This is a genomic window from Streptomyces sp. SPB074 (assembly GCF_000154905.1).
GTDB lineage: Bacteria > Actinomycetota > Actinomycetes > Streptomycetales > Streptomycetaceae > Streptomyces.
The window spans coordinates 5,006,443-5,047,096 of the sequence record NZ_GG770539.1 but is presented as its reverse complement, the minus strand read 5'-3'; the positions used below and the strand labels follow the sequence as shown (position 1 = coordinate 5,047,096).

The following is a 40,654-nucleotide window of genomic DNA, read 5'->3' as shown; positions in this document are numbered from 1 at the left end:
GCCCCGCTTCCGTATCCCGGACGGCCACGCTCCGCCCCCGCTCCCCCGGCACCCCCGCTCCGCCCCCGCCCCCCCGAACGGCCCCCGCCCCTTACGCCGTACGGCCGAGTGCTCCCCCACCGGTCACGTGCGGCACAATTCCCTGTCATGGGGATAGTCGCGGGACTGGACAGCTCGGCAGAGGCGACCCGGATCGTGGTGTGCGACGCGGACACCGGCGCCGTGCTCAAGCAGGGGTACGCCCCGCACCCCTCCGAGGGGAGCGAGCCGCACGAGAGCGATCCGCAGTCCTGGCTGCTCTCGCTCGGCGAGGCGGCCGGGGGCGGGGTGCTCGAAGGCGTGCGCGCGATCGGGGTCTCGGCGCAGCAGCACGCGCTCGTCCCGCTCGACGCGCAGGGTGCGACCGTACGGCCGGCGCTCGTCGGGACCGACAAGCGGATGCAGGCCACCGCCGCCGATCTCGCGGACGCGCTGGAGGGGGGCCGCGCCGCCTGGGCCGAGGCCGTCGGCTCCGTGCCGGGGCCCGCGCACCAGGTCACCAAGCTGCGCTGGCTCGCGCGCAACGAGCCGGAGAACGCGGCCAGGACCGCCACCGTGCTCCAGGCGCACGACTGGCTCGTGTGGCAGCTCCTCGGGCGGCCCGCGCGCCGCACGACCGACCGGGGCGGCGCCTCGGGGACGGGCTACTGGTCGGCGCGCGAGGGCGTGTGGCGCCCCGACCTCGCGGAACTCGCGCTCGGACACCAGGTCGCGCTGCCCGAGGTGCTCGGCCCCTCGGACGCGGCCGGGACCACGCCGGAGGGCCTGCTCATCGCGCCGGGGACCGGCGAGACGATGGCCGCCGCCTTCGGGCTCGGGGTGCGCGCGGGCGACGCGGTCGTCTCGCTCGGCGGCTCGGGCTCCGTCATGGCGATCCACCACGAGGCGATCGGGGACGCGGCGGTGACCGCGTTCGCCGACGCGACCGGGATGCACCTGCCGGTGGTGCGGCTGCTCAACGCCGTGCGGGTGCTGCGCGGCACGGCGGAGCTGCTCGGCACCGACCTCGACGGGCTCTCCGCGCTCGCGCTCAAGTCCACGCCCGGCGCGCACGGCCTCGTGCTGCTGCCCTACCTCGCGGGCGAGCGCACGCCCGACCTGCCGTACACGGCGGGCACGCTCAGCGGGCTGCGGCGCGAGTCGATGCGGCCCGAGCACCTGGCGCGCGCGGCCTTCGAGGGGATGCTGTGCTCGGTCGCCGACGCGCTCGGGGTGCTGCGGGCGCGGGGTGTCGCGGTGGAGCGGGTCTTCCTGCTCGGCTCGGCGGCCGGGCTGCCCGCCGTACGGGCCGTGGCGGCCTCGCTCTTCGGCGCGCGGGTCGTCGTGCCGCAGCCGGCCGAGTACGCGGCGCTCGGCGCGGCGCGGCAGGCGGCGTGGGCGCTCGGCGTGCACGAGGGGCGGCTCGACGCGACGGAGCCGCCGGCGTGGCAGGGGGCGGCGGCGCAGGTCATCGAGGCCGACGAGGAGGAACTGCTCGTGGGCGCGGCGGTGCGGCAGCAGTACGCGGCGGTGCGGGAGGAGACGCACCCGGGGGCCTTCGGGGACCGGAAGCCGCTGTGAGGCCGAACCGGCGGCGGCGGGATTTGACCCCGCCTTGAATTAATCGGTTGGTCCGCACCCGGGCACATCGCTCAGGATAGGGAGGCTCCCGGCCCCTCTCCGACAGGCGCAGTGTGCTCATACGACTTCTGCGGGCCTCGCTGGCCCCCTACAAACGGCCCATCGCTCTTCTCGTCCTGCTCCAGTTCGTCCAGACCTGCGCCGCGCTCTACCTGCCCACGCTCAACGCCGACATCATCGACAACGGTGTCGTGAAGGGTGACACGGGCTACATCATGGAGTTCGGCGGGCTCATGCTGCTCGTCGCCGTCGTGCAGATGGCGGGGAACGTCGGCGCCGTCTTCTACGGCGCCAGGACCGCCGCCGCGCTCGGGCGGGACGTGCGGGCGCGGATCTTCGACCGCGTGCAGTCCTTCTCGGCCCGCGAGGTCGGCCAGTTCGGCGCGCCGACCCTCATCACGCGGACGACGAACGACGTGCAGCAGGTGCAGATGCTCGTCCTGATGTCGTTCACGCTCATGGTCTCGGCGCCGATCATGTGCGTCGGCGGCGTGATCCTCGCGCTCGGCCAGGACGTGCCGCTCTCCTCGATCCTGCTCGTCGTGATCCCCGTGCTCGGCGGCTCGGTCGCGCTCATCGTGCGCAAGCTGCGGCCCCTCTTCCGTACGCTCCAGACCCGGCTGGACACCGTGAACCGGGTGCTGCGCGAGCAGATCACCGGGAACCGCGTCATCCGCGCCTTCGTGCGCGACGCGTACGAGGGGAAGCGCTTCGACGGGGCGAACGGGGAGCTGACGGAGGTCTCGCTCGGCACCGGGCGGCTCTTCGCGCTGATGTTCCCGACCGTCATGACCGTCGTGAACCTCTCCAGCGTCGCCGTCGTGTGGTTCGGCTCGCACCGCATCGAGAGCGGCGGGATGCAGATCGGGGCGCTGACCGCGTTCCTCTCCTACCTCATGCAGATCGTGATGGCCGTCATGATGGCCACCTTCATGTTCATGATGGTGCCGCGCGCCGAGGTGTGCGCCGAGCGCATCGAGGAGGTGCTGGGCACCGAGTCGAGCGTCGTACCGCCGAAGGCCGGGATCACCGAGCTGCGCCGGCACGGGCGGCTCGAACTGCGCGGCGCGGGTTTCCGCTTCCCCGGGGCCGAGGAGCCGGTCCTGCGCGGGATCGACCTCGAAGCGCTGCCGGGTGAGACGACCGCCGTGATCGGCTCGACGGGCAGCGGCAAGACGACGCTGCTGGGCCTCGTGCCGCGCCTGTTCGACGCGACCGAGGGCGAGGTCCTGGTCGACGGCGTGGACGTGCGCGAGGTCGATCCCGCGCTGCTGGCGCGCACGGTCGGGCTCGTCCCGCAGAAGCCGTACCTCTTCTCGGGGACGGTCGCGAGCAATCTGCGCTACGGGAACCCGGACGCGAGCGACGAGGAGCTGTGGCACGCGCTGGAGGTCGCGCAGGCCAAGGACTTCGTGGCGAAGCTGGAGCACCGGCTCGACGCGCCGGTCGCGCAGGGCGGCTCGAACTTCTCGGGCGGGCAGCGGCAGCGGCTCGCGATCGCGCGCACGCTCGTGCAGCGCCCCGAGATCTATCTCTTCGACGACTCCTTCTCCGCGCTCGACTACGCGACGGACGCGGCGCTGCGCGCGGCGCTGGGCCGGGAGACGGCGCGGGCCACGGTGGTGATCGTGGCGCAGCGCGTCGCGACGATCCGCGAGGCGGACCGCATCCTCGTGCTGGACGAGGGGCGGATCGTGGGCGTGGGGCGGCACCACGAGCTGATGGAGACCAATGAGACGTACCGGGAGATCGTGCTCTCCCAGCTGACGGAAGCGGAGGCCGCGTGATGGCCGGGCCCGGTGGACGGATGGCGGCCGGAGCGCAGGGGCTGGAGGACTTCAAGGGGACGGCCAAGCGGCTCGCGCGCCGTTTCGCCCCGTACAAGGCCCTGCTGACCGGGATGCTGCTGCTCGGCATCGTGAGCGTGGCCGCTTCGGTCTCGGGGCCGAAGATCCTCGGGCACGCGACCGACCTGCTCTTCGGCGGGGTGATCGGCGGGCAGCTGCGCGCCGGGCAGACGAAGGAACAGGTCATCGAGGCGGCGCGCGAGCGCGGCGACGGCGGCTTCGCCGACCTCCTCAAGGGGGTGCACTTCACGCCGGGCCAGGGCATCGACTTCGGCGCCCTCGGCGAGGTGCTGCTCATCGCGACGCTCGTCTTCGCGGTCGGCGGCGTGCTCATGTCGGTCTCGGTGCGGCTCTCGAACCGGGCGATCAACCTCATGATCAGGCGGCTGCGCGAGGACGTGCAGTCGAAGCTGTCGCGCCTGCCGCTCTCGTACTTCGACCGCCGTCAGCGCGGCGAGGTGCTGAGCCGCGCGACGAACGACATGGACAACCTCCAGCAGACCTTGCAGCAGACGCTCGGCCAGCTCGTCAACTCGGTGCTGACGATCATCGGGGTCCTCGCGGTCATGTTCTGGATCTCCTGGCTGCTCGCGCTCGTCGCGCTCGTGACCGTGCCGCTCTCGGCGCTCGTCGCGACGCGCGTGGGCAAACGCTCGCAGCCGCAGTTCGTGCGGCAGTGGAAGACGACGGGCGAGCTGAACGCGCACATCGAGGAGATGTACACGGGCCACACGCTCGTGAAGGTCTTCGGGCGCCAGGAGGAGTCGGCGGAGGTCTTCCGCGAGCACAACGAGGCGCTGTACGACGCCTCGAACCGCGCGCAGTTCACGAGCGGTGCCATGCAGCCGCTGATGATGTTCGTGTCGAACATCAACTACGTGCTCGTCGCCGTCGTGGGCGGGCTGCGGGTCGCCTCGGGCGCGCTGTCGATCGGTGACGTGCAGGCGTTCGTGCAGTACTCGCGGCAGTTCTCGATGCCGCTCACGCAGGTCGCCTCGATGGCGAACCTCATCCAGTCCGGGGTCGCCTCGGCGGAGCGGATCTTCGAGCTGCTCGACGCCGAGGAGCAGAGCGCCGACCCCGCGGACCCGCAGCGGCCCGGCGAACTGCGCGGGCGCGTCGCCTTCGAGCACGTGTCCTTCCGCTACGAGGAGGACAAGCCGCTCATCGAGGACCTGTCCCTGGAGGTAGACCCGGGTCACACGGTCGCGATCGTCGGCCCCACGGGCGCGGGCAAGACGACGCTGGTCAACCTGCTGCTCCGCTTCTACGACGTGACGGGCGGGCGCATCACGCTCGACGGCGTGGACATCGCGCGGATGCGCCGCGACGACCTGCGCGCCGGGATAGGGATGGTGCTCCAGGACACGTGGCTCTTCGGCGGCACGATCGCCGAGAACATCGCGTACGGGGCGGCGCGCGAGGTCACGCGCGAGGAGATCGAGGAGGCCGCGCGGGCGGCGCACGCGGACCGCTTCGTGCGGACGCTGCCCGAGGGCTACGACTCGGTGATCGACGACGAGGGCACGGGAGTCAGCGCGGGCGAGAAGCAGCTCATCACGATCGCGCGGGCCTTCCTCTCGGACCCGGTGATCCTCGTGCTCGACGAGGCGACCAGCTCCGTGGACACCCGCACCGAGGTGCTGATCCAGAAGGCGATGGCGCGGCTGGCGGCCGGGCGCACGAGCTTCGTCATCGCGCACCGGCTCTCCACGATCCGCGACGCGGACACGATCCTCGTCATGGAGGGCGGCGCCATCGTGGAGCAGGGCACGCACGAGGAGCTGCTGGCGGCGGGCGGCGCGTACGCGCGCCTGTACGCGGCGCAGTTCGCGCAGGCCGTGGCCGAGGTGGAGTAGACGGCGGCGGGAGCGGGGCGTCTTCGCGGCGGTACGGGATCTGGTCCCGTACGGGCGCGGGGGCGCCCCTTCGCCGTCCGTAGCCCCGGGGCGGCCCCAGTCCCCCAGCCCCTCAGCCTCCAGTCCCTCAGTCGAGGTAGCCCCTGAGCTGGTCGGCGAAGACGTGGGAGCGGAGTTTGGCGAGGGTCTTGGCCTCGATCTGGCGGATGCGTTCGCGCGTGACGCCGAAGAGGGTGCCGATCTCCTCCAGGGTGCGGGGGCGGCCGTCGTCGAGTCCGTAGCGGAGCTGGACGACCTGGCGCTCGCGCTCGCCGAGGGTCGAGAGGACGTCCTCCAGGTGGCGGCGCAGGAGGAGGAGCGCGGCGGACTCGGGGGGCGAGGGGGCGTCGCCGTCCTCGATGAGGTCGCCGAGCGCGACCTCGTCCTCGCCGCCGACCGGGGTGTGGAGCGAGACCGGCTCCTGGGCGAGGCGCAGGACCTCGCCGACGCGTTCCGGTGTGAGGCCCAGGACGGCCGCGACCTCGGCGTCGCACGGCTCGTGGCCGCGTTCCTGGAGGAGGGTGCGGCGGGCCCGTACGACGCGGTTGATCAGCTCCACGACGTGCACGGGGACGCGGATCGTGCGGGCCTGGTCGGCGAGGGCGCGGGACATCGCCTGGCGTATCCACCAGGTGGCGTAGGTGGAGAACTTGAAGCCGCGCGTGTAGTCGAACTTCTCGACGGCGCGGATGAGGCCGAGATTGCCCTCCTGGACGAGGTCGAGCATCGTCAGGCCGCGGCCCGCGTAGCGCTTGGCGACGGAGACGACGAGGCGGAGGTTGGACTCGATGAGGCGGCGTTTGGCGGCGCGGCCGAGGACGACGAGGCGGTCCAGGTCGAGGGCGAGGCGGGTGTCGAGCGGGCCCGGCCCGGCGAGTTTCTCCTCGGCGAACAGCCCGGCCTCGACGCGGCGGGCGAGTTCGACCTCGTCGGCGGCGTTGAGCAGCGGGATGCGGCCGATCTCGCGCAGGTACTGGCGGAAGAGGTCGGGCGCGTGGCCGCCGGGCGGGGCGGGGGCGCGGTCGCGGGCGCGCTGGGCGGGGACGCCGGGCAGGGGCGTGGCGTCCTGGGGGGTGGACGTCGTGGCGCGAAGCTGCGTGGGCACGGAGTCGGCCTCCTGGGGGGGGTTCGCTGCCTCTGTCCGCGGGGTGGGCGGGGCACCGTTTTTCAGTGTGGGACAGGGCGGGGACGGCCCACGAGGGGTGTGCGGGGACTTTTTGTGCCCGGCGTGTGACGGGCGGTCAGCGGGCGGGGCGCGCGGGGAGGGTGCGCCGGGTGGGGCGTACGGGGCGGGACCGCCGGCTCAGAGGGCCGCGGCGCCCTGCTGCTGGAGGGCGCGGCCGTACTGCTCCAGGACCCACAGTTCGCTCTGGACCTCGGCGGCGCGGGCCTGGTCGCCCTGCGTGGAGACGCGGGTGAAGGTGCCTTGCAGCTCGGTGACGCGGCGCTGGACGGCGCGGACCCGGACGCGGACGAGCTGGTCGCTCGCGTAGATCTCGTCCACGACGCGGCGGCGGATCGGCTCGACGGCGAGTTCGGTGACCATCGCGCGGACGCGGTCGTCGGGGGCGGCCTCGCGCACGGCGGTGAGGTAGGCCATCGCGTCGTGGACGCCCTCCTCGGCGCCGCCCGCGTCGGCGATGGCCTGGCGCACGGCGGCGTAGGGCTCGGCGGTGAACTCGTCGATCTCGTAGGCGTCGAAGGCGGGCGAGACGAGTTCGGGCCGCTGGAGGGCGAGTTTGAGCAGTTCGCGCTCGGTCATGTGGGCGGGGTTGCGCAGGATGAGCGCGGGGCCCTGGGCGCCGGGGCGCTGGGGGGCGCCCGCGGTGGCCGCGGCGGGGCGGCGCGGGCCGCCGGGGAGGGGTTCGCCGCGGTGCTCGCGGGCCCAGCGGGCGACGGTCGCGACGCGGCGTACGACCTCCTGCTGGTCCATGGGTCCGTAGCCGAGCATCCCGGCGAGCTGGACGGCGACGGCGTGGCGCAGGGCGACGTTCTTGACGCTCGCGACGACGGGCGCGGCCTCGTCGAGGGCGGCGGCGCGGCCGGCGGGGGTCTCCAGGTCGTAGCGCGAGACGATGTGGCGCAGCGCGAACTCGAAGAGCGGGACGCGCGGCTCGGCCAGTTCGGCGACGGCCTGCTCGCCCTTGGCGAGGCGCAGGTCGCAGGGGTCCATGTTGTCGGGGGCGATCGCGATGTACGTCTCGGCGGCGAACTTCTGGTCGTCCTCGAAGGCGCGCAGGGCGGCCTTCTGCCCGGCCGCGTCGCCGTCGAAGGTGAAGATCACGCGGGCGCTGCCGTTGTCCATGAGGAGGCGGCGCAGGATCTTGATGTGCTCGGTGCCGAAGGCGGTGCCGCAGGTCGCGACGGCGGTCGTGACGCCGGAGAGGTGGCAGGCCATGACGTCGGTGTAGCCCTCGACCACGACGGCCCGGCTCGCGCGGGCGATGTCCTTCTTGGCGAGGTCGATGCCGTAGAGGACCTGCGATTTGCGGTAGACGGGGGTCTCGGGGGTGTTGAGGTATTTGGGGCCGTTGTCGTCCTCGCGCAGCCGGCGGGCGCCGAAGCCGACGATGTCGCCGCCGATGTCCTTGATGGGCCACATGAGGCGGCCACGGAAGCGGTCGATAGGACGGCCGCCGCGGCTCTCCTGGGAGAGGCCGGAGGTGATCAGCTCGCGGTCGGTGAAGCCCTGGCCGCGCAGGTAGCGGGTGAGGTGGTCCCAGCCCGCCGGGCTGTAGCCGACGCCGAAGTGGGCGGCGGCCGCCTGGTCGAAGCCGCGTTCGGCGAGGAACTTGCGGCCGATCTCGGCCTCGGGCCCGGCGAGCTGTTCCTCGTAGTACTTCGCCGCCGCACGGTGGGCGTCGATGAGGCGGATGCGCTCGCCGCGCTGCTGGGCCGGGTTGTAGCCGCCCTCCTCGTAGCGGAGGGTGATGCCGGCCTGGCCGGCGAGGCGCTCGACGGCCTCGGAGAAGCTGAGGTGGTCCACCTTCATGACGAAGGTGATCGTGTCGCCGCCCTCCTGGCAGCCGAAGCAGTGGAAGAGGCCCTTCGCCGGGCTGACCTGGAAGGACGGCGACTTCTCGTCGTGGAAGGGGCACAGGCCCTTGAGGTTCCCGCCGCCCGCGTTCTTGAGCTGGAGGTACTCCGCGACAACGGAGTCGATCGGGACCGCGTCCCTGACCGCCTTCACGTCCTCGTCCTTGATCCTGCCAGCCACGGGGGAAGTCTACGGGGCCCGGAGCGGTGGGTGGACGAGAGGAGGGACGGACGGGAGGCGGGGGGGCCGCTCGGGGCGGGCGCCGGGAGGCGGGGGTCCCAGTGGCCGTTCGTGGCGCGGGGTCCCGGCGGCCGTCCGCGGGGCGGCGTCCCGGTGGCCGTCCGCGGGGCGGGCGCCTCAGCGGGCCGGGGCGGCGGGGGTGCCGTCGCCGGGCGAGGTGTCTTCGGGGCGGGGGGCCAGGGCGTCGACGCGGGCGGCGAGGGCGGGATGGCGGGCGGACAGGTGGGGGCGGGCGGCCTTCAGCGGCGCGAGGAGACGGGCCGGGTCCTGGTGGCCGAGGGCCTGGGCGAGGGGGCCACGGGCCGGTGCGGGCAGCGCGTCCAGGGCGACGACCTCGGCCGCGAGGCCGCGCAGCGTGGCGGCGTGCTCGCGGGCCCAGGCGGCGAGGGCGCGGTCGTTGGCGCGGCGGTCCCGGGTGGCCTGGATGCGCTCCTCGCCGGTGCTGCCGGGGGTGCCGGGGCGGCGGCGGAGGTAGCGGCGCTCGGCCGACTGCCGGTTGGCGACCCCGAGCGGTCCGGCCAGCTCGGCCCAGCTCGCGCCGGCCTCCCGCGCGTCCTCGATCAGGCCGGTCTCCCAGCCGCCGAGCTGCTCGCGCAGCTGCCGCAGCAGGAGGAGCGCCGCGAGCGCCTGCTCGGCACCGGTGCCGGGCACGGGCGGGGAAGCCGGCGGGCTCGTCTGGGCCGTACGGACCACGTCGGCGATGGTCTCCAGGGCGGCTGTCACGGCGGGCAGGGGCGCGGCGGGGGTGGCCGGAGCCGGCGGGGCGCCGTGCCCGGCAGGGGCGGACGGGTCCGGGGCGCAGGGCGTGCCGGGGGCGGTCCCCGGCGTCGGCGGTGTGCCGGGCGGGGCCGGGGGCCGGTGCTGCTGAGGGTGTTCGTCCGCGGCCATGAGCCACCTCCACTCAAGATGTCATCCATTGGGTGACAGATCTGCTTGTCATCTCTTGGATGACACGCTATAACAGAGGCAGGCAACAACGCACGGGGCCCACGAGGGCCCGTCTCGACCATGGAGGTGTCTTCCCCATGCTGATGCGCACCGACCCCTTCCGTGAGCTGGACCGCATCACCCAGCAGTTCTTCGGCAATTCCGCGTCCGGCACGTGGTCGCGGCCGTCCCTGATGCCGATGGACGCCTACCGCGACGGCGGGGAGTACGTGCTCGCGCTGGACCTCCCGGGCGTCGACCCGGACGCGATCGACATCGACGTCGAGCGGAACATGCTGACCGTCAAGGCCGAGCGCCGTCCGGCCGGGCGGAGCAAGGAGGCCCAGGTCGAGCTCTCCGAGCGCCCGCTGGGCGTCTTCTCGCGGCAGGTGATGCTCGCCGACACCCTCGACACCGAGCGCATCCAGGCCGACTACGAGGCGGGCGTGCTGACGGTGCGCATCCCGATCGCGGAGCGCGCCAAGCCGCGCAAGATCGCCATCGGCGCGGGCTCCGGGCGCAAGGAGATCAGCGGCTGAGGCCGGGACGAGGCCGGCACGGGCCGCGCGCCGGAGGACGGGCTCCCTCCCGTACCCGTCCTCCGGCGCGGCCCCCCGGCCGGCGCACCGGCGGTCCGCCGCGCACCGGCCGTCCACCGCGGGACGCGCTCACAGAAGACGCGCTCACGGAGGACACGGACACAGGCAGGGGGCAGTGATGACGATGCGAGAGGAAGCGTTCCTGGAGCAGGTGCGGGAACGCGGCGAGTACGCGAGCCGGGGCGAGGCCGAGCGGGCGGCCCGTACCGTACTGGCGCTGCTGGGCGCGCACCTGGCCGGCGGGATACGGGCAGAACTGGCGGCGCGGCTCCCGGAGACCTTCGCCCTGGTCCTCCTCGACCCGCTCCGGGCCGCCGAGCCGCTCTCCGCCGAGCGGTTCGTCCGGGCCGTCGCCGCCTGGATCGAGGGGGCCACCGAGGCCACCGCGACCTGGGACGTGAGCGCCGTGCTCAGCGTCGTGGCCGACGCGGCGGGCGAGGAGCTGACGGAGCGCGTCCTGCTCCAGCTCCCGCCGGAGTACGACCTGCTCTTCGGCCGCCCGCGGGCGGCCTGGGGCGCCGGGGAGGAGCAGCGCGCCGCCTGACCGAAGGCCGGGCCCGGCCGGGGCAAGGCGTCCGCGACGGCCTCAGAAGTCCCTCCCTCGTCCGTCAAGCCCGCACCTCGTGATGCCCGTGGGGTCGAGGGGCTCGACCTTCACCGTCTTCGTCTTCCCCCTGGCCACGCTCACATCGACGATGCCCTGGAGGTCGACGTAGCCGCCGTCCTTGTCGTAGAAGGTCACGCTGCCGGTATAGCGGCCCGTCCTGGTCCCGGTGTTCCTCAGGCGCACCGTGGACCAGGGCTTGCCCGCGCTCACGCAGGAGACGAGGGTCGCCGTGATGGTCGAGGCGCGGCTGCTCCCGGAGCCGGTCTCGCTCGCGGCGGGGCCGGGCGTGGAGGTGTGGCGCCGGTTCGTCCCGCTGTTGTAGCCCCGGTTGTAGCCCGAGGTGTAGTCGTCATCGTCGTCACTGGACGAGCCGGTGCCGTTCTGGCGCTGCGCGGAGCTGCTGCACCCGCCGCCGTGCCTGCTGTGCGAGCCGCCGTGTCCCCGCCCTGTCGAGAAGCCCGTCAGGGCGAGGACCGTGAGCGCGGCCATCGCGGTCAGCCTGATTCCCCGTGTCGTCGTCACGCCCGGCACCCTACGGACGCCGGGACGTGCCGCGCACCGAGTGTGCGCGAACGCGCACGGATTCGTTACGAACGTGACAGGAACGATTCCAGCGGCACGTTCGGGTCGGCCAGGGCCTCGGGGTCGGGGCGGGCGCCGGAGCGGATGAGCTTCTGGAGGGGGTCGGTCACGTCCCAGATGTTGACGTTCATCGCGGCCCGCACCTGCCCGTCGAGCAGCCAGAAGGCGAGGAAGCGGCGCTTGGCGGCGTCGCCCCGGACGAGCACCTGGTCGTACTGGCCGGGCGGCGCCCAGCCCGAGTACTCCAGGCCCAGGTCGTACTGGTCGGAGAAGAAGTACGGGACGCGGTCGTACGCGACGTCCCTGCCGAGCATCGCGCGCGCGGCGAGCGGGCCGCCGTTGAGCGCGTTGGCCCAGTGCTCGACGCGCAGGGGCGCGCCGGGGAAGAGGCCGAGCGGTACGGAGGCGACGTCGCCGGCCGCGTAGACGTCCGGGTCCGAGGTGCGCAGCCCCGTGTCCACCGCGATGCCGCCGCCGTGCTCGGGGGCGGCGAGCGCGAGCCCGGCGGACTCGGCGAGGGCGGTACGGGGCGCGGCGCCGACGGCGGCGAGGACGTCGTGGGCGGGGTGCTCCTCGCCGTCGTCGGTGAGCCCGGCGAGGACCATGCCGTCCTGGCCGACGATCTCGGTGAGACGGGCGCCGAAGTGGAAGCGGACGCCGTGCTCGGCGTGCAGGTCGGTGAAGAGCCTGCCGACCTCGGGCCCGAGCACGTGGTGCAGCGGGGTGGGCGCGGCGTCGACGACGGTGACCTCGGCCCCGTACTCGCGTGCCGCGGCGGCGACCTCCAGGCCGATCCAGCCCGCGCCCGCGATGAGCAGGTGGCCGTTGTCGCGGCCGAGGTTCGCCAGGGTGCGGCGCAGGCGCTCGGCGTGGGCGAGGCGGCGCAGGTGGTGGACGCCCGCGAGACCGGTGCCGGGGATCTCCAGGCGGCGCGGCTCGGAGCCGGTGGCGAGGAGCAGCTTGTCGTAGTGGAGGAGCGTGCCGTCGCCGAGGGTGAGGGTGTGGTTCGCCGTGTCGAGCGAGACGGCGGGCTGGCCGAGGTGGAGTTCGACGTCGGCGCCCGCGTACCAGCCGGGCTCGTGCACGAAGACGCTCTCGCGGGCGTCCTTGCCGAGCAGGTACCCCTTGGAGAGGGCGGGGCGCTCGTACGGGTGTTCCCGCTCGTCGCACACCAGGATCACCCGCCCGGTGAAGCCCTCCGCGCGCAGCGTCTCCGCCGCTTTGGCGCCGGCGAGGCCCCCTCCGACGATGACGAACGTCTGATCCGCGTCGACCACGTTGCTGCCTCCTGAAGTACCGAACCCGGGCGCGCACCGCTCTGCGGCGGAGGCGGTCGGGGTCGGCGGTCCCCTGCGAGCGTCCCGCACGGGGGCGGGCGGGGGGAAGGGGGGTGACTCGATCGGGGGGTTGATCGAGCTCCGGGGTCCCGGCCGCCCTGGTGCGGAGGATTCCTGACGGTACCGCAGCTCAGGCGGGGGGCTGGTGACGAGGGTTCCCCGGTCCGGCGGGGGCGCCCTCGCGGGGTCCCGCCGGTGGCGCCGTCGTCCCCCGCCCGCCGGAAGGGCTGGAACCGGCGGCTGTCAGTGCCGCGTGAGTTCGGCGTGAAGTGTGCGGGCCGCCTCGTCGGTCAGGGAGGCGATCTGGTCGATCAGGACCCGGCGGCGCGCGGACTCGTCGGCGGCCTGGTGGAAGAGGGCGCGGAACTGCGGGTCGAGGCCGTGCGGGGCGCGGGCGGTGAGGGCGGCGCCCAGTTCGGTGATGAGGACGCGCTGGGCGGCGCGGATCTGTTCCTGCTCGGCGCGCTGGATCACGTACAGGTCGGCGACGGCCTTGAGCAGCCCGCACTCCAGGCGCGCGGCGCGCGGGACGACGAGGCGGGCGGCGTAGCGGCTGAGCGGGGCCGGGCCGTGGGCGGCGCGGGTCGCGGTCTCGGCGGCGAGGCAGAACCGGCCGATGAGCTCGCTCGTGGCGTCCTTGAGCCGGGCCTGGGCGGGGGCGGAGCCGTCGTAGTGGTGCGGCCACCACTCCTCGGCGAGGAGCCGGTCGAGCGCGGCGTCGAGTTCGGCGCGGTCCGCGTCGGGCGGTACGTGGCCCCGGCCGAGCGCGACGCGGTGGATCTCGGCGCGCTCGGGCTCGGACAGGAGCGCGTTGGGGTCGATGTGGCCGGCATGCAGGCCGTCCTCCAGGTCGTGCACGGAGTAGGCGACGTCGTCGGACCAGTCCATCACCTGGGCCTCGAAGCACGTGCGGCCCGGCGGGGCGTCGGCGCGGAGCCAGCGGAAGACGGGGAGGTCGTCCTCGTAGACGCCGAACTTGGGGTGCGCGGGGTCGCGCGGGTGCGCGCCGCGCGGCCAGGGGTACTTGGTGGCGGCGTCGAGCGCGGCGCGGGTCAGGTTGAGGCCGACGCCGGTGGGGCTGCCGTCCGGGCCGGGCACGAAGCGCTTGGGCTCGATGCGGGTGAGGAGACGCAGGGACTGGGCGTTGCCCTCGAAACCGCCGATGTCGCGCGCGAGTTCGTCCAGCACCTGTTCGCCGTTGTGGCCGAAGGGCGGGTGGCCGAGATCGTGCGAGAGGCAGGCGGCCTCGACGAGGTCGGGATCGCAGCCGAGCGCGGCGCCGAGGTCCCGGCCGACCTGGGCGCACTCCAGGGAGTGGGTGAGCCGGGTGCGGGGGCTCGCGTCCCAGGCGGGACCGCCGGCGCCGAGGGTGACGACCTGGGTCTTGCCCGCGAGCCTGCGCAGCGCGGAGGAGTGCAGGACCCGGGCCCGGTCGCGCTGGAAGGCGGTACGGCCCGAGCGCTTGTCGGGCTCGGGGGCCCAGCGCTCGGTGTCGCCCGCGGCGTAGTCCGCCGTGTCGTGGGACAGCCGGTGCGTCTCGCCATCGGCCTGCCGGGAAATCGCTGCCATGGGCCAGAGCCTAGACGGAAGGAAGGACATCCCGGACAGACGTACGGGGCGGGGCGGCTCGGGACGGGGGGCGGGAGCGGGGCGGGGGGGCGGGAGCGGGGCGGGGCCGGGTGCGAGGGGGCTTTCCGGGGCGTTGTCGGTGGCGGGTGCGAGACTCGGCGGCACGTGGCGGACGTTCGGACGAAAGCGGGGGCGATCATGTCCTTCAACGGGCCTGTGGCCGATCTGCACCGGTACCTCCAGGAGGCGCGCGAGGCCGTGCTGTGGAAGGCGGAGGGCCTGTCGGAGTACGCCGTGCGGCGCCCGCTGACGCCGACGGGGACGAATCTGCTGGGGCTCGTGAAGCACCTGTCGGCGGTGGAGTTCGGGTACTTCGGGGACACCTTCGGGCGGCCGTACTTCGCGAAGGGCGAGGAGCCCCGCTTCCACTGGACGCGCGAGCCCGAGGGCGACCTGTGGGCGCGCCCCGAGGAGTCGCGCGCGGAGCTCGTGGGCCTGTACCGGGCGGCGTGGGCGCACACGGACGCGGTCCTCGCGGAGCTGCCGCTCGACACGGAGGGCCGGGTGCCGTGGTGGCCGGAGCACCGGGCCGTGACGACGCTCCACCACGTCCTGGTCCGCGTCCTCGCCGAGACCCAGCGCCACGCGGGCCACGCGGACATCCTCCGCGAACAGCTCGACGGCCGCGCGGGGGCGGGCCGCGAGAACACGAACCTCCCGGGCCAGGACGAGCAGGAGTGGTCGGCGTACCGCGAACAGATCGAACGAGCGGCCCGCGAGGCGGACCCGGCGGGGGCGGAGGGTGCGGTGCGCGCGGGCCGTGCCGACGCCGCCGGGTGGGGCGGGCCGCTCGCCCGGGAGCTGGGGATCGAGCTGGTCGAGGTGGACGGGCGGGCGGCCACCGCTGATGACCTGTTGTGGCGGGCCGTGCGGAGCGACGGGCACTTCACCGCCGCGCAGGTGCGGGGCGGGAAGGTGCGCGGGGTCGGGGTGCATCTGGAGCGCCTGCGCGCCGCCTCGCGGGAGTTGTGGGGGGAGGAGCTCGATCCGGGGCTCGTGCGGGAGCGGGTGCGGCACGCGCTCGGGGGCCGGGCGCTCGACGCCGCGCTGCGGGTGTACGTGCACCGGCCCGCCGGGGCGCTCTCGCTCATGGTGACGCTCGCCGCGCCCGGCGAGGCGGGCGACGAGCCGCTGCGGGTCCGCCCGGTCCCGTACGTACGGCCCTTCGCGCACGTCAAGCACCTCGGCGGCTTCGCCCAGACGCACCACCGGCGGCTCGCCGGGCGGGAGGGGTACGACGAGGTCCTGCTCACCGGGCCGGACGGCGAGGTGGCCGAGGGCGGGATCACGAACGTCCTCCTCTGGGACGGCGCGCGGCTCGTGCTGCCCACCGCGCCCGCGCTCGCCGGGACGACGCTGACGCTCCTGGAGCAGGGGCTGCCCGCCGCCGGGATCGCCGTGGCCCGGCGCCCGGTGCACCGCACAAAACTGGCCGGTTTCCGCTCGGTGTTCCTCGCGAACTCGCGCGGCATCGTGGCCGTCCGCGAGATCGACGGGCACGCCTGCGCGGTGGACGAGGCGCTGCTGGCGCGGCTGCGCGCGGTGTACGAGGCGGTGCCCTGGGAGGAGGTCTGAGCCCCCGCGGCCCCTGATGGGCTGTCACCCGTACGCCCCCGCTGAACGCGCGGGCCCGGGCCGCGCGGGCTTACCTCGTAGGCGGGGCGCGTTCGGCTTCGCGGCACGCAGCGGCCGCGAGCGGGCCCCCGCGGAAGGAGGACCATGCCCGCGAGGCGTACGCGGAACGGTGCGGTGGCCGCCCTTGTCCTGTCCTGGGGGTGCGCGCTCCCCGGAGCCGCCGCGGCGGCACAGCCCGCCCCGGCCCCCGCCCTGCGGCTGGCCCCCGCGGCGGCGGCGCCCGGAGCGGAGGTGACCGCGCACGTGGACGGCTGCCCGGGGCACGCCGCGACCGGCACGGCGCCCGCGCTGCGCTCGGGCGGCTTCGCGCTCAGCGGCGCCGCCGCGGCACGCGAGGCGGTGGGCGGCTTCCGCGTACCGGGCACGGCGAACCCGGGCACGTACGAGGTGGTCGTGCGCTGCGGTACGGGCGGCGGGGAGACGCGGGCGGATCTGCGGGTGGGCCTGAGCGGCGCCTACGGGCCCTCCGGAGTCGCGGCGGGCGCCGAGGACGCGGTGGAGGACGGTCGGGGGCGGCGGCTCGCGGGCGGCCCCGGTCCGCTCGGGCGCGATCCGGTACGCGTCGCCTGCGGCGTCGGGGTGCTCGCCTTCGCGGCGGTCTGCGGCACCTGGCTCCTGCACCGCAGGACACGGGGCACGGTCTAGCGAGACGCCGGGCGGCGGGGCGTCGTGCGGCGTGAGACCGGGCGGCGCGGCGCCGTGCGGCGGGCCTCGCGAAGGGGCCCGGGCGCCCTCTCGGGCCGTCCTCGGTCAGCCCCTCAGGCCGCCCACTGGTCGTACGCCAGCTTCGCCACGAGGCCGAGCACGACCATTACGAGTACCGTGCGGACGAACCCGCTGCCCCGCTTGAGGGCCGTGTGCGCGCCCGTCATGCCGCCGATCAGGTTGCACGCGGCGAGCGGGAGGGCGAGGCCCCACAGCACGTTGCCCTGCACGGCGAAGGTCACGAGCGCGCCGAGGTTCGTGCACGTGTTGACGATCTTCGCCGTCGCCGAGGCCGAGACGAGGTCGAGGCGCAGCACGGCGGTGAGCGCCAGCACCAGGAAGGTGCCCGTACCGGGTCCGAAGAAGCCGTCGTACGCGCCGATCCCGAGCCCCGCCAGCAGGATCGCGGCGAGGACGCGGCCCCGCCCGGGCGCCGGCCCGGCGGCCTGCGTGCCGAAGGCGGGCCTCAGCATGACGAAGGCGAGCACGGCGAGCAGCACCACCATGATCATCGGTCGCAGGACGTCGCTGGAGATCCCCGCCGCGAAGAGCGCCCCCACGGTCGAGCCGAGCAGCGCCGCGCCCCCGATGCCCACCGCGATCCGTACGTTGACGGGCGCGCCCTTGCGCACGTAGGTGAACGCGGCGCCTCCCGTGCCCACGATCGCGACGGCCTTGTTCGTGCCGAGGATGTGCGCCGCCGGTACGTGCGGCACGCCGAGGAGCAGGGCGGGCAGCAGGAGCAGTCCGCCACCGCCCACGACGGCGTCGATCCAACCGGCCGCGAGCGCGGCGAGGCACAGCACGAGGACCGTGGTCAGGGGTATGTCGGGCATGGGCACGACCCTATGCGTACGCCCGTACGGCACGCGCGCGGGTGGGCCGGTCGCACGCCGTGGCGCGCCCGCCGGGCCGCGCGGGGAGGACGCGCGGGACCCGTGCGGGACCCGCCGCGGTGGGACGCGTGCGCCGGGCGGGGTAGGAGGGCCGGGACAGCGGCCCGACCGGAGCCGCGCGACGAGCGTCAGGGACAGGAAGGGAGCGGCGCGATGGCCGCCGGTACAGGAGGAAACGGCGCGGGAGAACGCGGCGCGGCACAGCGCGCCACGGCACAGCGCGGCGTGGGAGAACGCGGCGCGGGACGTGGCGGGCGGACGGCGCGCGGGTGGCGTGCCGCCCTGATCCCCGCGCAGGAGGGCAGGACCGCCGTCGTGACAGGGGCCAACAGCGGCATCGGGTACGTCGCCGCGCGCGAACTCGCCCGGCACGGGGCACACGTCGTGCTCGCCTGCCGCAGCGAGCGGCGCGGCGCCGACGCGGTCGCCCGGCTGCTCTCCGAAGTACCGGGGGCGCACGCGGAGTTCTCGCCGCTCGATCTCGGGGACCTCGCCTCGGTGCGGGAGTTCGCGGCACGGCACGTGCGGCGGCCCGTCGGGGTGCTCCTCAACAACGCGGGCGTCATGGCGACCCCCTTCGCGCGCACGGCGGACGGCTTCGAGCGGCAGTTCGGCGTCAACCACCTGGGGCACTTCGCCCTCACGGGTCTCCTCCTGCCCGCGCTCCTGCGCGCCCCGGACAGCCGGGTCGTGACGGTGTCGAGCCAGACGCACGTGTTCGGCACCATCGACCCGCGCGACCTCGACAGCGCGCGCCACTACCGCCGCTGGCTCGCCTACGGCCGCTCCAAGACGGCCAACCTCCTCTTCACGCACGAACTGGCCCGTCGCCTGGAGGCGGCCGGGGCGGACACGGTCGCCGCCGCCGTCCACCCCGGCTTCGCGCGCACGAACCTCCAGACGAGCGCGGTACGGGAGGAGGGCCGCCGGTTCGCGGAACGGCTCGCCGCCCTCGGTACCCGCCTCGTCGGGCAGTCCGCCGAGGCGGGCGCGTTGCCCTCTCTGTACGCGGCGACGGCCCCCGGCGTCGCCCAGGACTCCTTCACGGGCCCCCGCTTCCTCATGTGGCGCGGCGCCCCGGCCCCGTCCTGGCGCGCGCCGTGGACGCGCGACGACGAGACGGCGCGCCGCCTGTGGACGGCCTCCGAGGAGCTGACCGGCGTGCGGTACGCACTGCCGGAGCCCGGGCGGGACGCCTCGCGGGACGCACGTTTCTGAACACGTTCAAATAAGAGCGCTACGCTTCCCCCGTGAAGGTTCTGCTTCCCGGGGGCACCGGGCACGTCGGTCAGTTGCTGCGTCGCGCGTGGCTGCGCGAGGGACACGAGGTCGTGGTGCTGAGCCGGCACCCGCGCCCCTACGGGGACGGGACGCGCGTGGTCGGCTGGGACGGGCGGAGCGCGGGGCCGTGGACGCGCGAGGTGGACGGTTGCGACCTGGTCGTCAACCTCGCCGGGCGGAGTGTGAGCTGCCGTTACACGCCGGAGAACCTGCGGGCGATGATGGATTCGCGGGTGGCATCGGCGCGGGCCGTGGGCGAGGCGGTCGCCGGGGCGCGAAGGCCGCCGCGCCTGTGGCTCCAGATGAGCACGGCGACGGTCTACGCGCACCGCTTCGACGCCCCGAACGACGAGGCGGACGGGGTGCTCGGCGGTGCGGAGCCGGGCGTGCCCGCGTACTGGGCGTACAGCGTGCGGATCGCCCGCGCCTGGGAGGCGGCCCAGCGCGAGGCCGTGACCCCGGCGACGCGCAAGGTGGCGCTGCGCGCCGCGATGGTGATGAGCCCCGAGCGCGGCAGCGTCTTCGACGTCCTGTCCCGCCTCGCCCGCGCGGGCCTCGGCGGTCCGGTCGCGGGGGGCCGGCAGTACGTCTCGTGGCTGCACGGCGCCGACTTCGTCCGCGCCCTCGACTTCCTCCGTACCCGCGAGGACCTGAGCGGCCCGGTCAACCTCGCGGCCCCGCACCCGCTCCCCCAGCGCGCCTTCATGCGTGCCCTGCGCGCCGCCCTGCGCGTTCCCCTCGGCCTCCCCGCGACCCGCGCGATGGCGGAACTCGGCGCCTGGGCCCTGCGCTCGGACACCGAACTCCTCCTCAAGAGCCGCCGCGTCGTCCCCGGCCGCCTGACGGAGGCGGGATTCACGTTCACGCACCCCGAGTGGCCGGAGGCGGCACGCGACCTGGCGGACCGGCGGCGCGCGGGGAGGTGAGGGAGGGGACGGGGCACACGTCCCCCCGGGGGCGCCCCTCCCGGACGCGCGCCCCGTACGTCCTACGCCCCGCGCGTCCCCTCCTCCCCCAGCACCTCCCTGTCCACCCGTTCCTCCAGGCGGTCCAGGACCTCCGCGCCGGTGCGCAGCAGGCCGAGGCGGCGGGAGGTGCGGAGGTCGGTGTCGAGGCGGTGCCACAGGAGGGGGTTGGCGGTGAGGACGGCGGTCTCGCAGCTCAGGCGGTGGCCGCTCGTGTCGCGCAGGAGGAGGCGCGGGACGAGGCCGCCGGTCTCGGTGAGGGAGACGAGGCGGTCGGTGCGGACGGTGTGCCGGCGGACCAGGCCCCAGGTGCGCAGTTCGCCGGGGCGGGCCCCGGTGCGTACGGGGTGGAGCGCCGCGTGGAGGAGGACGGCGAGGCCGAGCCAGAGCGCGGCGCGGGGGAGGTCGAGCGAGCCCCGTACGCCGTCGACGAGGAGGGCCAGCCCGAGGAGGAGGGCCGCGCAGAGCAGGGCCGTGCCCAGGTCGTGGCGCCAGCGGCGGTCCGTCGTCCAGCGCGCGGCCCCCGCGGCCCCGGGCGTCCGCCCGCCGCGTGCGGAGCGCCCGCCGCGTGCGCGCCGCCGGCGCCGTACGGGCCGCCCGCCCCGCGCTCCGCGTTCCGTCCCCGCCATCCCGCGCCTCCCGTCCGGCCCCCCGCCGGAGCGTAGGCCCCGCACGCCGCGCCCCACCCTCGCTCTGACATCCCGCTTACGCGGAAGGGTGAGGTTCCTACGGCATGTTGACGCACGCCTGCCGCAGGAGGGACCGGACGTTCGACGCCTTCCACCCTCCCTCCGCTCGCGGCACACGCGGGCCGAGAACGCTCCGCCGGGAGAGGCCCGCGAAGCGCTGGAGGGCGTCGGAGGCCGCTTCCCCCGTCGGCAGGTGCGGCGCGGTCCCCGAGGGCGGTGCGGGCCCGCGGTGACCGGCGCGCACACGCACGGGTGCGCCACCGCTACGACCGGCCTCGGCGGCCGCGACCGGGCGGGCCCGGACGGCGAAGGAGCGGCACCCCCGCACAGGGTGCATACTCAAGCGCGCGACCTGCGAACTAACCGAGTGCGCCGCTCCGCAGGGCACGGACAGGGCACTTAGGGTGCCCTTACTGCAAGACCGAATCGATCATGTCTGCGGTCTGGTCCTCGTCCGTCTCCCACAAGTGCGTGTAGACGTTGAGCGTCACCGATGGCTTTGCGTGACCGAGCCTCCGCTGCACCTGCTTCGGAGTCGCCCCCTTCGAGATGAGCACCGAGGCGTAGAAGTGCCTCGCGTCATGCAGCGTGGCAGCGCTCGGCACACGGACCGCGCTCCCCGACCTCTCCAAGGCCCGGTTCGCCCGGTTCACCGTGCGCCCCCAGACGCGGGCCCAACTACCGCGCCGCAACTGCCCGCCGTTCTGACTGGTGAAGAGGAGCCGGGCCGAGCGCCACACAGGCTTACGCGGGTTCGTGCGATCCTCGATCCAGACCTCGCGCGGCGGGAAGGCCGCCTTGTACGCCTCGACCTCAGCCGCGAGGGACTTCGGCAGCGGCACCGTCCGGTAGCTCTGCGACGTCTTCGGCTCTCCGAGGTACGGCACACCCTTGTCCGGCCCGATGAGCTGTTGCTCGACCACCACAGCGCCCGGCGTCACGTGCTTCTCTTCCAGGCCGAACAACTCCCCTCCTCGCAGACCCGAGGCCGCCGCCAAGTGCACGAGGAGCCGGTAGCGCTTCGAGCTCGCCGCGATGAGCGCCTTCATGGCCTCCGGGTGGAGCGGCTGCACCTCGGGGTAAACGGGCTTAGGTGGCTCCACCCCATCGCACGGATGCTTGGTGATCAGGCCCTCCTGATAGGCCATCTTCAAGACGCCGGTGAAGCAGTTCCAAGGCGTCGCGAAGGTCGAAGGAGCGATCACTGCGGCCCGCTCCTTCATCCAGCGGCGAGCGTCCGAGCTCTGGATGCTCCCTATCTGCCGCGCCCCGAAGGTGGGATAGACGTGCAGCCGGAGCGCCCGTTCGACGTTGCTCGTGGTGCGCTCGCGATGAATGGCGCTCTCCCGCCAGCGCTCGGCCACCTCGCGGAAGGTTTCGCGCCCTCGCTGCCGAGGGACGAAGGTCCCCCCATCCAGCTCGGCCTTGACCTTCGCCGCGCGACTGTCAGCCTGCGGCCGGCGCTCGAAGTTTTCCTTGCACTGCTCGCCGCTCAGGTCGCGATACCGCACCTGCCAGCGCTTCCCGACCCCGTGCTCGGAACTCACGTACACGGGCGTCGCCTTCGTGCTGTGCTCCTCGCAGCGCACGGCGGCCGACCCCGGCCGTGAGAGGTGCCAGCGGTCATACACCTTCGCCACCGGACCCCCTCTCCAGCGCCTCTGACACCTTCCACTGACTCTCGATGTAGGCGAGAACGGTCTCAAGCGAGAGGCCCGCACGCCGCGCGGCGCCCACCCCTGGCACGAGGTAGCGGCTCACCTCGTTCTCGGCCTCGGCCCGAGCAGGAAGGCCCGGGTCCCTCCACTCGTCCGCGGGCGTCTCGGTGTAGAAAATCCGCTCGTTCGTGCCTGGCAGGGGCGCAAGTCCACGCACCCACGCGCGCACAGCGTCCGCGTCGTACTCGGCGGCGGGTACCGGCTTGTAGCGGATCTCGCTCGGAGGGACGAGAAGATGCACCGGGGCGACGTCAAGGGCGCGCGCGAGAGCCAGCCACTCGACAACCGACACGCCCTGCCGCCGACCCGTCTCCAACTTGGTGACGGTGGCTCGATCCCAGGCCACGCCCAAGGCGCGCAGTTGGTCTGCTAGCTGCTGGGCCGTGTAGTCCTTGCGCCTCCGGGCCTCCCGGACCCGCTGGGCGATGGCTGGCACGGGAGACGCATTCTCGGTTGGTTCCATAAGAGAACATTATGCATTGCTTGCGGAACCGGCAACCATCGGGCATGATCAGGCCAATCCGCACTCTCGTAGTCCCGAATGTTCCACGAGAGAACATTTCAGCAAGGAGGATGCCGCTATGCGTAGACCGCTGGCGACCGTGCCGGACCTCGCAGAGCACTACGGCGTCTCACAGAACACGGTGCGGGCCTGGTCGTACACCAAGACCGGCCCCGGTCCGCTCATGTTCCGCGTGGGCAAGTTCCTGCGGGCCCGCTGGGACGACATCGACAGGTACGACGCCGAGCAGGTCGGAGGGCAGCGCGCAGCATGACCCAGAACGCAGAAATGCCGGACGGGGAGCGTCCGGCATTTCAGGAAGACCTCGCGGCGGGCGTTGGTCCGGGCACCAAGGTACCGGACGGCGAGCCCACCGCGCAGCAGCCCGGCCTCTTCCCGGGCAAGGCCGGTCGCCCCTTCGCCCGGCCCCTCGTCCTCATCACCCGTGGCCGCGTCGAGTACCTGGCGCGCTGCCCCGGCTGCAAGGACATGCACCGGCACACCCACCTCGGCAAGGTGACCGGTCCCTGTGGCAAGCGCTACGCCCTGGAGCCCCGCCGAGGACGGAGGGCCGCCGCGTGAGCGCGTACCGCCGCGTCGTCGAGGCGCTGGAGCAGCACGGCAGCAAGGGCCGCGGCACGTCCTGGCAGTGCGTCGCGCACGAGGACCGGGCCCCTTCCCTGTCCGTCACCAACGGCAACAAGGGCGTCGTCATCACCTGCCACGCCGGGTGCGCCACCGAGGACGTGGTCGCCGCGCTCGGGCTCTCCATGTCCGACCTGTTCAACGAGCCCCTGGAGAAGCGTGTGCGCCCGCAGGTCGTCGCCGAGTACCCGTACTACGACGAGCAGGGCACGCTCCTCTACACCGTGAAGCGGCTGGAGCCGGGCTACGACGGGGAGCGGAAGACGTTCCGGCAGTTCCGTCCGGACGGCACGGCGGGTGTCAAGGGCATCCGGCGGGTCCCCTACCAGCTCCCGCAGGTCATCGAGGCCGCGCGCAACGGGGCGACCGTCTTCGTCCTGGAGGGCGAGAAGGACGTCGCCACCGCCGAAGGGCTCGGCGTCGCCGCCACCTGCAACGTGGGCGGGGCCGGGAAGTGGCACGACGACTACACCCGGCACCTTGTCGGCGCCGCTGAGGTCGTAGTCATCGCCGACCGGGACGAGCCGGGCCGCAAGCACGCGGCGGCCGTCGTCGACTCCGTGCACCGTGCGGGCATCCCCGTGCGGGTGCTGGAGCCCGCGCAGGGCAAGGACTTCACCGACCACGTGAGCGCCGGTCTCGGGTACGACGACCTCGTGCCGATGGAGACCCCGGAAGCGCGTCCCACAAATCCCACAATGCCGAGCAGCGCTCAGGATGTGGACTCGGATAGGGGTTCTGGGATTTGTGGGACGCGAATCCTGGATACGGGGTGGGATGAGCCGCTGTCAGTCGACGCGGCCACCCTTCCCGCCTTCCCGAGCGAACGCCTCGGGCTTCTGGGGAAGTTCGTGACCGCCACGGCGGCTTCGCTCCAGACCCCCGAGGACCTTGTCGGCTTCGCCGCGCTCGCCACCATCTCGACCGCGACGGGCGGGCGCGTCCGCGTCCAGGTCAAGCCAGACTGGCACGAGTCCACCGCCCTCTACATGGCGGCGCTCGCCGACTCCTCCGAGAAGAAGACGCCCGCGCTCAACGCCGCGGCGGCCCCGATCCGGGAGATCGAGGACGAGCTGATCGAGGAGCACCGGCCCGAGGTCGAAGCGACCGCCCAAGAGGTCCGGATCACCACCGCGCGGATGACGAAGGCCGAGCAGGCGGCGGCCGGCGACAACGCCGACAAGCGCGCGGCGGCCGAGGCGGACGCCGAGGCGGCCCGTACCCGGCTCGCCGAACTCGGCGAGGCCCCCGAGTTGCCCCGGCTCCTCGTCCGCGACATCACCCTCGAAGCGCTCGGCAAGCGCATGTACGAGCAGAACGGCCGCATCGGCTCGCTCGCCTCCGAAGGGGGGCTCTTCAAGGTCGCGGCGGGCCTGTACGGCAGCAACGGCAAGGCCAACACCGATCTGCTCTTGGAGGCGTACACGGGCGGTCCGTACACCATCGACCGCACCGGGCGGTCGTCGTCCCGCATGGCGTCCACGTTCCTCGCGCTCGGGCTCGTCGTGCAGCCCGGCATCGTCGCAGGGCTGGAGAAGCAGAACCCCGAGTTCCGGCAGTCCGGTCTCCTCGGCCGCTTCCTCTATGCCCGCCCCGCGCCGACCGCCGAAGACACCTTCGACTCGCCCGCCGTCCCCCTGGCGCTCGTCGAGGACTACCGGAGCCGCATCCGCGCGCTCGTAACGCAGTTGTGGGACAGCCCCACCACCCACACCATGACGCTCTCGGCAGGCGCCCGCCAGGCGTTCGCCGACTACTACAACGCCTTCGCCAAACGGCGGAAGCCCGGCGGCGACCTGTACGACCTCGCCGACTGGGCGGGGAAGCTCCGCGGCCAGCTCATCCGCGTCGCCGCCTGCCTCGCCCTCTTCGAGGACCCCCAGGCCCGCGAGATCAGCACCGAGCGCATGAACGACGTGCTCAGCATGGCGCCCTACTTCATCGCTCACGCCCGCGCCGTCTTCGACCTCATGGGGCGCAACCAAGAGGGCAAGCTCAAGCCGTTGCGCGACGTCCTCGGCTGGCTCTCCAGCCGCAAGGAGCCGGGCGCCGACTTCTCCGCCCGCGACGCGTGGCAAGCCCTCAAGGGCCGCGAGTGGGCTGAGGACATGGACGCGATGAACGACACGCTCCTCCAGCTCGAAGACCACGGCTGGATTGCCCTCATCCCCCCGCCCGACACGCAGCGCCGCCGAGGACGCAAGCCCTCCCCCAAGTACGCCGTACATCCCTGGATCGCCAACCCGAAGGAGACCCCGTGACCCCCCAAGTCGCGTCCCAGAAATCCCAGAACTCCCACGTGGACCTCGCCGTGCAGGCGCGGATCGCCGCCGCGAAGCGCAAGGCCGAGGAGAAGCGCCGCCGCCGCGCCCAGCTCGCCCAGCGCCGCGAGTACGGACTCGCCGCCCGGCACGCCGCCAAGATGCGCCGCTGGGACAAGGAGGAGCAGCCGTGAGCGAGCCCATCCCCGACCACCTGTGCGCGGTGCCCGGCCTCATCGCCGCCGCCCTGCGTGGAGACGACGCGGGCGCCGACTCGCTCCTCGTCGGCCTCGATCACGCGCAGGGACTCGACGTCGCCATCGGCGCCTTCGTCAACCTCGCCGAGGACGTGCGCAGCCTCGCCTGCCCGCACCTCCTCGACACCCTCATCACCAACGCCCAGACGGCCGCCATCCGGACGGCCCACGAAAGGAACAACTCATGACCCGCGACCAGATCATGAACGCCTACACCGCGCAGCTCGCCCGCATCCAGGGCAGCAACACCTACAGCGACCACGCCAAGCGCGTCATGGCCGCGAAGGCGTTCAAGTCCACCGAGCAGCAGCTCGAAACGCTCCGCGCCGGAGAAGAGAAGGCGCTCCGCGACCGCCGGGCCAGCCTCCAGCGCAGCATGTTCGGCGCCAGCGGCAACCAGGACCCCAGCAACGTCATCGCCCGCCGCGACGCCAACGACCGGGCCGCCAAGCTCGAAGACCCCCGCGCCGCCGCCGAAGCCCTCGCGCGCGCCGAGATGGAAGGCGACACCACCATGAGCCAGGCCATCGCCACCCGCGCCGCACAGTACGGCTGGGGCGACGTCCTCAGCTCCTACACCTCCACCCGGCCCGGCTTCCAGCGCGCCGCCGAGGAGTTCAACGGGCTCCCCGACCCCGACGACACCGAGTTCCGGTTCCGGCACTCCGCGCAGTACTACCTGCCCATGCCGCCCAGCCTCGACGGCTCCCGCCCGGGGGAAGTCGAGCGCCTCGCGCAGACCAGCCTCGACGGGGACGCGCCCGGCCAGCCCGCCTTCGGCAGTGGCTACACGCCCACCCTCGACGCGGGTGACGCGCGCGCCGCCTCGGCGACCTTCGGCGGTGGGGCCGCGTGACGATCATCCGCGTCCACGACGCCGACACCGCGCTGCGCGCCGCCCAGCGCCGCAAGCTCCCCGTACCCGACGAGGTGACCGAAGCCGCGGCCGTCCGCGACGCCGTGAACGCCACCGCCCGCCTCGACGACCCCGAGCGGCCCGCGCTCCCCGCCACCGCGAAAGAGACCACCGCCGTCATCCAGGCCCACGCCGAAGAACTCCGGCTCGCCGACGTCACCCGCCGCGCCGCCGGGCTCTTCACCGACGAGGCCGACATGCGGTACGCGCGCGCCGTCGCCGACTGCGTACCCGCCTGGATGACACTCCTCGACAAGGAGTACCAGGCCCTCGTCAAGGTCGTCCGCGCCGCCTCCGACAAGCTCCCCGCGGACCTCACAGCGCTCGACCCCAGGCGGATGAACTGGACGCACCCGCAGCACGCCGCCGCCTACACCAAGGCCGAAGGCGCAGCCGTCCAGCTCGACCAGCTCGTGCAGGACAGGGGCGAGATCGTCCGCGTCACCGGAGGCGACGGCGGCCGGGACAACGCCCTCTTCTCCGTCGCCGCGCTCCCCGAGGCTGACATCGAAGCGGTCATGGCGCAGGACTGGAAGCGGTACGCGCCCGTCATCGGGCAGTGGCGCGACCTCGCACACCAGCCCGTTGCGCGATGGGTCTACCTCACCAGGCAGGACAGGCTGACGCTCTCGCTCGCCACACCAGGCGAGGTGAGGCAGCGCGCAGCCGAGGTCGAAGCCTGGCGCGACGGAACGCTCCTCTCGCACAGCGGGCACAACCAGGCCGGTGCACGAGCCGCGGTGACCGCGCGGCTCGGCACCTGACAGACCGGCGCCGGCCGTGACGTGCGCCCACGGCCGGCGCCTGACCCGGGGGGTGACCCGCCTCCCCGCCCCCTTGAGGGATCGGGGCGTATAGCTCTCGCCTGCCGGTGACCCCTGAAACGCTCCCTAGACCCCCTCTGACCTGCGGTTTTATCCGACCCCCTGAGCCCGCGCCCTTGAGCCTCTGGAGGCCCCCCATGTCCCATCTCGGCATTGCCGCAGGTCAGGAGCCTGTAGGCGTAACACCTGTGCCGCCCGGTCTCGAAGAGTCGGGGACGCGGCTGTGGGAGTCGGTGGCCGAGGGCTTCGACCTGGACGTGCACGAGCAGTTGCTGCTGCTCCAGGCGTGCCGTACCGCCGATCTCCTCGACCGTCTGGCGAGGCGTGCCGAGGGCGCCGAGCTGACGGTGTTCAACGCGAAGGGCGAGCAGGTGACGGCCCCGTGGATCACGGAGCACCGGCAGCAGTCCCTCGTCCTCGCGCGGCTGTTGGCGTCGCTGCGGCTGCCCTCGGGCGAGGACGACGAGCGCCCGCAGCGACGCGGGGCGGCTCGCGGTTCCTACGGCGTGCGGGGGGTCGCGTGAGGCGCCGTGCCCGCGCGGCCGGGGCGGATATGCCCGTCTGGCTCGCCGAGTTCGACGTGTCGGACTGGTACGTGCGCGACCCCGATGACGAGTTGGAAGTGCGGTACGCACGTATCCAGTGGGCGACGGCCCGCCGGGTGTGGACCGAGGGGGGTGATGCGGAGGCTCACCGACAACCGCCCTCGTGGTGGGCCTCGGATTCCCCAGACCCGTACCCGGGGCCGACGTCTACACGTCCCCGATCCGAGCAGGCCGCCCAGGGGCTCCCCTGCCCACCCCCGAGAGTCGTCCGCGCTCGCCCGATCAAGAGCCGGTGAGCCGGACAGTAGGGTCCCCGCATGATGACGCCGCCGTTGTACCGCCTCGCGCTTCACGGCTTCGAGCAAGCCCGCGGACGCCTTGTCCGAGGGCTTGCCGAGACGCCGAGCGCCAGCACTGCCCTGGTATCGGCCTCGGAGGCCGCCTACTGGGCTGTGGCCCTGGACGACCGACTCAGGGAAGACGACGCCTCGTACAAGTCGTTGAACGGCCACGGGCCGGCCCTCCTCCAGGCCGTGAAGTGGGTGCGGAACCGATCCGCGCATCAGATACCGATGACCGTTGAGGAGTCGGGCGGGGTTCGGTTCCCCATCACCTTCCCGCTGACGGTTCAGCCGGTTGCCGTTCGGTGGGCGCCCGAGGCGTCGCTGCCGCCGGAGGACCCTGGCCACCCCAGCCGCCGGGGACGGCAGGCATACAGGTCTCTACTGGAGGGCCGCCCTGTGGTGGACTCGTTCGCCGCTGTGGCTGAGTGGTTCGCAACAGAGGCCGCGCGGCCGGGGACGCTCCTCGGCTCGTAGGCGGTAGGTGCCTGCATGGGGCCCTGCCCCACGGAGGCCCAACCGTGGGTGTATCACCATGGTTGGGTCCCGCGAGGACCCTACGGGCGCCCTCTTTGCGAGGTCCCGCAAGGACCCCACAGGGGGACGCGCTGTCCCCGTGTGGGCCCGGCCTGTACCGGATCGGTCCTACCTCCGTTGCTCAGCAGGCAACGGTTGCGGCTCCGGACGGCGGAGCCGCAACCCTCGGGCTCTGCCTCGCAGTTGCGGCGGACAGGCTGTACGCCGCAACTGCGGGGGTCGCCGTGACCCCCGCAACCGTGGCCCCTGCCCCACAGATAGTCAGGGCGACCCCCTGTCGGTTGCGACCGTCAGCCTGACGGACGCAGTCGCGAGGGACGGCCTGTCCCCCGCAAACCCGAAGGGGGTCCGCAGTGTGGACAGCCCAAAGGGGGTCGGCGCAACCGATCCCCTTCCCTCGCCGGGCTCGTCGGGGCGCTCTGGCGGAGGCTGCGGGCCGGGGTTACGTTCCCGGCATCATTCGCTCGACCCCGAGGGGGAAGCATGTCGCGTCGTCTGCGCAAGGTCGGTACGAACTCCGGCAACGACGGGTGCCCGACGCTGTACGAGCTGCCGGGCACGGACCGGTACGTGGTCCAGGGTGACCGGGTGACCGACCCGGGAGAGCTGGACCAGCTCGACAACCTGACGCCGGCCGAGGGCGCGGTGACGGTGCCGCGGGAGTTGCTGGCGAACTTCGGCCCGAAGGAGCCTGTGCACGTGCCGCAGTGGATCAGCTTCGAGGACTTCGGCGGGATGTTCGCCAAGGTCAAGCACTCGGCGTGGCGGCTGGAGACCCGGCGCCGGTACGCGGAGGACGAGGCCACCGACACCTACGCGCAGTTCCTCGCGGAGGGCCGCGTGAGCTGGGATCTGGATGACCCGTGGTGCGTGAACCGGCGCGAGCAGGCGGCGCTCGGCAAGCGCTTCGAGCGCGTCCGGGTCCTGGACGAGCCCGCAACCGAGGGGCAGCGGTACCTGCTCGACAACGCCCGCCGCAACACTGCGGTCGGCGAGCGCATCCACGTACTGTCCCGCTCGCGCGCTGTAGAACTGGACCTCCCGGCGGAGGACTTCTGGTTGTTCGACGGCCGCGTGGTCGCGCTGCTCCACTTCGACGCCGAGGACAACATGACGGGCGTCGAGCTGATCACGAACCCTGTGGAGGTCGTGCGGTACGCGCAGGTGCGCGAGGCCGCCGAGCACTTCGCCGTGCCGTTTGACCAGGCGGGCGCTACCTTCGGCGTGTGACCACCGATTACCAGCAGGGCCGGGTGTCCCTCGGCGCGCGCCTTCGTGAGCTGCGCGCCGGGGTCACCGGCCGGGATCTCGCCGCCCGGTTGGGCTGGCCGCAGTCGAAGGTGTCGAAGCTGGAGACGGGCCGTCAGTCCGCCACCCCGGAGGATCTGCGGGCGTGGGCCGAGGCGACGGGCCACCCGGAGGCGGCCGGCGAGCTGTGCGCCCGTCTCACGGGCTTGGAGTCGCACATCCGGTCGTGGCGCCGCCAACTGCGGGCCGGGCACCGCCCGGTGCAGGACACGCTCACCGTCGAGTACGAGCGCTCCACCGTCCTTCGCGCCTGGTCGAGTTCGATGGTCGTGGGGATGCTCCAGACGCCCGACTACGCCCGCGCGGTCTTCCACCGCTACCAGGACCTTCACCAGTCCGTGCGCGACGTGGACGACGCCGTGCGCGCCCGCATCCGCCGCCAGGATCTCCTGTACGGGCAGGGGCGGGTGTTCCACATCCTCATGTGGGAGGCGGCCCTGCACGCGGGCGTGTGCGCCCCACATGTCCTCGCCGCTCAACTCGACCGCCTCGGCGGGGTGATCGGCCTGGACACGGTGCGCCTCGGCATCATCCCCTTCGGCGCGCAGGTGTCCATCCCGCCCGCCAACGGCTTCTGGCTGTACGACGACCGCCTCGCCATCGCCGAGGACTGGCACGCCGAGTTGTGGCTCGACGACCGCGAAAGCGTCACCCTGTACCGCCGCGTGTGGGACGCGCTCGCCTCAGCGGCCGTCTACGGGGCGCACGCTCACCGGCTCATCACCCGCGCGCGGGCCAGCGTGGACGTGCACTGAGCGAATTCCCGCGCATCCTCCGGGTGGGCGGGAGAATCACGGAGAATCACGCAGGCCGCTGATTCGCGCGCGCGCCTACGGTCCGTGTCATGGCAGTCATCCGAGGTGAGATCGGGCGCCAGTGGCTCACGCACACCGTGGCGAACCCGCAGCAGGCACTCCGCATATGGGCGCTCGATGACCAGCTCGTGCCCGTGCCCTCGTCCGGCGCGTGGCGGGTCGTCGCGGCCCCGCTCTACCCGTCGATCGACGCCATGTGCGCCATCCGCCCCACGGGCGCGCTAGGCCCCGTCCTCGCCTCCGTGCGCGAACCGCTCGCGTGGTGGCTCGTGCCGGCCGACGAGGCGGACGACCTGGCGGACCTTCGGCAGCTCACCGTGCACCCGCGCGGCTGGGTGCTCGACTGCCCGCACGAGGGCATCGGGAGTGAGGGGCGGCTGTGGCTCGAACCCCCGGACGGAAGCGGGCGGCTCACCCCAGTCGCCCAGCTCGGCGCCGCGTTCGGCCCGGCCGGGGTGACGGCCCGGTGAGCGTCCCCGCGGGCGAGGTCATCCTGCCCGCCGTCGAAACCCTCACCGCCGAGCAACGGCGCGGCGCCGCCTGCGTCTGGTGTGCCACCGCGTTACAGCCCGGGATTGACGACGTCGACCTCGGCGCCCGCGCGGCGACCTGGACTCGCCCGGCCTGGTTCCCGCGCGCCTGCCGAAGCTGCGCACACGTCCACAACCCCGGGGAGGCTTCGTGAGAACCAACGCGTGTGAGCGCTGCGGCCGGGTGATCCGCCGTGGCGAGGAGATCGAGGAGATACCGCGCGACGCGATCTCCGGCGCCCGTCCCTCCGCCACCGTCCACGCGGCGTGCCCGCGCGACCGCCGCCGCCACGCACGACTCCGCCGCGAACTCGCCGCCGCCCGCGCGGCGCACTGACTCCCGCCCCCACGCCCCCGTAAGGGGCTGGCAGCACGAAGCCCCCGACCGGGCGCCGATCCGGTCGGGGGCTTCGTCCTGCTCAGGTGGTGCGGGTCCAGGCCGTGAACGTCGTCCAGGCGCCGAGGGTGAGCCCGAGGCGCGGGCCCCTCTCGGCCTTCGAGTCCCGGACGAGGATGCCCGCGCGGGTAGGCGCGGCTTCGACGCAGTTCCCCGCGTCGCAGTGGCTCGACCTCACCCAGCGGAGGGGCGGTTCAGGGTGGCGCACAGGGTGCCTTTCGTCTCTTCGATCAGATCGAGGGACGCGGCGGGCGGAAGTGCCCGTTCGAGGAGGTCAGCGAACGCGGCGCGGTATGCCGCTACGTCGTCCGGTTCCCTCGTGAGATGCGTCCCCGCAAGATCTTCTCGCAAGACGGCCTGCTCCGCGCCGAGTTCGTACAGGACGAAGCCCCCAGCGAGCCCCGCGTGCGCCTCGTCGTCGGCGAGAACGTGAACAGTGACGGAGGGGCGGAGGGCCACGAGGTCGAGCACGTACCCGAGCTGGTCGGCGAGGACGTGCATACCGCCCATGGGGCGCGTGAGGGTGGCGGCGGGGATGACGAAGGCGGCGGTGCGTCCGGGGCCGGCGCCGAGCGCGTTGATCCGCTCGGTGCGGGCGTGGGCGCGCGCGGTGCGCTCCTCGGCGGGCAGGGCCGGGGCGAGGGTCGCGAGGACGGCTGCGGCGTAGGCGGCGCTCTGGAGGACCCCGGGGAAGAGGGTCGGCTGCCATCCGCGGACGGCGTTCGCCTCGCGGTCCAGGGCGCGGAGCCGCGCGATGTGCTCGGCGTGCGGAGCTTCGGGAGTCGCGCGCCAGTCGGTGACGGTCATGGTTGAAGTCCTTCGGGAGATGAGCCGGGCGCCCGCACGGGTGGGCGCCCGGCCGGGGATTCGGCGGGGTTACGGGACCTCGTAGCGACGTTGCTCGCTCAGATCCTTGATGATCAACATCCCCGCTCGGCGTTCGACGGAGATTCGGGGCGCATCGCTGTGACCAGCCTCGTCATCCTCGGGAGAGGGGTCCTCCCCCGGTAGGGGAGTGGCGGACGAATCGGACATGCGGGTTCGGGCGTGCCGCCAGACGAGGGCCGTGCCACCGCCCCACAGGGCGAGGATCGCGGCGGCCGGAGACGCAGCCCACAGGCCCGCGCCGGCGCCGAGGGTGAGCCCGGCGACGACGCACCCGCCCGCGAGCGGGGACGGCTCCGGCTCCTCCTCGGCCGTCTTCCGCTTCGTCATGCCACGGCCCCGTACACGAAGCCCCCGAGGACGTTCACCGCCTGCGCAAGCGGCACGGCGGCGAACCCGGCGACCCCGGCCGAGGTGCCGAGGCATACGCCGCACAGCGCGCCGCGCTTCAACTCGGGGCCGTGCGTGGACTTCTTCACCGCGGCGACCATCGCGGCCGTCAGGATGAGGACGACGGCCGTGCCGGTCTGAGTAAGGGGAAGGAACGCGTGCCCGCTGGCGTGCGCGCCCGGGTCCCCACCAACCCCCCAGACGAGGGCGACGTCGCCGAGCCAGTTGGAGATCCACAGGGCGCCGCGGGCGATCCACCCGACGATGCCGCCCACGGTGAGGATCGCGAGGACGCCGTAGATCCAGCCGAGGCCAAAGGGAAGCAGGCGGGCAAGGACCCGCAACGGGTCCTTGCGGAGCTTCGCGCCGGGGTACCACTGCACGAGCGTCCAGACGAGCAGGCACACGCCGACGGTCACGCCGCCGAGAGTCACGTAGGTCATGAGGGGCGCCTTTCAGCGGAACATGGCGACGCCGAGCGCCGCGATGGTGAGGACGAGAACCGCGGTGCCGGTGAGCGGGGGCACGGCGCGCGGGTCCACGAGGAAGAGGAGGAACAGGGCGCCGATCGAGCAGGCGACGAAGGCGAGGAGGAGGCCGACGACGATCACGCGGCCACCGCCTCGGCTGCGCGGCGCACACGGCGGCCGTAGCTGTCGGACTTGCCGAGGCGGGTTCCGATCTCGGTTCCGCTCAGGCCCGGCTCGACGGCGAGCCACGTCCGGACGGTCACGATGTCCTCGCCGAACTGGCCGCCCGGCAACTCCGGTTCCGCCCGTGGTTCCGGTGCCGGTTCCGCCGGTTCCGGCCCGGGTTCCGGACGCTCGTCCGCCGCGCGTTCGTGCTGCTCAGGCTCGGTTCCGCCCGTGGTTCCGGCCGGTTCCGGGGCGGGTGCGGCGAGGAGCTGGGCGAGGGGAAGCAGTGGGCCGAGGACCGGTGTACGGGGTGCCTCGACGGCGGGCGGAACCTGCTCAGGTTCCGGTGCCGGTTCCGCCGGTTCCGGCTCCCGCTCCAACGTGACCGCCGGGGCCGCGCCCGGGGCGCTGATCACTTTATGGGCGCCCGTAAAGTGATCGCCCTCGACCGCTGGGACCTTCTCCGCGGCGGCACGCCGTAGCGCGTGCACCCGCCACAGGACCACGGGGGCGATCGCGGAGACGGCGACGACGAGCCACGGCCCGACATGCAGCAGCTCGGCGTGAACGAGGTGCGTCGCCGCGTTCGTCGCCACCATCAGGAGGACCGGGGCCAGCACCTCGCGGCCGGCCTGCATCGAGCGGATCGCGTAGGCGTCCACCGCGACAGGCAGCGCCGCGGCGACGTAGGGCTGGTAGCCCGCCTGGACCGCGAGGGACCACTCGCCGTGCGCGGCGATCACCACGCAGGCGAGCATGGCCAGCCAGCCGAGGACGTCCCGACTTTCGTTACGGATTCCGTTACGCGCGCTCACTCGGCCACCTCCAGGCCAAGGGCCCGCGCGGACCGGGCCGCCGCGAGGCGAACGCCCGCGCGGTCCCCGCGCACCTGGCACAGACGCACGGCGGCGAGCAGCAGCTCGACGGGGGGAAGAGGCCGGACGGACCGGGCCGCCGCCGCGATGGCGGCGACCTCGGTCGGCCGGCGCGGGATACTCCCGCTCACCGGGAACCCCCCTGCCGCTCGCGCCAACGCTCGTCGTCCCACGACTGCCCCTTGCGGGCCGCGCGCGTGGCGCCCCCCGCGTGGTAGCGCTCGCGGCGCTTGCGGGACGCCCGGTCCGACGCGGACTCGCGGCCCGCGTACTGCTCCTCGGCGAGCTGGCGATCGTTGCCGCCGCCGAGCCATGACAGGAAGCTCATCGGGTGGCCTCCTCGTCGCTGTGCTGCGGGGTGAGGATCGCGAGGAGGGAGCGGACGGCGACCTTCAGTTCGCCGATCGCTCTGGCGGCGGCCATCGGGTCGGTGAGGTCGACGAGGTCGGCGCGGCCCAGGATCTCGCGGGCGTGGCGGATGCTGATCTCGTCGTAGGGCGTGAGGCTCATCGGCTGCCCCCGTCCGCGAGGAGGGTGGAGAAGTAGCGGGACCACGCCCGCAGCGCCGCCGCGTGCTCGGCGAACTGGTCCGCGAGGTCGAGGAGTTCGGCCGGGGAGCACGCCGAGTCGTCCAGCTCGACGGACACGAGCACGAAGGGCTCGCGCCGGTCCTCGGCCGACGAGTACGGGTGCGACAGGGGGGTGAGGGTGAGGAACGGCTGCGGCTCCTCGTCGCCGACCCGCAGGTCGAGCGAGACCGGGGAACCCTCGTGCGTCAGGTCGACCTGCGCCTCGGGGTGCCGCGCCTCCGGGTGCCCCAGGCACCACGACGGCTCGGGCACGGTCAGGCGTCGCAGGCTGCGCACGAGGATCCCCACCGTCACGGTGCGCGGGGCGCTCATCGGGCACCGCCGAGGTACTGCACGAACAGGCGGCGGATCGCGTCCTCGCGCATGATCTGCGTGAGCCGGTAGTCCAGGCGCACCTGGAACTCGTCACCGACGCGCACCATGCGCGTCTCGGCCAGCCCCTCGCCCTCGCCGACGTTCTCCTCGATGACGCGGGCGTTGAACTGCTTCATGAGGTAGGCGAGCGGCATGGACTGCGCGTCCGCAACGTTCAGCGACAGCGGGCTCGGCGGTACCGGCCTGTCCTGTGCGTCGAGCCACGCCCGCCGCCCCGCGTGCTCCTCGGCGCGCGCCTCGCCGAGCTGCTTGCTCAGCTTCATCAGCTCGATCGTGTACGTCTGGAGCTGCTTGATCACCCGGTTGAGACCGGCGGCGGTCATGTACTGGTCGGCGACCGTCTCGTTGTCGGGCTCGGGGCGGAAGACGACGTGCGGGCGGCGCTCCTCCAGCGTCTCGCTGTACGGGGCCTGGACGATGCGCGCCTGGAGGAGCGTCTGCGTGCCGTTGTTGCACGCCAGCTCGAAGGACGTCGACACGTCGTCGCCCTCGTGCACGACGTCGGCCGGGTCAACGCCTTGCAGCAGGTCGTGCTCGTGGGTCTCGGTGCACCACGCCGGGCAGGCGACGGAGAGGAAGCCCCCGCCGACGAGGGGGTACGTGATGGTGCGCGCCGCGGCTTCGGCCGGCGCCGCCTCGGGCTGCTCGACGGCAGCGGGCGTGATGGTGGGAAGATTCTTCATAGCGGGTCTCCTGTGTGAGCAGGGGTTCCGTCAGGCCCGGGTGCGGAGGTCAGAGACCGCACCCGGGCCGTTGACGTCCGGGCGACGCCCGGTGTCATGACACCCACCGTAGGCCCTGGTGTCATGACACCGCAAGGGGCTAGGGTCGGGTGTCATGACGAACCTGGAGAGCCGATGCCGAACGTAGAGAAGACGCCACGCCAGACGATCAGGGTCGAGCGCGAGCTGTGGGAGAAGGCGGGCCGCGCGGTCGGCCCGCGGAACAGGGGCCAGCACGTCCGCGACTTCCTGCGCTGGCTCACCCACGAGACCGACGAGCTACCCGCGCGACCACCCCTCACAGACAGCGATGTGCCCCCGCGCTCAGGCGAGGGCACATCCAGGGCACAGCACGACCGGACACAACCGGATACAACCAGTCCTAACCAGCTATAAAACCGCAGGTCAGAGCGGGAATTGACACAACGATGCAGGTCATGCACGAAGGAGCGGCACCCCCGCACAGGGTGCCGCTCCTTCTTCGTGCTCCGGGCGCTTCCCGCGCCCCGCCCCGGTGAGGGTGGGACGGGCGGGGGCGGGGACCCGGGGCGGGGACCCCGAGGGGGTGGCCTGTGGCGGGCCGGTGGGTCAGGCCGTCGTGTCCGTCTCCGGTTTCGCGGCGGCGCGGGCGGCCTCCAGGCGGGCGACCGGGATGCGGAAGGGCGAGCAGGACACGTAGTCAAGGCCGACCTCGTGGAAGAAGTGGACCGACTCCGGGTCGCCGCCGTGCTCGCCGCAGACGCCGAGCTTGAGGTCGGGGCGGGTCGCGCGGCCCGCGCGGGCGGCGTCGGCGACGAGCCTGCCGACGCCGTCGCGGTCGATGGTCTCGAAGGGCGAGACGCCGAAGATGCCCTTCTCCAGGTACGCGGTGAAGAAGCTCGCCTCGACGTCGTCGCGCGAGAAGCCCCAGACCGTCTGCGTGAGGTCGTTGGTGCCGAAGGAGAAGAACTGCGCGGCCTCGGCGATCTGCCCCGCGGTGAGCGCGGCGCGCGGCAGCTCGATCATCGTGCCGAGCGAGATGCCGAGGTCGGTGCCCAGTTCCGACTCGATCGCGGCGATGACCTCTTCGGCCTCCTCGCGGACGAGTTCGAGTTCCTGGACGGTGCCGACGAGCGGGATCATGATCTCGGCGCGCGGGTCGCCGCTGTTCTCGCGGCGGTGCGCGGCGGCCTCCGCGATGGCCCGTACCTGCATCGTGAACAGGCCCGGGATGACGAGGCCCAGGCGCACGCCGCGCAGGCCGAGCATCGGGTTCTGCTCGTGGAGGCGGTGGACGGCCTGGAGCAGGCGCAGGTCGTTCTCGTTGGCGTCCCTGCGCGATTCGGCGAGGGCGACCCGTACCGACAACTCGGTGATGTCCGGCAGGAATTCGTGCAGCGGCGGGTCCAGGAGGCGGACGGTGACGGGGAGTCCGTCCATCGCCTCGAACAGCTCGATGAAGTCCTGCTTCTGGAGCGGGAGGAGTTCCGCGAGCGCTTCCTCGCGCTCCTTGTCGGTGTCCGCGAGGATCAACGACTCGACCAGCGTGCGGCGTTCACCGAGGAACATGTGCTCGGTACGGCACAGGCCGATGCCCTGGGCGCCGAAGCGGCGGGCGCGCAGCGCGTCGGCGGCATTGTCGGCGTTGGCACGCACGCGCAGGCGGCGGGTGCGGTCCGCGTAGGCCATGATCCGGTGGACGGCGGCGACGAGTTCGTCCGCCTCGTCGGCGCCCGCGTGCATCCGGCCCTCGAAGTACTCGACGACCGGGGAGGGCACGACGGGTACCTCGCCGAGATAGACGCGGCCCGTGGAGCCGTCGATCGAGACGAGGTCGCCCTCCTCGACCACGGTGCCGCCGCTCGTGGTGAGGCGGCGCCGCTTGGTGTCCACCTCCAGGTCCTCGGCACCGCAGACGCAGGTCTTGCCCATGCCGCGCGCGACGACGGCGGCGTGCGAGGTCTTGCCGCCGCGCGAGGTGAGGATGCCCTCGGCGGCGATCATCCCGTCGAGGTCGTCCGGGTTGGTCTCGCGGCGGATGAGGATGACCTTCTCGCCGGAGCGCGACCACTTGACGGCGGTGTACGAGTCGAAGACGGCCTTGCCGACGGCGGCGCCGGGCGAGGCGGCGATGCCGCGCGCGACGCGTTCGGCGGTGGCCTTCTCGTCGAAGCGCGGGAACATGAGCTGCGCGAGCTGGCCGCCGTTGACGCGCTGGAGGGCCTCGGCCTCGCTGATGAGCCCCTGGTCCACGAGCTGGGTCGCGATGCGGAAGGCGGCGGCGGCCGTGCGCTTGCCGACCCGGGTCTGGAGCATCCACAGCTTGCCGCGCTCGATCGTGAACTCGATGTCGCACAGGTCCCTGTAGTGGTTCTCCAGGGTCTCCATGATGCGCATGAGCGCGTCGTAGGAGGGCTTGTCGATGCCTTCCAGGTCGGCGAGCGGCACGGTGTTGCGGATGCCGGCGACGACGTCCTCGCCCTGCGCGTTCTGCAAGTAGTCGCCGTAGACGCCCTGGTGGCCGCTGGCGGGGTCGCGCGTGAAGGCGACGCCGGTGCCGGAGTCGGGGCCGAGGTTGCCGAAGACCATCGAGCAGACGTTGACGGCGGTGCCGAGGTCGTGCGGGATGCGTTCCTGGCGGCGGTAGAGCTTGGCGCGGTCGGTGTTCCACGAGTCGAAGACGGCGTGGATCGCGAGGTCCATCTGCTCGCGCGGGTCCTGCGGGAAGGGGCGGCCCGCCTCGCGCTCGACGAGCTTCTTGTAGCTCTTGACGAGCTTCTTGAGGTCGGCGGCGCCGAGATCGACGTCCGTCGCGGCCTTCTTCTCCTTCTTCGCCGACTCCAGCGCCTCTTCGAAGAGTTCGCCGTCCACACCGAGGACGGTCTTGCCGAACATCTGGATCAGGCGGCGGTAGGAGTCCCAGGCGAAGCGCTCGTCCCCGGCCTGCGCCGCGAGCCCCGCGACGGAGGCGTCCGAGAGGCCGATGTTGAGGACGGTGTCCATCATCCCGGGCATCGAGAACTTGGCGCCGGAGCGGACGGAGACGAGCAGCGGGTCCTCGGCCTGGCCGAGCCGCTTGCCCATCGCGGCCTCCAGCGCGTCGAGGTGCGCACTCACCTCGTCGCGCAGGGCCGCGGGCTCCTTGCCGCTCTCCAGGTACGTCTTGCACGCCTCGGTGGTGATGGTGAACCCGGGCGGGACCGGCAGGCCCAGGTTCGTCATCTCGGCGAGGTTGGCGCCCTTCCCGCCGAGGAGATCCTTGAGGTGGCGGTTGCCCTCCGTGAAGTCGTAGACGAACTTCGGGGCCCCGCCCGGCTCGCGCGGCGACTCGGGGACGGTCGCGACGGACGTGCCCGCACCGGCACGGCCTGCGGCCTCGGGGTGCTGCTGCTTTGCTGACGACACGGGATGACTCCTCGCGACTGACTGCCCTGACGGCGAGGAACATACCCAGATCCAAGGCGGTCCGGCACCTGGACCTGCGGGTCATACGGGCACAACGCGCCGCCGCCCAGGAGATCGAAAGTGGCGCCGGGGCGGGCCGCAGAAGGGCCGGCGCTTCAAGCCCTGAAAACGGATGGCAAGACTCCGCTATATTCCGCTCAGGTGAGCAGGGGTTATCGCCACATGTATTCACCTCCTGAAACGGGACCGGGTGGCACGGGGTGCCACTCTTCGGGAGCCGAAAACCCCTTCCGTTCGCTCATCTGAGTTAAACCACTCTCATACGTGGCGCGAATCACGCGGAAATCAGCCCCGGAAGGACCACGATGCGGACGCGCGGGCGAGGACGAGCCGGGGACGGGGGGCGCCGGACACCGGGGAGGACATGCGGTGCCACGGAGCGGGGGTGATGGGTGGTGGCGGGGGCCTAGTGATGTGAGCCAGGCGAGGGTGATCACGGAGCGTAGGCGGAGGCGGGGCGTAGGCGGGGGCGGGGCGTGGCCGGGATACGTCGGGCCGGGCGAGCGGGTACCCGGGCGGGTCCGACGGGCCGAGTGGCGGTTCGCGGCGGGTGCGCGGAGCCTGGAACGGGCGCGTACGCCCGGTCCGGCCCCCACCACGGCCGGCTCC

45 protein-coding genes and 1 pseudogene are annotated in these 40,654 nt (G+C 73.2%); 24 read left to right on the top strand and 22 right to left on the bottom strand.

Annotated elements, in window-relative coordinates; all coding sequences use genetic code 11:
* Window positions 1-147 precede the first annotated feature (147 nt).
* The 3 genes from SSBG_RS21225 to SSBG_RS21215 all read left to right on the top strand — a co-directional run bounded on the left by SSBG_RS21225 (window position 148) and on the right by SSBG_RS21215 (window position 5,365).
* Complete coding sequence (locus tag SSBG_RS21225) at window positions 148-1,599, top strand: FGGY family carbohydrate kinase (RefSeq protein ID WP_008748121.1); 1,452 nt, start codon at window positions 148-150, stop codon at window positions 1,597-1,599.
* 113 nt (window positions 1,600-1,712) lie between these two features.
* On the top strand, window positions 1,713-3,446 hold the full coding sequence (locus SSBG_RS21220; RefSeq protein ID WP_008748120.1) for an ABC transporter ATP-binding protein: 1,734 nt from the start codon (window positions 1,713-1,715) through the stop codon (window positions 3,444-3,446).
* Window positions 3,446-5,365, top strand: a complete 1,920-nt coding sequence (locus SSBG_RS21215; protein WP_037870331.1) for an ABC transporter ATP-binding protein — start codon at window positions 3,446-3,448, stop codon at window positions 5,363-5,365. The genes SSBG_RS21220 and SSBG_RS21215 overlap by 1 nt, the downstream gene beginning before the upstream one ends.
* A gap of 127 nt (window positions 5,366-5,492) precedes the next feature.
* Here the strand turns inward: SSBG_RS21215 and SSBG_RS21210 are convergent, their stop codons facing one another.
* The 3 genes from SSBG_RS21210 to SSBG_RS21200 all read right to left on the bottom strand — a co-directional run bounded on the left by SSBG_RS21210 (window position 5,493) and on the right by SSBG_RS21200 (window position 9,569).
* Window positions 5,493-6,509: an RNA polymerase sigma factor gene (locus SSBG_RS21210; RefSeq protein WP_037870329.1), complete on the bottom strand. Its 1,017-nt coding sequence runs from the start codon at window positions 6,507-6,509 to the stop codon at window positions 5,493-5,495.
* A 198-nt stretch (window positions 6,510-6,707) separates the two neighbouring features.
* Window positions 6,708-8,621 carry a DNA primase gene (gene dnaG / locus SSBG_RS21205; RefSeq protein WP_008748117.1) on the bottom strand — a complete coding sequence of 638 codons (1,914 nt, stop codon included), beginning with the start codon at window positions 8,619-8,621 and terminating at the stop codon, window positions 6,708-6,710.
* Window positions 8,622-8,798: 177 nt separating this feature from the next.
* Window positions 8,799-9,569, bottom strand: coding sequence for a hypothetical protein (locus tag SSBG_RS21200; RefSeq protein WP_008748116.1), 771 nt, complete (start codon window positions 9,567-9,569; stop codon window positions 8,799-8,801).
* Window positions 9,570-9,706: 137 nt separating this feature from the next.
* Between SSBG_RS21200 and SSBG_RS21195 the strand changes: the two genes are divergently transcribed.
* Together SSBG_RS21195 and SSBG_RS21190 are read left to right on the top strand one after the other, a co-directional pair.
* Complete coding sequence (locus SSBG_RS21195) at window positions 9,707-10,147, top strand: Hsp20/alpha crystallin family protein (protein ID WP_008748115.1); 441 nt, start codon at window positions 9,707-9,709, stop codon at window positions 10,145-10,147.
* Between the two features lie 184 nt (window positions 10,148-10,331).
* A complete protein-coding gene (locus tag SSBG_RS21190) occupies window positions 10,332-10,751 on the top strand; it encodes a DUF2267 domain-containing protein (protein WP_008748114.1) in 420 nt (139 codons plus the stop codon).
* 42 nt (window positions 10,752-10,793) lie between these two features.
* Here the strand turns inward: SSBG_RS21190 and SSBG_RS21185 are convergent, their stop codons facing one another.
* The 3 genes from SSBG_RS21185 to SSBG_RS21175 form a co-directional block, all read right to left on the bottom strand.
* Window positions 10,794-11,336: a hypothetical protein gene (locus SSBG_RS21185; protein ID WP_234010613.1), complete on the bottom strand. Its 543-nt coding sequence runs from the start codon at window positions 11,334-11,336 to the stop codon at window positions 10,794-10,796.
* A gap of 65 nt (window positions 11,337-11,401) precedes the next feature.
* Window positions 11,402-12,673 carry an NAD(P)/FAD-dependent oxidoreductase gene (locus SSBG_RS21180; protein ID WP_008748112.1) on the bottom strand — a complete coding sequence of 424 codons (1,272 nt, stop codon included), beginning with the start codon at window positions 12,671-12,673 and terminating at the stop codon, window positions 11,402-11,404.
* A gap of 303 nt (window positions 12,674-12,976) precedes the next feature.
* Window positions 12,977-14,302: a deoxyguanosinetriphosphate triphosphohydrolase gene (locus tag SSBG_RS21175; RefSeq protein WP_037870326.1), complete on the bottom strand. Its 1,326-nt coding sequence runs from the start codon at window positions 14,300-14,302 to the stop codon at window positions 12,977-12,979.
* 198 nt (window positions 14,303-14,500) lie between these two features.
* Here SSBG_RS21175 and SSBG_RS32265 point away from each other — a divergent pair.
* The 3 genes and pseudogenes from SSBG_RS32265 to SSBG_RS21160 form a co-directional block, all read left to right on the top strand.
* Window positions 14,501-15,094, top strand: a pseudogene (locus SSBG_RS32265) (DinB family protein); the annotation flags it as partial.
* Between the two features lie 15 nt (window positions 15,095-15,109).
* Window positions 15,110-15,937, top strand: coding sequence for an aminotransferase class IV (locus tag SSBG_RS32260; RefSeq protein ID WP_037871713.1), 828 nt, complete (start codon window positions 15,110-15,112; stop codon window positions 15,935-15,937).
* Between the two features lie 174 nt (window positions 15,938-16,111).
* Entirely contained in the window at window positions 16,112-16,642 is a 531-nt protein-coding gene (locus SSBG_RS21160) for a hypothetical protein (RefSeq protein WP_234010612.1), read from the top strand.
* 113 nt (window positions 16,643-16,755) lie between these two features.
* On the opposite strand, the gene SSBG_RS21155 is transcribed toward SSBG_RS21160, so the two are convergent.
* Window positions 16,756-17,538: a sulfite exporter TauE/SafE family protein gene (locus SSBG_RS21155; RefSeq protein WP_037870325.1), complete on the bottom strand. Its 783-nt coding sequence runs from the start codon at window positions 17,536-17,538 to the stop codon at window positions 16,756-16,758.
* A gap of 285 nt (window positions 17,539-17,823) precedes the next feature.
* Between SSBG_RS21155 and SSBG_RS21150 the strand changes: the two genes are divergently transcribed.
* On the top strand, window positions 17,824-18,816 hold the full coding sequence (locus tag SSBG_RS21150; RefSeq protein WP_050776923.1) for an oxidoreductase: 993 nt from the start codon (window positions 17,824-17,826) through the stop codon (window positions 18,814-18,816).
* A gap of 32 nt (window positions 18,817-18,848) precedes the next feature.
* Window positions 18,849-19,805, top strand: coding sequence for an epimerase (locus SSBG_RS21145; RefSeq protein ID WP_008748106.1), 957 nt, complete (start codon window positions 18,849-18,851; stop codon window positions 19,803-19,805).
* Window positions 19,806-19,867: 62 nt separating this feature from the next.
* Here the strand turns inward: SSBG_RS21145 and SSBG_RS32825 are convergent, their stop codons facing one another.
* The 3 genes from SSBG_RS32825 to SSBG_RS21130 form a co-directional block, all read right to left on the bottom strand.
* A complete protein-coding gene (locus SSBG_RS32825; protein ID WP_234010610.1) occupies window positions 19,868-20,473 on the bottom strand; it encodes a translation initiation factor IF-2 in 606 nt (201 codons plus the stop codon).
* 470 nt (window positions 20,474-20,943) lie between these two features.
* Entirely contained in the window at window positions 20,944-22,173 is a 1,230-nt protein-coding gene (locus SSBG_RS21135) for a tyrosine-type recombinase/integrase (RefSeq protein WP_037870324.1), read from the bottom strand.
* Window positions 22,157-22,687: a helix-turn-helix transcriptional regulator gene (locus SSBG_RS21130; RefSeq protein ID WP_037870323.1), complete on the bottom strand. Its 531-nt coding sequence runs from the start codon at window positions 22,685-22,687 to the stop codon at window positions 22,157-22,159. The genes SSBG_RS21135 and SSBG_RS21130 overlap by 17 nt, the downstream gene beginning before the upstream one ends.
* 145 nt (window positions 22,688-22,832) lie before the next feature.
* Between SSBG_RS21130 and SSBG_RS32820 the strand changes: the two genes are divergently transcribed.
* From SSBG_RS32820 to SSBG_RS21065, 14 genes are all read left to right on the top strand, one after another.
* Window positions 22,833-23,027 (top strand): DNA-binding protein, encoded by a 195-nt coding sequence (locus tag SSBG_RS32820; protein ID WP_158677803.1) that lies wholly within the window; start codon window positions 22,833-22,835, stop codon window positions 23,025-23,027.
* Entirely contained in the window at window positions 23,024-23,335 is a 312-nt protein-coding gene (locus SSBG_RS32815) for a hypothetical protein (protein WP_158677802.1), read from the top strand. The genes SSBG_RS32820 and SSBG_RS32815 overlap by 4 nt, the downstream gene beginning before the upstream one ends.
* Window positions 23,332-25,659 (top strand): YfjI family protein, encoded by a 2,328-nt coding sequence (locus tag SSBG_RS21120; RefSeq protein WP_106429370.1) that lies wholly within the window; start codon window positions 23,332-23,334, stop codon window positions 25,657-25,659. Before SSBG_RS32815 ends, SSBG_RS21120 begins: the two co-directional genes overlap by 4 nt.
* A complete protein-coding gene (locus SSBG_RS21115) occupies window positions 25,656-25,853 on the top strand; it encodes a hypothetical protein (protein ID WP_037870317.1) in 198 nt (65 codons plus the stop codon). The genes SSBG_RS21120 and SSBG_RS21115 overlap by 4 nt, the downstream gene beginning before the upstream one ends.
* The gene (locus SSBG_RS21110; protein WP_037870316.1) at window positions 25,850-26,104 is read left to right on the top strand and encodes a hypothetical protein; all 255 of its coding nucleotides are present in this window, start codon (window positions 25,850-25,852) and stop codon (window positions 26,102-26,104) included. The genes SSBG_RS21115 and SSBG_RS21110 overlap by 4 nt, the downstream gene beginning before the upstream one ends.
* Complete coding sequence (locus SSBG_RS21105) at window positions 26,101-26,772, top strand: hypothetical protein (protein ID WP_037870315.1); 672 nt, start codon at window positions 26,101-26,103, stop codon at window positions 26,770-26,772. Before SSBG_RS21110 ends, SSBG_RS21105 begins: the two co-directional genes overlap by 4 nt.
* Window positions 26,769-27,596, top strand: a complete 828-nt coding sequence (locus SSBG_RS21100; RefSeq protein WP_008748100.1) for a hypothetical protein — start codon at window positions 26,769-26,771, stop codon at window positions 27,594-27,596. Before SSBG_RS21105 ends, SSBG_RS21100 begins: the two co-directional genes overlap by 4 nt.
* 248 nt (window positions 27,597-27,844) lie before the next feature.
* Window positions 27,845-28,180: a hypothetical protein gene (locus SSBG_RS21095; protein ID WP_037870314.1), complete on the top strand. Its 336-nt coding sequence runs from the start codon at window positions 27,845-27,847 to the stop codon at window positions 28,178-28,180.
* 338 nt (window positions 28,181-28,518) lie between these two features.
* On the top strand, window positions 28,519-29,019 hold the full coding sequence (locus SSBG_RS21090) for a hypothetical protein (RefSeq protein ID WP_008748097.1): 501 nt from the start codon (window positions 28,519-28,521) through the stop codon (window positions 29,017-29,019).
* Between the two features lie 543 nt (window positions 29,020-29,562).
* Window positions 29,563-30,309 carry a DUF6879 family protein gene (locus SSBG_RS21085; RefSeq protein WP_037870311.1) on the top strand — a complete coding sequence of 249 codons (747 nt, stop codon included), beginning with the start codon at window positions 29,563-29,565 and terminating at the stop codon, window positions 30,307-30,309.
* The gene (locus tag SSBG_RS21080) at window positions 30,306-31,142 is read left to right on the top strand and encodes a helix-turn-helix domain-containing protein (RefSeq protein ID WP_008748095.1); all 837 of its coding nucleotides are present in this window, start codon (window positions 30,306-30,308) and stop codon (window positions 31,140-31,142) included. The genes SSBG_RS21085 and SSBG_RS21080 overlap by 4 nt, the downstream gene beginning before the upstream one ends.
* Before the next feature lie 89 nt (window positions 31,143-31,231).
* Entirely contained in the window at window positions 31,232-31,672 is a 441-nt protein-coding gene (locus SSBG_RS21075) for a hypothetical protein (protein ID WP_008748094.1), read from the top strand.
* A complete protein-coding gene (locus SSBG_RS35015; RefSeq protein ID WP_008748093.1) occupies window positions 31,669-31,887 on the top strand; it encodes a hypothetical protein in 219 nt (72 codons plus the stop codon). The genes SSBG_RS21075 and SSBG_RS35015 overlap by 4 nt, the downstream gene beginning before the upstream one ends.
* Window positions 31,884-32,069 carry a hypothetical protein gene (locus SSBG_RS21065; protein ID WP_008748092.1) on the top strand — a complete coding sequence of 62 codons (186 nt, stop codon included), beginning with the start codon at window positions 31,884-31,886 and terminating at the stop codon, window positions 32,067-32,069. The genes SSBG_RS35015 and SSBG_RS21065 overlap by 4 nt, the downstream gene beginning before the upstream one ends.
* An 82-nt stretch (window positions 32,070-32,151) precedes the next feature.
* Here the strand turns inward: SSBG_RS21065 and SSBG_RS21060 are convergent, their stop codons facing one another.
* From SSBG_RS21060 to ppdK, 12 genes are all read right to left on the bottom strand, one after another.
* Window positions 32,152-32,307: a DUF397 domain-containing protein gene (locus SSBG_RS21060; protein WP_324603577.1), complete on the bottom strand. Its 156-nt coding sequence runs from the start codon at window positions 32,305-32,307 to the stop codon at window positions 32,152-32,154.
* Window positions 32,304-32,936 carry a DUF5753 domain-containing protein gene (locus SSBG_RS21055; RefSeq protein WP_008748090.1) on the bottom strand — a complete coding sequence of 211 codons (633 nt, stop codon included), beginning with the start codon at window positions 32,934-32,936 and terminating at the stop codon, window positions 32,304-32,306. Before SSBG_RS21055 ends, SSBG_RS21060 begins: the two co-directional genes overlap by 4 nt.
* A 69-nt stretch (window positions 32,937-33,005) precedes the next feature.
* Entirely contained in the window at window positions 33,006-33,344 is a 339-nt protein-coding gene (locus SSBG_RS21050; protein WP_008748089.1) for a hypothetical protein, read from the bottom strand.
* Window positions 33,341-33,847 carry a hypothetical protein gene (locus tag SSBG_RS21045; RefSeq protein ID WP_008748088.1) on the bottom strand — a complete coding sequence of 169 codons (507 nt, stop codon included), beginning with the start codon at window positions 33,845-33,847 and terminating at the stop codon, window positions 33,341-33,343. Before SSBG_RS21045 ends, SSBG_RS21050 begins: the two co-directional genes overlap by 4 nt.
* Before the next feature lie 12 nt (window positions 33,848-33,859).
* The gene (locus tag SSBG_RS33345) at window positions 33,860-34,015 is read right to left on the bottom strand and encodes a hypothetical protein (RefSeq protein WP_158677801.1); all 156 of its coding nucleotides are present in this window, start codon (window positions 34,013-34,015) and stop codon (window positions 33,860-33,862) included.
* The gene (locus SSBG_RS21040) at window positions 34,012-34,854 is read right to left on the bottom strand and encodes a hypothetical protein (RefSeq protein ID WP_008748086.1); all 843 of its coding nucleotides are present in this window, start codon (window positions 34,852-34,854) and stop codon (window positions 34,012-34,014) included. The genes SSBG_RS33345 and SSBG_RS21040 overlap by 4 nt, the downstream gene beginning before the upstream one ends.
* Window positions 34,851-35,045: a hypothetical protein gene (locus SSBG_RS21035; RefSeq protein WP_106429369.1), complete on the bottom strand. Its 195-nt coding sequence runs from the start codon at window positions 35,043-35,045 to the stop codon at window positions 34,851-34,853. Before SSBG_RS21035 ends, SSBG_RS21040 begins: the two co-directional genes overlap by 4 nt.
* Window positions 35,042-35,242, bottom strand: a complete 201-nt coding sequence (locus tag SSBG_RS21030; RefSeq protein ID WP_008748084.1) for a hypothetical protein — start codon at window positions 35,240-35,242, stop codon at window positions 35,042-35,044. Before SSBG_RS21030 ends, SSBG_RS21035 begins: the two co-directional genes overlap by 4 nt.
* The gene (locus SSBG_RS21025) at window positions 35,239-35,424 is read right to left on the bottom strand and encodes a hypothetical protein (protein ID WP_037870306.1); all 186 of its coding nucleotides are present in this window, start codon (window positions 35,422-35,424) and stop codon (window positions 35,239-35,241) included. The genes SSBG_RS21030 and SSBG_RS21025 overlap by 4 nt, the downstream gene beginning before the upstream one ends.
* Window positions 35,421-35,816, bottom strand: coding sequence for a DUF6907 domain-containing protein (locus SSBG_RS21020; protein ID WP_008748082.1), 396 nt, complete (start codon window positions 35,814-35,816; stop codon window positions 35,421-35,423). Before SSBG_RS21020 ends, SSBG_RS21025 begins: the two co-directional genes overlap by 4 nt.
* Window positions 35,813-36,562 (bottom strand): DUF6907 domain-containing protein, encoded by a 750-nt coding sequence (locus SSBG_RS21015; protein WP_008748081.1) that lies wholly within the window; start codon window positions 36,560-36,562, stop codon window positions 35,813-35,815. Before SSBG_RS21015 ends, SSBG_RS21020 begins: the two co-directional genes overlap by 4 nt.
* Window positions 36,563-37,189: 627 nt before the next feature.
* Window positions 37,190-39,985 (bottom strand): pyruvate, phosphate dikinase, encoded by a 2,796-nt coding sequence (gene ppdK, locus SSBG_RS21010; protein WP_008748080.1) that lies wholly within the window; start codon window positions 39,983-39,985, stop codon window positions 37,190-37,192.
* Window positions 39,986-40,654: the final 669 nt, after the last annotated feature.

Coding starts and splice junctions, on each gene's coding strand:
- SSBG_RS21225 (WP_008748121.1), top strand. CDS start 148: ATGGGGATAGTCGCGGGACTGGACAGCTCGGCAGAGGCGACCCGGATC.
- SSBG_RS21215 (WP_037870331.1), top strand. CDS start 3,446: ATGGCCGGGCCCGGTGGACGGATGGCGGCCGGAGCGCAGGGGCTGGAG.
- SSBG_RS21200 (WP_008748116.1), bottom strand. CDS start 9,569: ATGGCCGCGGACGAACACCCTCAGCAGCACCGGCCCCCGGCCCCGCCC.
- SSBG_RS21195 (WP_008748115.1), top strand. CDS start 9,707: ATGCTGATGCGCACCGACCCCTTCCGTGAGCTGGACCGCATCACCCAG.
- SSBG_RS21190 (WP_008748114.1), top strand. CDS start 10,332: ATGCGAGAGGAAGCGTTCCTGGAGCAGGTGCGGGAACGCGGCGAGTAC.
- SSBG_RS21175 (WP_037870326.1), bottom strand. CDS start 14,302: ATGGCAGCGATTTCCCGGCAGGCCGATGGCGAGACGCACCGGCTGTCC.
- SSBG_RS21155 (WP_037870325.1), bottom strand. CDS start 17,538: ATGCCCGACATACCCCTGACCACGGTCCTCGTGCTGTGCCTCGCCGCG.
- SSBG_RS32825 (WP_234010610.1), bottom strand. CDS start 20,473: ATGGCGGGGACGGAACGCGGAGCGCGGGGCGGGCGGCCCGTACGGCGC.
- SSBG_RS32820 (WP_158677803.1), top strand. CDS start 22,833: ATGCGTAGACCGCTGGCGACCGTGCCGGACCTCGCAGAGCACTACGGC.
- SSBG_RS32815 (WP_158677802.1), top strand. CDS start 23,024: ATGACCCAGAACGCAGAAATGCCGGACGGGGAGCGTCCGGCATTTCAG.
- SSBG_RS21105 (WP_037870315.1), top strand. CDS start 26,101: ATGACCCGCGACCAGATCATGAACGCCTACACCGCGCAGCTCGCCCGC.
- SSBG_RS21090 (WP_008748097.1), top strand. CDS start 28,519: ATGATGACGCCGCCGTTGTACCGCCTCGCGCTTCACGGCTTCGAGCAA.
- SSBG_RS21085 (WP_037870311.1), top strand. CDS start 29,563: ATGTCGCGTCGTCTGCGCAAGGTCGGTACGAACTCCGGCAACGACGGG.
- SSBG_RS21075 (WP_008748094.1), top strand. CDS start 31,232: ATGGCAGTCATCCGAGGTGAGATCGGGCGCCAGTGGCTCACGCACACC.
- SSBG_RS21055 (WP_008748090.1), bottom strand. CDS start 32,936: ATGACCGTCACCGACTGGCGCGCGACTCCCGAAGCTCCGCACGCCGAG.
- SSBG_RS21050 (WP_008748089.1), bottom strand. CDS start 33,344: ATGACGAAGCGGAAGACGGCCGAGGAGGAGCCGGAGCCGTCCCCGCTC.
- SSBG_RS21045 (WP_008748088.1), bottom strand. CDS start 33,847: ATGACCTACGTGACTCTCGGCGGCGTGACCGTCGGCGTGTGCCTGCTC.
- SSBG_RS21030 (WP_008748084.1), bottom strand. CDS start 35,242: ATGAGCTTCCTGTCATGGCTCGGCGGCGGCAACGATCGCCAGCTCGCC.
- SSBG_RS21025 (WP_037870306.1), bottom strand. CDS start 35,424: ATGAGCCTCACGCCCTACGACGAGATCAGCATCCGCCACGCCCGCGAG.
- SSBG_RS21020 (WP_008748082.1), bottom strand. CDS start 35,816: ATGAGCGCCCCGCGCACCGTGACGGTGGGGATCCTCGTGCGCAGCCTG.
- SSBG_RS21015 (WP_008748081.1), bottom strand. CDS start 36,562: ATGAAGAATCTTCCCACCATCACGCCCGCTGCCGTCGAGCAGCCCGAG.